This is a genomic window from Micromonospora sp. BS32 (assembly GCF_059089345.1).
The window spans coordinates 56,839-113,613 of sequence record NZ_JBSSHR010000016.1; the positions used below are offsets into that span (position 1 = coordinate 56,839).

Genomic DNA, 56,775 nt, shown 5'->3' on the forward strand with positions numbered 1-56,775 from the left:
GCGGCGCTGACCGCGTTCGGTCTGGTCCCCGCGGCCCTGGCCGGGGTAGGCGTGATCGAGCTGCTCGACGACGCCGAGGCGTTAGCCGCCTCGCTGGACCGGGACCGGGACAATCCCGCCCTGGCGCTCGGCGCGGCCCTCGCCGCGGCGGCCACCACCGGGCGCGCCACGGTCGCCCTGGTCGGCGACGGCACCGGCCTGGACGGCCTGGGCGACTGGGCGGAGCAGCTGCTCGCCGAGTCCACCGGCAAGGCCGGCGCCGGCATCCTGCCGGTGGTCGTCGAGTCGCCGTCGGCCCCCGGCGCGACCGGCCCCGGCGTGCTGACGGTGAGCCACGGCGGCGCGCTGGCCGCCGGGGACATCCCCGGCGCCGGCGTCGCGCCGGACCTGGCCGTGAACGGCCCCCTCGGCGCGCACTTCCTGGCCTGGGAGTACGCCACCGCGGTCGCCTCGGTGGTGCTTGGCGTCAACCCGTTCGACCAGCCGGACGTCGCCGCGAGCAAGCAGCACACCGCGCGGATCCTCGAGCGGGGCGAGCCGGCGGGGGCGCCGTCGTCCACCGACGGCCCGGTCGAGGTGTACGCCCCGGCCGGCTTCCCCACCGACCTGGACGGCGCGCTGCGCCGGCTGGTCGACGAGGTGGACGACGAGGGCTACCTGGCCGTCACGGCCTACCTGGATCCGGTGGCGGACGCCGACGCGGCGCGGCTGCGGGCGGCGCTCGCGGCGGTGACCGGGCGGCCGGTCACCTTCGGGTGGGGGCCACGGTTCCTCCACTCGACCGGCCAGTTCCACAAGGGCGGCCCGCCGGTGGGCAGCTTCCTTCAGCTGACCGGCGCGGTGGACGTTGATCTGCCGGTGCCGGGCCGCCCGTACTCCTTCGGACAGCTGCAGGCGGCGCAGGCCGCCGGTGACCGGCAGGCGCTGGTCGACCGGGGCCGGCCGGTGCTGCGGCTGCACCTGACAGACCGGCCGACCGCCCTGGCCCGGCTGCTGGATGCGATCGGACGGTGGCCGGCGTGAGAATGGATGACATGCACCAGACGGAGCGAGGAGGCGGCGTGAACCCGCTGCGCGACGTACAGGACCGGCGACTGCCGCGGATCCCGGAGCCGTGCGCTCTGGTGATCTTCGGGGTGACCGGTGACCTGGCGCGCAAGAAGTTGCTGCCGGCGGTCTACGACCTGGCCAACCGCGGGCTGCTGCCGCCCGGATTCGTGGTGCTCGGCTTCGCCCGCCGGGACTGGGCCGCCGGCGACTTCGAGTCGCTGGCCCACGAGGCGGCCAAGAAGCACGCCCGTACCCCCTGGCGGGAGGAGGTGTGGTCGCGGCTGGCCGGCAACATCAAGTTCGTCGGCGGCTCCTTCGACGACGACGCCGCGTTCGACCACCTCGCCGCCACCCTCGACGAACTGCGCGACACCCACGGCATCCACGGCAACGCCGCGTTCTACTTCTCCATCCCCCCGGCGGCGTTCCCCGTGGTGCTCAAGCAGCTGGCCCGTACCGGGATGGCCGACAACGCCAAGTCCGGCGGCTGGCGCCGGGTGGTGGTCGAGAAGCCGTTCGGCAACGACCTGCCCTCGGCCAAGGAGCTCAACGACCTGGTCGACGACGTGTTCACCCGCCAGGACGTCTTCCGCATCGACCACTACCTGGGCAAGGAGACGGTCCAGAACATCCTGGCCCTGCGGTTCGCCAACAACCTGTTCGAGCCGCTGTGGAACTCCAAGTACGTCGACTCGGTGCAGATCACCATGGCCGAGGACGTCGGCATCGGCACCCGGGCCAGCTTCTACGACTCGGTCGGCACCGCCCGCGACGTGCTCCAGAACCACCTGCTCCAGCTGCTCGCCCTGGTCGCGATGGAGGAGCCGACCAGCTTCGACGCCGACGAGATCCGGGCCGAGAAGCTGAAGGTGCTCAAGGCGATCACCCTGCCGAAGGACGTCGGCAAGGGCACCGTGCGCGGGCAGTACCTGCCCGGCTGGGTGGGCGGCGAGCGGGCGGTCGGCTACCTGGAGGAGGAGGGCGTCCCGGAGGACTCCACCACCGAGACGTACGTCGCCGTCGAGCTGGGCATCCAGAACCGCCGGTGGGCGGGGGTGCCGTTCTACATCCGCGCCGGCAAGCGGCTGCCCCGCCGGGTGACCGAGGTCGCGATCATGTTCAAGAAGGCCCCGCACCTGCCGTTCAACGCGGCCGACATGGAATCGCTGGGCCCCAACCAGCTGGTCATCCGGGTGCAGCCCGACGAGGGCGTGGTGCTGAAGTTCGGCTCCAAGGTCCCCGGCACGACGATGGAGGTCCGCGACATCGCGATGGACTTCCAGTACGGCGAGGCGTTCACCGAGTCCAGCCCCGAGGCGTACGAGCGGCTGGTGCTGGACGTGCTGATCGGCGACCGGACGCTCTTCCCGGACGCCGCCGAGGTGGAGCAGAGCTGGCAGGTGGTGGACCCGCTGGAGCACGCCTGGGAGGGCACGAAGCCGGAGCCGTACCGGGCCGGCGAGTGGGGGCCGCGCGCGGCCGACGAGATGCTGGCCCGCGAGGGTCGGGCGTGGCGGCGGGCGTGACCAAGCGCAGCGAGCGAACCAGGAGGCTCCATTGATCGGGCTGTGGGACACCACCGGCAACGAGGTGGTCAAGGCGCTCGCCGCCGAGCGGCGCAGCGCGGGCGGGGTGGCCAGCGGCATGGCGCTCACGCTGATCGTGGTGGTGGACGAGAAGCGGGTCAGGGAGGCGGAGGCGGCGGCCACCATCGCCGCGGCCGCCCATCCGTGCCGGCTGCTGGTCGTCGTCCGCACCGACGTCGAGCGGGAACGCAACCGGCTGGACGCCGAGATCGTCGTCGGCGGCCGGCTCGGCCCCTGCGAGGCGGTGGTGACCCGGATGTACGGGCGGCTCGCCCTGCACGCCGAGTCCGTGGTGATGCCGCTGCTGGTACCGGACGTGCCGGTGGTCACCTGGTGGCACGGCGAACCGCCGACGGAGATCTCCACCGACTTCCTCGGCGTGGTCGCCGACCGGCGGATCACCGACACCGCGCAGGCGGCCGACCCGATCGAGGCGCTGCGCCAGCGGGCCCGGGACTACGCCCCCGGCGACACCGACCTGGCCTGGACCCGGATCACCCCGTGGCGCACCCTGGTCGCGGGGGCCTTCGACACCACCGAGGCCCGGGTCACCGAGGCCACCGTGGTGGCGCCGCCCAGCGACCCGACGGCGGCGCTGATGCGCGGCTGGCTCGCCGCCCGGCTCGGCATCGACCCGCAGTTGCAGCCCACCGACGAGTTCCCCCGGATGCGCGAGGTGCAGCTGCGCTGCGCCAACGGCGACGAGCTGACGCTGACCCGCAGCGAGAACATGGCCAACTTCCGGCGTACCGGCCAGGAGGACCGGCTGCTGCCGCTGGTGCGCCGTCCGCTCGGCGACGAGCTGGCCGAGGAGCTGCGCCGGCTCGACGCCGACCAGGTCTACGCGGAGGCGCTGGGCGCGGCGGCCGGGCTGCACGGCCTCGAGCAGCGTCCCGCGCACCGGGTGCACGTCTGGAAGGACCCGGCCACCGCGCAGCGGGCCGAGGCCGGGGTCACCGCCCACGCCGGCACCAGCGCCACCCCCTGACCGCCATCCGCGGGCGGGCCACGGTCCGCCCGCGGTACCGGTCGAGGGCCACGTCGGCTGGGCCGTCGGCCCCCGGCACGAACACCGACCGCGACGGCGGTCGCAGAAACGAAGGCACAACGAATGAGTGAGGCGAGTGTCGCCGTCCACGCCGATGCCGACCTGCTGGCGCAGGCGGTGGCGGCCCGGCTGGTGGTGAAGCTGCTCGACGCGCAGGCCGACCGGGGTCAGGCCTCGGTGGTGCTGACCGGCGGGCGGATCGCCGCGGCGGTGTACCGGGCGGTGGCCGCGCTGCCGGCCCGCGACGCGGTCGACTGGTCCCGGGTGGACGTCTGGTGGGGCGACGAGCGTTTCCTGCCGGCCGGCGATCCGGAGCGCAACGAGACCCAGGCGCGGGCGGCCCTGCTGGACGCCGTGCCGCTGGACCCGGCCCGGGTGCACCCGATGCCGCCCTCGGACGGGCCGGCCGGCGCCGACCCGGAGGCGGCCGCCGCCGCGTACGCCGAGGAGCTGGCCCGGGCCGCGCGGCCCGGGCACGCCGCGCTCCCCCACTTCGACGTCCTGATGCTGGGCGTCGGCGAGGACGGGCACGTGGCGTCGGTCTTCCCCGAGCACCCGGTGCACCACGACAACCGGCCGGTCAGCGCGGTCCGGGGCAGCCCGAAGCCGCCGCCGCTGCGTACCACGCTCACCCTGCCCACGATCAACACGGCCGAGGAGGTCTGGCTGGTCGCCAGCGGGGCCGACAAGGCCCGGGCGGTCGGGATGGCGCTGGCCGGGGCCGGCTCGGTGCAGCTGCCGGCGGCCGGCGCGCGGGGCGTCTCGCGTACCCTCTGGCTGCTGGACCGGCCGGCGGCGGCCAACGTGCCGCCCCGGCTGCGCAGCCTGCGCTGAGTCGACGACGCGGAGCCCCGGTCCCCGGTGGGACCGGGGCTCCGGCGCGTCAGTCCCGGCCCCGGCGTCGCCGCAGGGCGGCGAGCGCCTCGGCGAGGATCGCCTCCCCCTCCGCGGGGCTGCGCCGCTCCTTCACGTACGCCAGGTGCGTCTTGTACGGCTCGGGGCGGACCCGGCCGGGTGGGTTCTCCGCGTCCCGGCCGGCGGGCAGGCCGCAGCGGGGGCAGTCCCACAGCGGGGGCTCCTCCGCCTGCACCGCCACTCTGATCTCGGTGGTGTGGTCGTTGCGGCACCAGTAGGTCACCACGCGGCACGGGGCGGGCTCGTACCGTTCGGGGAAGCGTTCCGGGGACGATCCGACCCGGGAACCACGGATCACGTTGCCACTGGACACGGCTGCTCGCTCCTGTCCGTCGGAGGGGACCACCACCCGGAGGGGGATGGGCGGCGGCGACGCGGTGCAGCGGGACGAAAAGACCTGCGCGCGGCCCGTCGGGTGACGGACCGCGCGCAGATTGTACGACTAAGCGAAGCCGTTCAGGAGCCGCTGCTGAGCTGGAGCCGCAGCCAGAGGCCGAGCCCGACGATGCAGGCGAACCAGACGATGCTCACCAGGACGGTGTAGCGGTCCAGGTTCTTCTCGGCCACCGACGAACCCGCCAGGCTGGAGCTGACGCCGCCGCCGAACATGCTCGACAGCCCACCGCCCTTACCGCGGTGCAGCAGGATGAGCATGGTGAGCAGGATGCTCGTGATGACCAGCAACACGATCAACGTGTATGCGAACCAGATCGGCATGGCTGGGGTCAGTCCTCTCGTTACGATCCTCGCCCGGACAGATCGGGCACGGTGGCACCGACCGGTGGACGGGCGAAGCCAAGGATAGCGAGCGATCAGCGGGCGGTGTGCTCCGGGAACCGGCAGATCTTCGCGAACTCCTCGGCGTCCAGGCTCGCGCCGCCTACCAGCGCGCCGTCCACGTCCGGCTGGGCCATGATCGAAGCCACGTTCGACGACTTGACCGACCCGCCGTAGAGGATCCTGACCTGGTCCGCGGTGCCCTGGTCGTACGTCTCGACCAGCCGCTTGCGGACCTCCCCGCAGACCTCCTGGGCGTCCTCCGGGGTGGCCGTCTTGCCGGTGCCGATCGCCCAGACCGGCTCGTACGCCACGACGACCTTGGTGACCTGCTCCGCGGTGAGTCCCTGCAGGGCGCCGTCGAGCTGGTCGCAGCAGTGCGGGACGTGCCGCAGCTGCTCCCGGATCTCCAGACCCTCGCCGATGCAGAGGATCGGGGTGAGCCCGTTGGCCAGCGCCGCCGCCACCTTCGCGTTGACGATGGCGTCGTCCTCGTAGTGGTAGGCGCGCCGCTCGGAGTGCCCGACCACCACGTACGTGCAGCCGAGCTTGGCCAGCATCGCCCCGGAGATGTCACCGGTGTAGGCGCCCGACTGGTAGGGCGAGAGGTCCTGCCCGCCGTAGCCGATCAGCAGCTTGTCGCCGTCCACCGCGGTCTGCACGGTCCGCAGGTCGGTGAAGGGCGGCAGGACCACCGTCTCGACGTCGGTGAGCTGCTTCTCGGTCAGGCTCGCGGCCAGCTTCTGCACCAGCAGGTTGGCCTCGAGGTGGTTCAAGTTCATCTTCCAGTTGCCGGCCATCAGCGGCCGGCGGGTGACGCTCGCCATCAGTTCTCCAGGGCCGCGATGCCGGGGAGGGTCTTGCCCTCGAGGTATTCCAGGGAAGCGCCGCCACCCGTGGAGATGTGCCCGAACGACGACTCGTCGAGGCCAAGGGCCCGCACTGCCGCCGCGGAGTCACCGCCGCCGACCACGCTGAACGCGTCGGCCTTGGCGACCGCCTCGGCGACGCCCCGGGTGCCGGCGGCGAAGGCCGGCATCTCGAAGACGCCCATCGGGCCGTTCCAGAAGATGGTCTTCGCCTGGGAGAGTGCGGCGGCGAAGCCGGCCACCGTCTCCGGCCCGATGTCCAGGCCGACCCGGTGACTCGGGATGCCGTCGGCGGGGACCGTGTCGTGCGCGGCGTCCGGGGCGAAGGCGTCCGCGGCCACCACGTCGACCGGGAGCATGATCTTGCCCCCGGACCGCTCGATGAGGTTGCCGCAGGTCTCGACCATCTCCTTCTCCAGCAGGGAGGTGCCCACCTCGTGGCCCTGGGCCTTGAGGAAGGTGAAGCACATCCCGCCGCCGATGAGCAGCCGGTCGACCTTCGGCAGCAGCGCCTCGATCACGGCCAGCTTGTCGGAGACCTTCGAGCCGCCCAGCACCACCACGTACGGCCGCTCCGGCTCGCCGGTGAGCTTGCCGAGCACCTCGACCTCGCGCAGCACCAGCCGGCCCGCCACGTGCGGCAGCCGCGCCGGCACGTCGTGGACGCTGGCGTGCTTGCGGTGCACGGCGCCGAAGGCGTCGTCCACGTACGCGTCGCCGAAGGCGGCGAGCTGGTCGGCGAAGGCGCCCCGCTCGGCGTCGTCCTTGCTGGTCTCGCCCTTGTTGAACCGGAGGTTCTCCAGCAGGGCGACCTGGCCGTCGGCCAGGCCGTCCACCGTGGAGCGGGCGGACTCGCCGACGGTGTCCTCGGCGAAGTGCACCGGCGCGCCGAGCAGCTCACCGAGCCGCCCGGCGACCGGGCGGAGGCTGAACTGCGGGTCCGGCGTGCCCTTCGGGCGGCCGAGGTGCGAGCAGACGACCACCTTGGCGCCCGCCTGCACCAGCGCGCTCAGGGTCGGCAGCACGGCGCGGATGCGCCCGTCGTCGGTGATGTCACCGGTCTGCTTGTCGAGCGGGACGTTCAGGTCGGCGCGCACCAGCACGCGCCGACCCGACACCCCCTCGGCGAGCAGGTCGTCGAGGGTACGGATGCTCACAGCGACGAACCCACCAGCTTGACCAGGTCGACCAGCCGGTTGGAGTAGCCCCACTCGTTGTCGTACCAGCCGACGACCTTGACCTGGTTGCCGACGACCTTGGTCAGCGGCGCGTCGAAGATGCAGGACGCCGGGTCGGTCACGATGTCCGAGGAGACGATCGGGTCCTCGTTGTAGATCAGGATGCCCTTGAGCGGGCCGTCCGCGGCGGCCTTCAGCGCGGCGTTGACCTCGTCCACGGTGGTCTCCCGACCCACGTTGACGGTCAGGTCGGTGACCGAGCCGGTCGGGATCGGCACCCGCAGCGCGTAGCCGTCCAGCTTGCCCTTGAGGTCGGGCAGCACCAGGCCGATCGCCTTCGCGGCGCCGGTGGAGGTCGGGACGATGTTCAGGGCGGCGGCCCGGGCCCGGCGCAGGTCCTTGTGCGGCGCGTCCTGCAGGTTCTGGTCCTGGGTGTACGCGTGGATCGTCGTCATCAGACCGTGCTGGATGCCGAACGTGTCGTGCAGGACCTTCGCCATCGGGGCGAGGCAGTTGGTGGTGCAGGAGGCGTTGGAGATGATGTTGTGCTTGGCCGGGTCGTACTGGTCGTGGTTCACGCCCATCACGACCGTGACGTCCTCGTTCTTCGCCGGGGCGGAGATGATGACCTTCTTGGCCCCGCCGTCGATGTGCGCCTTGGCCTTGGTCGCGTCGGTGAAGAAACCGGTCGACTCGATGACCACGTCCGCGCCGAGGTCCCCCCAGGGCAGCTTGCCGGGGTCCCGCTCAGCGAACACCTTGAAGCTCCGTCCGCCCACGGTGATCTCGTCGGCGGTCGCCTTGACCTCGTGCGGGAGCCGACCGAGGATGGTGTCGTACTTGAGCAGGTGCGCGGTGGTCTGGGTGTCGCCAAGGTCGTTGGCGCCCACCACCTCGATGTCGGCGCCCGAGGCGAGCACCGCCCGGAAGAAGTTACGGCCGATCCGGCCGAAGCCGTTGATGCCAACCCGGATGGTCACAGGTCCCATCTCCTCGCGTTCTGGTCCGCCGGCGTCAGACCCGGGCCGGCGGAGGTGTGTGCGCCGACCGTTGGAGCCGGCCGTTGACGGTTCATCTCGGCCACCCCGCCGCGGTCCGGAGGACCTGACCGCCCGAGGCGGTGAACACGGCGAGGATGTGCCTGTACCGGCCCCCTTGCCGTACGCAGCGACCCTATCCGAGCGTGTGACGTCGCGCCGCGCCGGGTGGTGATCCCGCTCGCATGCTGACGTCTCACCGTCCTATCAGACCACGAGCATGTCGGGCGTGACGGCAGCTTCGGTATCCGGGATGCCCAGGTCGTGGGCGCGCTTGTCGGCCAGCGCCAGCAGCCGGCGGATCCGCCCCGCGATGGCGTCCTTGGTCAGCGGCGGCTCGGCCAGCGCGCCCAGCTCCTCCAGGGACGCCTGCCGGTGCTCCAGCCGCAGCCGCCCGGCGTCGGTGAGGTGGTTCGGCGCGTCGTCGGCGAGGATCTCCAGTGCCCGGGTCACCCGGGCGGCGGCGGCCACCGCGGCCCGCGCCGAGCGGCGCAGGTTCGCGTCGTCGAAGTTGGCCAGCCGGTTGGCGGTGGCCCGGACCTCGCGCCTCACCCGACGCTCCTCCCAGGCCAGCACGCTGGAGTGCGCGCCGATCCGGGTGAGCAGCGCGGCGATCGCGTCGCCGTCCTTGACCACCACCCGGTCCACCCCGCGCACCTCACGGTTCTTGGCGGTGATGCCCATCCGGCGGGCCGCGCCGACCAGGGCCAGGGCGGACTCCGGCCCGGGGCAGGTGATCTCCAGCGCGCTGGAACGCCCCGGCTCGGTCAGCGAGCCGTGCGCCATGAACGCGCCCCGCCACGCCGACACCGCACAGCAGACGTTCGCCGCCACCACGTGCGGCGGCAGGCCGCGCACCGGCCGGCCACGGACGTCGAGCAGGCCGGTCTGCCGCGCCAACGCCTCGCCGTCCTTGACCACCCGGACGATGAAGTGGCTGCCCTTGCGCAGCCCGCCGGAGGCCAGCACGTGGATCTCGCTGGGGTAGCCGTACACCTCGGCAATCTCCCGACGCAGCCGGCGCGCCACCGCCCCGGTGTCCAACTCGGCCTCGACCACCACCCGGCCGGAGACGATGTGCAACCCGCCGGCGAAGCGCAGCAGCGCCGCCATCTCCGCCCGGCGGCAGCAGGGCTTGGGCACGTCGACCCGACTCAGCTCGTCCTTGACCGCAGCCGTCATCGCCATTCTGCGCCCCTCCACGGACCCGTACCGGCGTGTCGCCGGTGATTACGTACGTGCTTAACGATCGGCGCCCAGGACAGGCACCAGCGCGGCGCCCAGGGCTGCCGGGTCATGCCGGGGCGAGCCGTCGGTGACGGCCACGGGGGCGAGGACCAGCCGGGCACCCAGCGATTCTGCCGCACGTCGGACCGGTTCGGGGTCACCCACCGCCTTCGAATCGGCCAGCACGTAGTCCACCGCGAGTTGCGGAAGGTACCAGTGCAGGGCGGCCAGGTGGTCGGCTGCCGACAGGCCGAGCGTCTCCTTCTCGGCGGCCAGGTTGAGCGTGACCAGCCGGCGGGCCGGGCTCGCCACGACCGCGGCGGCCAGTCCCGGGACCAGCAGGTGCGGCAGCACGCTGGTGTACCAGCTGCCCGGCCCGAAGATCAACCAGTCCGCCTCCTTGACCGCGGCCACCGCCTCGTCGCAGGCTGCCGGGGCGTCCGGGGTGAGCCGCAACGACTCCACCCGGCCGGTGCTCACCGCGACCTGGTGCTGGCCGCGCACGGTGCGCACCTCGTCGGGGCGGTCCGGGTCGGCGCCCCGGACCCGGGCCTCGATGCCGACCGGCTGGCGGGACATCGGCAGCACCCGGCCCACCGCGCCGAGCATCGCGCCGGCGTGCTCCAGGGCGGCCACCGGGTCGCCCAACTGCTCGATCAGGCCGCAGAGCACCAGGTTGCCCACCGCGTGCCCGGCCAGCCCGTCCCCGGCGTCCCCGGTGAACCGGTGCTGGAACAGCCCGGCGCTGCGCCGGGTGGCCGGGTGGTCGCCGGCCAGCGCCACCAGGGCCTGCCGCAGGTCGCCCGGGGGCAGGCCGCCGCGCTCGGCGCGCAGCCGCCCGCTGGAGCCGCCGTCGTCGCCGACGGTGACCACCGCGGTGATGTCCAGGTCGAGCTCCGGGGTGCAGTGCCGCAGCGCGCGCAGCGAGGCGGAGAGGCCGTGCCCTCCGCCGAAGGCGACCACCCTCGTCGCGGTCATTCCCGCCCCAGGTCCCGGTGCTGCGCGTTGGCGGCGAGGCCGGCCTCGCGCAGCCGACCGGCCAACTCCTCGGTGATCGCCACGCTGCGGTGCTTGCCACCGGTGCAGCCGACCGCCACGGTCAGGTAGCGCTTGCCCTCCCGCTCGAAGCCCGTGGTGGTGGCGTTGACCAGCTCGGCGTACGACGCCACGAAGTCGTCCGCGCCCTCCTGGCCCAGCACGTACGCGCTGACCGCCTCCTCCCGCCCCGTGTGCTCGCGCAGCTCCGGCACCCAGTACGGATTCGGCAGGAACCGGGCGTCCAGCACGAAGTCGGCATCCGGCGGCAGGCCGTACTTGAAGCCGAAGGAGAGCACGGTGACCCGCAGCCGGCGGGCGTCCTCGCCGCCGAAGAGCTCCTCGACCCGGCGGCGGAGCTGATTCACATTGAGGTGGCTGGTGTCGATGATCACGTCGGCCTGGTCGCGGGCCTCCTCCAGCAGCGCCCGCTCGACGGCGATGCCGTCGGCCAGCCGTCCCTCGCCCTGCAACGGGTGCGAGCGGCGGACGCTCTCGAAGCGGCGGATCAGCACCTCGTCGTCGGCGTCGACGAAGACCACCCGCGGGGAGAAGCCGCGCTCCTTGAGCTCACGGATCGCCCCCGCCAGGTCGGTGGAGAAGGCGCGCGAGCGGACGTCCAGCACCATCGCCGTACGCCGGGCCGCGCCGCCGGCCTTGACCGCCAGCTCGGCCATGTCCAGCATCAGCGCCTGTGGCAGGTTGTCCACCACGTAGTAGCCGACGTTCTCCAACGCCCGGGCCACCGTGCTCCGGCCGCCGCCGGAAAGCCCGGTGACCACCACCAGCGTGGTGTCCGCCTCCGCCGTGGTGCTGGGGCCGTCCGGGGCGTACCCGCCGGCCGTCCGCGCCTCGCTCACTCCCGCTACCCCCGGTGTCCGTGGCGCCGCGCCCGGTCCGCCGGACGCGCGTGGTCAGTCAGCGACTCTATCCCGGCGGGCGCTGTCGATCAGTTCGTGCCCGTCCGACCGGTGCGGTGTCCTGCCCCGTCCGGTGTCGCCACGATGGAAAGCCGCCCCGGCGGCCGCGGTATTCCCCCGCCCGTCCCCCGACGGCCGGCCGCGGCTCGGCGCCGGCCGCAGTGTCGGGGCCGGCTCGTAGACTCCCCGGATGACCTCCCCCACCGAGACGCGTACCTCCGACGCCCTCCGGGTGCTCAACCGGGTCTTCGGCTACGACGCCTTCCGCGGCTTCCAGCGGGAGGTCATCGACCACGTGGTGGCCGGCGGCGACGCGCTGGTGCTGATGCCCACCGGCGGCGGCAAGTCACTCTGCTACCAGATCCCGGCCCTGGTCCGCGACGGCGTCGCGGTGGTGGTCTCCCCGCTGATCGCGCTCATGCAGGACCAGGTCGACGCGTTGACCGCGGTCGGCGCCCGGGCCGGCTTCCTCAACTCGACGCAGGACCTCGACGCCCGGCGGAAGGTCGAGGCGGCCTTCGTCGCCGGCGAGCTGGACCTGCTCTACCTCGCCCCCGAGGCGCTCGGCACCCGGGGTGTGCAGCAACTGCTCGACCGGGGCCGGATCGCGCTGTTCGCCATCGACGAGGCGCACTGCGTGTCGCAGTGGGGGCACGACTTCCGCCCCGACTACCTGGCCCTGTCGATGCTGCACGAGCGGTGGCCGGCCGTGCCCCGGATCGCGCTGACCGCCACCGCCACCGGCGCCACCCGGGCCGAGATCGCCACCCGGCTCAAGCTGACCGAGGCACGGCACTTCGTCGCCAGCTTCGACCGGCCCAACATCCAGTACCGGATCGTGCCCAAGCGGGAGCCGCGCAAGCAGCTGCTGACCCTGCTCCGCGACGAGCACCCGGGCGACGCCGGGATCGTCTACTGCCTCTCCCGCGCCTCGGTGGAGAAGACCGCCGAGTTCCTGGTCCAGAACGGCGTGGCCGCCCTGCCGTACCACGCGGGCCTGGACGCCCGCACCCGCGCGGCCAACCAGCAGCGCTTCCTGCGCGAGGACGGGCTGGTCATGGTGGCCACCATCGCCTTCGGGATGGGCATCGACAAGCCGGACGTCCGGTTCGTCGCCCACCTCGACCTGCCCAAGTCGGTGGAGGGCTACTACCAGGAGACCGGGCGGGCCGGCCGGGACGGGCTGCCGTCCACCGCCTGGCTCGCGTACGGGCTCCAGGACGTGGTGCAGCAGCGCAAGATGATCGAGACCTCGGAGGGCGACCTCGCCCACCGACGCAACCTCGCCACCCACCTGGACGCGATGCTGGCCCTCTGCGAGACGGTGCGCTGCCGCCGGGCGCAGCTGCTCGACTACTTCGGCGAGCCGGGCTCCGCCGACTGCGGCAACTGCGACACCTGCCTCACCCCGCCGGAGACCTGGGACGGCACGGTGGCGGCGCAGAAGCTGCTCTCCACCGTCTTCCGGCTAGACCGGGAACGCAACCAGCGCTTCGGCGCCGGGCACTGCGTCGACATCCTGCTCGGCCGGACGACCGAGAAGATCACGCAGCACGGCCACGACGCACTGAGCACCTTCGGCATCGGCGGCGAGCTGCGCGAGGCGGAGTGGCGCGGGGTGGTGCGCCAGTTGCTGGCCGAGGGGCTGCTCGCGGTCGAGGGCGACTACGGCACGCTGGCGCTGACCGAGGCCAGCGCCGAGGTGCTGGGCCGGCGGCGCACGGTGACCATGCGCCGGGAGCCGGAGAAGCCCGCGTCGACCCGGTCGGCGAAGCCGCGCGGCGCGGCCACCGTGGTCGCCGACCTCTCCCCCGCCGCCGCGTCGCTGTTCGAGCGGTTGCGCGCCTGGCGGGGCGCGACGGCCAAGGAGCAGGGCGTCCCGGCGTACGTGATCTTCCACGACGCCACCCTGCGGCAGATCGCCACGGACGCTCCCGCCTCCCTGGCCGAGCTGGCTCGGGTCAACGGCGTCGGCGAGAACAAGCTCGCCAAGTACGGCGAGCAGCTCCTCGCCGTCCTCGCCGAACAGGGCTAGTCGGCAGCCCCGGCCTTCGCCTCGTCGCCGTCGAGGGCGGCGAGGATCGCCTCGGCGGTGCGCCTGCCCACCCCGGGCACCTCGGTGATCTCCTCCACGGTGGCGGCGGAGAGCCGCTTGAGCGAGCCGAAGTGGCGCAGCAACGCCTTGCGGCGCACCTCCCCCAGCCCGGGGACGTTGTCCAGCGCCGACTCGGTCATCCGCTTGGAGCGCCGCTGCCGGTGGAAGGTGATGGCGAACCGGTGCGCCTCGTCCCGGGCCCGCTGGAGCAGGTAGAGCCCCTCGGAGGTGCGCGGCAGGATGACCGGGAACTCGTCGTCGGGGAGCCAGACCTCCTCCAGCCGCTTGGCCAGCCCGCAGAGCGCCACGTCGTCGATGCCCAGCTCCGCGAGGGCCTGGGCGGCGGCGGTCACCTGCGGTGCGCCGCCGTCGACGACCACCAGCTGCGGCGGGTACGCGAACCGGCGCGGCCGGCCGGTGGTGGGGTCGATGCCGGGGCGGTCCGGATCCGACGCGGTCTCCTCGCCGATCTCGCCGGTCTCGGCGCGGGCGTCGAGGTAGCGGGCGAAGCGGCGGCGCAGCACCTCGGACATGGCGGAGAGGTCGTCGGTGGCGCCCCGGACGATGAAGCGGCGGTATTCGCTCTTGCGCGGCAGGCCGTCCTCGAAGACCACCATGCTGGCCACCACGTCGGTGCCCTGGATCTGGGAGACGTCAAAACACTCGATGCGCAGCGGCGAGGTACGCATGCCGAGCGCCTCGCTGATCTCGTCGAGCGCCTTGCTGCGGGTGGTCAGGTCGCTGCCCCGCTTGAGCTTGTGCCGGGTCAGGGCGTCCTTGGCGTTGCGCTCGACGGTCTCCATCAACGACTTCTTGTCGCCGCGCTGCGGCACCCGTAGCGACACCCGGCTGCCCCGGTGGCTCGACAGCCAGTCGGCCAGCGCATCGGCGTCGGCGGGCAGCTCGGGGACGAGCAGCTCGCGGGGGACGTCCGCCTCGCCCTGCTCGCCGCCGTAGACCTGGGTGCAGAAGTGGTGCACCAGGTCACCGGTGCTGAGGTCCTCGGTCTTCTCCACCACCCAGCCGCGCTGGCCGCGGACCCGGCCGTCGCGGACGTGGAACACCTGGACGGCGGCTTCGAGCGGGTCGTCGGCGAAGGCGACCACGTCGGCGTCGGTGCCGTCGCCGAGCACCACGGTCTGCTTCTCCATCGCTCGGCGCAGCGCGGCCACGTCGTCGCGGAGCCGGGCGGCCCGCTCGAACTCCAACTGCTCGCTGGCCTCGGTCATCTCCCGTTCCAGCCGGCGGACCATGCTGTCGGTGCGGCCGGCCATGAACTCGCAGAAGCCGTCGACGATGTCGCGGTGCTGCTCGGCGGAGACGCTGCCGACGCAGGGCGCGGAACACTTGCCGATGTAGCCCAGCAGGCAGGGGCGGCCGACCTGGCCGGCCCGCTTGAACACCCCGGAGGAGCAGGTGCGGGCCGGAAAGACCCGCAGTAGCAGGTCGAGCGTCTCGCGGATCGCCCAGGCATGCGAGTAGGGCCCGAAGTAGCGCACCCCCTTGCGTTTGGCCCCGCGCATCACCTGCAGGCGCGGGTATTCCTCGTCGAGGGTGACGGCCAGGTAGGGGTAGGACTTGTCGTCGCGGTAGCGGACGTTGAACCGGGGGTCGTACTGCTTGATCCAGGTGAACTCCTGCTGGAGCGCCTCGACCTCGGTGCCGACGGTGATCCAGTCGACCGACTCGGCGGTGGTCACCATCTGCCGGGTGCGCTCGTGCAGGCCCCAGAGGTCGCCGAAGTAGGAGTTGAGCCGGCTGCGGAGGTTCTTCGCCTTGCCGACGTAGATCACCCGGCCGGTGCCGTCGCGGAACCGGTAGACCCCCGGCGACTCCGGGATGGTGCCGGGCGCCGGACGATAGGTCGAGGGATCAGCCACCCCCCAACCCTAATCCGCACCCCCGACACCCCGGCCCGGCCGCCACACCCGCACGCCACCGCCCCCTCGACCCGTGCGGCGGGGCGGGAGGGCGGGTCAGGCGAGGGAGATCCGGTCGCCCTGGATCTTGATCTCCTTGGCGGCCAGGGGCCTGGTCGCCGGCCCCTGCTTCACGGCGCCGTCGGCGATGCCGAACTTGCTGCCGTGGCAGGTGCAGTTGATCGTGCCGCCGTCGACGTTCGACACCGGGCAGTTCTGGTGGGTGCAGATCGGGTCGAAGGCCTTGAACTCCCCCGGGGTCGGCTGCGTGATCACCACGCCCTGGGCGGCGTAGACCTTCCCGCCGCCGACCGGGATGTCGCCGGTCGTGGCGATCGAGGCCGCGCCCTGGCGGTCGCCGCCCTCCGCGTCGCCGGCGCTGGACGCGCCCGGCCCGCCGCTGGTCGGCGCGGTGCCGCCGGCACCGGAGTCGTCCCCGCCGCAGGCGGCCAGGACCACGGACGCCCCGACCGCGCCGGCCCCCGCGAGCAGCGCGCGCCGCGTCTGGGTACCCGGCCCGGTCAGCACCTGATCGTCACTCATCTCCGGCCCTTCTCTCGCCTGCGGTGGCCGCTCCCGCACCGCGGCCACACCCGTGCACACGGATCACTGTGCCCGACGGTTCACCGCGTCGCCCACCGAACACGACGACGGGCGGGCCGGTTCCCCGACCCGCCCGTCAGCGTCGCGCACCGCCACGCCGTGGCGTCGCTCAGCGCGCCCCGGCCGGCACCTTCCGGGTACGCGGCTTCGCGGTGCTGCCGTTGGCCCTGGCCGCCCGGGTGGTGGCCGCCTTGGCGCCCTTGGCCTCGCCGTCGAGCTTGAGCACCTGGCGCAGGAACTGGCCGGTGTGGCTCTCGGCCACCTCGGCGACCTCCTCGGGCGTGCCGGTGGCCAGCACCAGGCCGCCCCGGTGGCCGCCCTCCGGGCCCATGTCGATCAGCCAGTCGGCGGTCTTGATCACGTCGAGGTTGTGCTCGATGGTGATCACCGTGTTGCCCTTGTCGACCAGGCCCTCCAGCACCATCAGCAGCTTGCGGATGTCCTCGAAGTGCAGGCCGGTGGTGGGCTCGTCGAGCACGTAGACCGTCCGGCCGGTGGAGCGCTTCTGCAGCTCGGAGGCGAGCTTGACCCGCTGCGCCTCACCGCCGGAGAGCGTCGGCGCGGGCTGGCCGAGCCGGACGTAGCCGAGGCCGACGTCCACCAGCGTCTTGAGGTGCCGGTGGATGGCCGGGATGGCGGAGAAGAACTCGGCCGCCTCCTCGATCGGCATCTCCAGCACGTCGGAGACGGTCCGGCCCTTGTAGTGGACCTCCAGGGTCTCCCGGTTGTAACGGGCGCCCTTGCAGACCTCGCAGGGGACGTAGACGTCCGGCAGGAAGTTCATCTCGATCTTGATGGTGCCGTCACCGGAGCAGGCCTCGCAGCGCCCGCCCTTGACGTTGAACGAGAACCGGCCCGGGCCGTACCCCCGGACCTTGGCCTCGGTCGTCTCGGCGAAGAGCTTGCGGACGTGGTCCCAGACCCCGGTGTAGGTGGCCGGGTTGGACCGGGGCGTGCGCCCGATCGGCGACTGGTCGACCCCGACGACCTTGTCGACGTGCTCCAGGCCGGTGACCCGGGTGTGCCGGCCGGGGACCAGCCGCGCGCCGTTGATCTGGTTGGCCAGCACGGCGTGCAGGATGTCGTTGACCAGGGTCGACTTGCCGGAGCCGGAGACCCCGGTGACCGCGATCAGCTGGCCGAGCGGGAAGGAGACGGTGAGGTCGCGCAGGTTGTGCTCGCGCGCCCCGTGCACCACCAGCTCCCGCTCCGGCGTCTGCGGGCGGCGCTGCCGGGGCGTCGGGATCGCCTTGCGGCCGGACAGGTACGCCCCGGTGACCGACTCCGGATTTTCCAGCAGCGCGGGCACCGAGCCGCTGTGCACGATCTTGCCGCCGTGCTCGCCGGCCCCCGGGCCGATGTCGACGATCCAGTCGGCCGTGCGGATGGTGTCCTCGTCGTGCTCGACCACGATCAGCGTGTTGCCCAGACCGCGCAGCCGGATCAGGGTCTCGATCAGCCGGTGGTTGTCCCGCTGGTGCAGGCCGATCGACGGCTCGTCCAGCACGTAGAGCACGCCGACCAGGCCGGAGCCGATCTGGGTGGCCAGCCGGATGCGCTGCGCCTCACCGCCGGAGAGGGTGCCGGCCGCGCGGTCCAGGGAGAGGTAGTCCAGGCCGACGTCGAGCAGGAACTTCAGCCGGGCGTTGATCTCCTTGAGCACCCGCTCGGCGATCATCTTCTGCCGGTCGGTCAGCTCGATGCCGGCGAGCAGCTCGGCCGCCTCGCCCACCGACAGGTTGCAGACCTCGGCGATGCTCCGGCCGGCGAGGGTGACCGCGAGCACCTCGGGCTTGAGCCGGGTGCCGCCGCAGGCCGCGCAGGGCACGTCCCGCATGTAACCCTCGTACTTGTCCCGCGACCACTCCGACTCGGTGTCGGTGTGCCGGCGCTCGATCCACTGCACCACGCCCTCGAAGCCGGTGTAGTAGGAGCGCTCGCGGCCGTACTTGTTGCGGTAGCGGACGTGCACCTGGTCGTCGGAGCCGTGCAGGATGATCTTCTGGGCCCGGGAGGGCAGCGCCCGCCACGACGTGTCGATGTCGAAGTGCTGGCTCTCGCCGAGCGCCTCCAGCAGCCGGAGGAAGTATTCCAGGTTGTGCCCGGTGGCCCAGGGCTGGAGCGCGCCGTCGCGCAGGGTGCGCTCCGGGTCCGGGACGACCAGTTCCGGGTCGACCTCCTTCTTGGTGCCCAGGCCGGTGCAGTCCGGGCAGGCGCCGTACGGCGCGTTGAAGGAGAAGACCCGGGGCTCCAGGTCCTCGATGGCGAGGGGGTGGTCGTTCGGGCAGGCCAGGTGCTCGGAGTAGCGGCGCTCCCGGTCGGGGTGGTCCTCGGCCAGGTCGACGAAGTCGAGCAGCACCAGGCCGCCGGAGAGGCCGAGCGCGGCCTCGACCGAGTCGGTCAGCCGCTGCTTGGCGCTCGCCTTGACGCTGAGCCGGTCGATCACCACCTCGATGGTGTGCTTCTCCTGCTTCTTGAGCTTCGGCGGCTCGGTGAGCTGGTGCACCACGCCGTCGACCCGGGCCCGGGCGTAGCCCTTGCCCTGGAGCTCGGCGAAGAGGTCGACGTATTCGCCCTTGCGGCCGCGCACCACCGGGGCGAGCACCATGAACTTCGTGCCCTCGGCCATGGCCAGGACCCGGTCGACGATCTGCTGCGGACTCTGCTTGGAGATCCGTTCGCCGCAGACCGGGCAGTGCGGCTCGCCGATCCGGGCGAAGAGCAGCCGGAGGTAGTCGTAGACCTCGGTGATGGTGCCGACCGTGGAGCGCGGGTTGCGCGAGGTGGACTTCTGGTCGATCGAGACGGCGGGGCTGAGGCCCTCGATGAAGTCGACGTCGGGCTTGTCCATCTGGCCGAGGAACTGCCGGGCGTACGACGAGAGCGACTCGACGTAGCGCCGCTGGCCCTCGGCGAAGATGGTGTCGAAGGCCAGGCTCGACTTGCCCGACCCGGAGAGCCCGGTGAAGACGATCAGGGCGTCCCGGGGCAGGTCGAGACTGACGTCACGCAGGTTGTGCTCGCGCGCGCCACGGATGATCAGTCGGTCGGCCACGGTGCGTGTGCTCCCGGATGAAAAGAGTGAGGCGGATCTGGCCGCTCCGAGCGAGGTCTGAGCGGTTTTGCGGGCGCAGAAAGAACGCCTCGGCAAGACTAGCCCCGAGGTACGACAACTTTCCGCGCCCGCACATTCCCCCAGCTCACACCGGTCGGGCTCGCCCTCCGCAGCCGGAGCTGACCCGTCAGAATCCCCCCGGACCCGGTGGCGACGACGGACGCGCCGTGCGACGCCGGCCACCCCGCCAGCCGCCCCGCCGCTCCGCGGCCAGCCGGGTCTCCCGGCGGCGGCTCTCGTACGCCACCTCCCGCTGGAGCCGACGCCAGCTCTCCCAGCGCCGGGCGGGCAGCTCCCCGCTCTCCAGCGCCTCCCGCACCGCGCAGGACGGCTCGGCCTCGTGCCCGCAGTCGGCGTACCGGCAGCCGGTGGCCAGCTCGGCGATGTCGGCGAACGCCCGGTCCAGCCCGGCGGTGCCGTCGAGCAGGCCGACGGCCCGTACCCCCGGGGTGTCCAGCACCGCGCCGCCGCCGGGGATCGGGACCAGCGCCCGCCAGGTGGTGGTGTGCCGCCCCTTGCCGTCGACCCGCCGGATCGCCTGGGTGGGCATGACGGCCGCCCCGGCGAGGGCGTTGACCAGGCTCGACTTGCCCGCGCCGGAGGGCCCGAGCAGCCCCAGGGTCCGCCCCGGGGCGACGTGCTCCCGCAGCGGCGCCAGGCCGGTGCCCTGCTCGGCGCTGACCGGCAGCACCGGCACCCCCGGGGCCACCGCGGCGAGCTGTCGGGCGACCGCCTCCGGGTCGGCGGCCAGGTCGACCTTGGTGAGCACCACCAGCGGCGTGGCCCCCGACTCGTGGGCCAGCGAGAGCAGCCGCTCGATCCGGGCCACGTCCGGCTCCGGATGGACCGGCTCGACCACCGCCGCGGTGTCGAGGTTGGCGGCGAGCACCTGCCCGCTGGCGTCCTTGCCGGCGGTCCGCCGGACCAGCGCGGTGCGTCGGGGCAGCACCGTGTCGACGGTCACCGGGCCGTCCGGCCAGGTCGCCAGCAGCACCCAGTCACCCGCGCAGGGCAGCGCGGAGAGATCCCGGGCGGCGGCGGCCAGCACCGCCGGGCCCAGGCTGGCGCGGACCGGGCCGTCCGCGCAGAGCACGGTGCAGACGCCGCGGTCGACCCGGGCCACCCGGCCCGGACGTCGGTCGGGGCGCCGGCGTACGTACGCCGCCCGCTCGGCGTCGAGGCCGAGGGCGGTCAGATCGATGGTCATGTCATCCTCTTCGGGAGAGAAACGGGTGGCGGGGAACACGCGTGCTGCGACCGGCATGTCACCACCCCCCGTCCGTCGTCCCGGTGTCCCGTACGACGCCGACGGTAGGGGTCGCGCCGACGCGCCGAAAGCGATTTCCCCGGCGACGGGCCGGGCCGGGACCGCTAGGGTCGTGGCGTGACCACGGATCCGCTTCTGCTGACCGGCGAGGTGGCCGCCGCCACCGACCGGTTGCTCCGTACCGCTGAGGGGCTGGACGCCGCGGACCTCGCGGCGCCCTCCCTGTTGCCCGGTTGGACCCGCGGCCACGTGCTGGCCCACCTGGCCCGCAACGCCGACGGCTTCGTCAACCTGCTCACCTCCGCCCGTACCGGCGAGCGGATCCCGATGTACGCCAGCATCGCGGCCCGCAGCGCCGACATCGAGGCCGGCGCCGCCCGGCCGGTGGCCGCGCACCTCGACGACCTGCACCGCTCCGCCGAGCGGTTCACCGAGGCCGTGGCCGCGATGCCGGTCGAGGCGTGGGCGGCCACCGTGGAGACCCGGCGCGGGCCGTGGCAGGCGGCGCTGCTGGTCTGGGGCCGGCTGCGCGAGCTGGAGGTGCACCACGTCGACCTGGCCGCCGGCTATCGGCCGGCCGACTGGCCGGCCGCGTTCGCCCAGCACCTGCTGCACGAGGTCGGCGCCGGCCTCGCCGCCCGCGACGACGCGCCGCCGATGGTGCTGCACCCCGACGACGGCCCGCAGGAGTTCATCGTCGGCGACCCCGAGCGCGCGCCCCGGATCGCCGGTCCCGCCGCCGAGCTGGCCGCCTGGTTGATCGGCCGCAGCAGCGGCGACCCGCTGACCGTCACCCCGGACGGTCACCTGCCGACTCCACCGGAATGGATATAGACACCGTCATGAGCTACACCGGAGACGTCACGCCCGGCGGCCCGCCCGCCGTCCGGGAGCTGGACCGGCTCACCGTCACCAAGCTGTCGGTCGGCCCGATGGACAACAACGCCTACCTGCTGCGCTGCCGGGAAACCGGCGAGCAGGTGCTGATCGACGCCGCGAACGAGGCGCCCCGGCTGCTCGACCTGGTCGGCGACGGTGGCCTGTCCAGCGTGGTCACCACCCACCGCCACATGGACCACTGGGTCGCCTTGGAGGAGGTGGCCGCCAAGACCGGCGCCCGCGTCCTGGCGCACGCCGACGACGCCGAGGGCCTGCCGATCGCCGCGGAGACGCTCACCGACGGCGACACGGTGGCGGTCGGCGACTGCGCGCTGGAGGTCGTGCACATCAAGGGGCACACTCCCGGCTCGATCGCGCTGCTCTACCGCGACCCGGCCGGCCCCCCGCACCTGTTCACCGGCGATTCCCTTTTCCCCGGCGGGGTGGGCAACACCGACAAGGACCCGGAGCGCTTCGCCCAGCTGATCGACGACGTCGAACACAAACTCTTCGACCGGCTGCCGGACGAGACCTGGTTCTACCCGGGTCACGGCCAGGACAGCACCCTCGGCGCGGAGCGGCCCTCGGTGCCGCAGTGGCGGGCCCGCGGCTGGTGAGCCGCCCGGCGTCGGTCAGCTTGGCTGACCGACGCCGGCCACCGCCCGCAGCCGGCGTCGGGCGCCGAACAGCATCGTCCCGGCCAGCAGCAGCCCGACCGCCATGGTGAACAGCATCGGGCTCCCCTCCCCCGGCAGCAGCCCGGCCAGCGACCGCGAGGCGGTGCCCAGCGCCAGGTAGAGACCGGCCCAGGCCACCGCGCCGGCGGTCGCCCAGCCGACGAACCGGCGGTACGACATCCGCAGCCCGCCGGCGGCCAGCGGCAGCAGCGCGTTGAAGACCGGCAGGAAGGGCGCGACCAGCACCATCCGCCCGCCACCGGAGCGCAGGATTCCCTCGGCGGCCGCCCAGCGGGCCTCGCCGATCCAGCCGCCGACGCGGCTGCGCCGCAGCCGGTCGCCGTACACCCGGCCGGCGAGGAAGCTCAGCGACCAGCCGGCGACGCAACCGCCGACGACCGCGCCGAGGGTGGCCGCGCCGGTCGTCGCGCCACCCGCCGCGCCGACGGCCGCGAGGATCGCTACGTCCCCGGGCACCAGCACCCCGAGCAGCGGTACGGCGTCCAGGAGCATGACCAGCCCCAGCACTCCCATCAGGAGGGTGACCGGCAACTCCCCGACCTGCGCCAACGAATCCAGCATGGGATGAACCTATGGCCGGGGGTGTCCCCGCCACATCGGGTCCGGCCCCCCACCACCCCCTGAACCCGGGCTCGGGGTCACCCCTGAGCGGGTCAGCGCGGCCGGAGCACCTGCACCTGGCGTACCAGGCCGTCGACCTGGGGTTCGGTGGTCGGCACCGGGTACCGGGCGACGACCTCCAGCGCGCCGGCCGGCAGGTGTCCCCGATCGGGGTCGCCGACCAGCACCTGCGCCCCGGCGGCGGCGGCGCGGCGCAGGAAGGGCAGCACCCGCTCGGCCAGCTCCGCGTCGTAGAGCACGTCGCCGGCGAGCAGCAGGTCCGCCCCGTCGGCGTCGCCGTCGAGCAGGTCGCTCCCGGTGGTGACGACCGCCACCCGGTTGGCCCGGGCGTTGACCGTCACCGCGGCCACCGCCCAGGGGTCGACGTCGTTGGCGACGACCCGTCCGGCGCCGGCCAGCGCGGCGGCGATGGCCACCAGCCCCGAGCCGGCGGCGAGGTCGAGCACCCGGCGCCCCGCGACCAGCTCCGGGTGGTCGAGCAGGTACCGGGCGAGCGCCTGCCCGCCGGCCCAGGCCGAGGCCCAGTACGGGGGCGCCAGGGTGTGACCGGCGGCGGCCTCCATCCGGGCCCACCAGACGATGGCGTCCTCGGCGAGGTGCAGCCGCACCTCGGGCACGAACGGGGTGGGGACCAGCCGGAGGCGGTCCAGGCCGTCGCCCGGGGCGTCGATCTCGTGTTCCAGGACGGTCAACGCTGTTGTACTGGGTGCGGTCACCGGTCGAGCATGCCGGAGCCGGGTAGAGGCCGGGCCGGTTTTGCTACGCGACCCGCGACACGTTTTCCGTTGACCTCTCTACGGCACTTCGGCGCGCAAACCGGCGGTCCGCCGGTTACTGTCGAGGAGGTACAGGGCGACCGTCCCGTGGACGCGGAGGGTCACCCGTCTTGAACAGGGAGAGATGCATGGCAACCGGCACGGTCAAGTGGTTCAACTCGGAAAAGGGCTTCGGCTTCATCGAGCAGGACGGCGGAGGTCCGGACGTGTTCGTCCACTACTCGGCCATCGCGACGAGTGGTTACCGGGAACTGAACGAGGGCCAGAAGGTCGAGTTCGAGGTGACCCAGGGGCAGAAGGGGCCGCAGGCGGACAACGTCCGCCCGATGTAGTTCCGTGCCGGTGGCGGCGGTCGTTCCCGACCGCCGCCGCTGCGCGTCTCAGGCCGCGTGGGCGGCCGTCGGCAGGTCCCGCCGTAGCCGGATCGGGCCGACCAGCAGGATCAGCGGGGTCAGCGCCAGCCACCCGGTCATCACCAGGATGGCCCGGTGCGGGCCGTACCCGGCGCCGATGGCGCCGGCGAGCACGGCGGCCAGCGGAATGGTCCCGTAGTTGAGCAGCTGCCCGCTCACCGTCACCCGGCCCAGCAGGTGGTGCGGGGTGTACGTCTGCCGGAAGCTGCCCTTGACGACGTTCCCGATCGCCACCCCGAAGCTCACCAGGATTCCGCCCAGCGCGAGCCAGACCAGCCGCGCGCCGGGCCCGGCGAGCGGGATGAGCAGGGCGGGCGGCCCGGTAAGCGCGCCGGCCAGCAGCAGTGCCCGACCGGTGCCGATCCGCCGGGCGACGGTCGTGGCAGCCACCGCCCCGACCACCCCGCCGAGGCTGGTGACGGCGACCAGCGTGCCGACCGGCCCGGGTGCCAGCCCGACGTCGCGGACCAGGAAGACCACCAGCACCGCCTGGTAGCCGATCAGCCCGACGTTGCTGGCGGCGCCGAAGGCGGTGAGCACCCGCAGGTACGGGTCGCGCGCGACGAACCGCAGTCCTTCGGTGATCTCCCGGCGCAACGAGGTGGACCGCTCGCGCGGGGCCGGCCCCGGCTCGACCGCCCGGATCCGCCACAGGCACCACGCCGAGACCAGGAAGCTGACCGCGTCCACCAGCAGCGCGGCGACCGCGCCGGCGAGCTGGGCGATCAGGCCGGCCAGCCCGGGCCCGACCACGTAACTGGCGGTCTGGGTGGTCTGGAGCCGGGCGTTGCCCGCCGGCACCTGCTCGGGGCGGAGCAGCACGGGCAGGTAGACCTGGTCGGCGGTCTCGAAGAAGACCCGGGCGGCGCCGGCGACGAGCGCCACAGCCAGCAGCTGGCCCATGGTGAGCACGCCGAGCGCCGCGGCCACCGGGACGCTGAGGAACAGCAGCGCCGACAGCAGGTCGCAGATGATCATCACCGGGCGGCGCCGCAGCCGGTCCACCCAGGCTCCGGCGGGCAGGCCGACCAGCAGCCAGGGCAGCCAGGCGGCGGCGGTGAGCACCGCCGCAGCGAACGGGCCGGCGCCGAGGACCGCGACCGCCACCAGCGGCAGCGCGACCGCGGTGACGTTGCTGCCGACCGCGCTGACCGTCTGGGCGGCCCAGAGCAGGCGGAAGTCACGGTGCCCCGAGAGCCCGCCCGGCCCCCGGGCCGGGGCGACGGTCGGCCGGGTGAGGGTCACGGCTGGGCCGGGACGCCGTAGGCGAAGAGGAAGACCGGTTGCCGGTCCCGGCCGTCGTCCGGGATCTCGCGGTCGCCCCAGCGGGCCAGCAGGTCGATCACCTCGCGGCCGAGTTCGGCCAGCTCCTCAGGGGTGAGCCGCAGCCAGCGGTCGGTGGAGAAGGGCCCGTCGCCCCAGGCGGCCTGCGCGGACTCGTCCGCCGCGTGCCAGGCCCGGGCCAGCGCGACGTGCCGGTCGAGGTTGAGCGAGGTGGCCGCGTCGGCGACCGCGCGGGCCGCGGGGTCGGCGTCGAAGTCGGTGTTGGACCAGCGGACCCCGCGGGTGACCAGCCGCCACCACCGTTCCCGGCGGTCCCGGGCCCGCTCGGGCGCCTCGACGACCAGCTCGGCCGCGGCCAGCACCCTGAGGTGGTGGCTGACGTTGGCCGGCGCCTGGTCGGTGCGCTCGGCCAGCATGCCGACGGTGGACGGACCGTCGACCTTGAGCACGTCCATCAGTCGGCGGCGTAGCGGGTGGGACATCGCGGCGAGCACCCGCGAGTCGGTGACCTGGCGTACGTCGGGGGTTTCCACGCCGACAGCCTGACATCCGCAACACCTATTCCGCAAGAGATATTGCGGAATAGGTGTTGCGGAACCCGGTCAGGCCGCCAGACGGTTGGCGAGTTCGTCGGCGACCTGCTTGGCGATGGTCGGCGGGATGGCCGCGGCGATCTTCTCCGGGGTGAGCCCGGCCAGCACGCCGGTGATGATCGCCTGCTCGTCGGTGAAGTCCTTGTTCGCCAGCGCGGCGAGTGCCGTCTGGAGGGCGGTGAGCTGCGCACCGAGGGACTTCAGGGTCGGGTGCGTTACGACGAAGTCGGGGTTGGTGTGGTCCTCGCCCATCGCCATCCGGGTGTAGATCTGACCCACCGGGTTCCGCCCGTCCAGGACGGTCAGGTTGCGGTGGACGGTCTGCAGCCAGCTGTGCTCTTCGGGGGTCATGTCGGGGCCTTCCAGGAGTCCGATGGAGGTCAGGTAGCGCCGGAACAGCGGGGTCTGGTCCCGTCCGGCCTTGGTCGAGTCGCGAAAGAAGCTGAAGTGGGTGTGGTAGAGGTGCGAGTCGTCGCCGGTGGTGCGCCTGCCCAGCCGGTCCCACCGCCGCACGGTCACCCCGTCCGGGGAGTAGATGATCGAGCGGAGGTCCCGGCTGTCCGAGGTGTTCGCCCGGCACTGTGCGACGCACCAGTTCGAGAACGTCCGCAGGTTGTGCGTCGCACCGTTGGATCGCACCGTGAAGGTGCCGACGTCGAGCGCGGAGGCGTAGAGGGTGAGGCCGTTGGTGTCCCGTGGGGACTCCACCACCGAGTAGTCGTTGGTCACCACCCGGTCCGATCCACAGTGGTAGCCGCCGCGGTGGGCCGAGTCGCCGACGATCCCCACCGAGGCGGGGTCGAGGTTGGGCAGGTGGTCGAGGAGCAGCCGGCGGACGGCCAGCAGGTTGGCCGGGGCCGTGGTCATGGGGTCCCCCTTCCATCGGGCGGGGGTCAGGGCGCGACGGTGACTCCGCGTATGCGGGCGTCAATCCGGGAGCGGACCCGACCGGAGGATGCACGTCGTCGGGCGTCGATTGAACGATAACCGTCGACGCCGGAGAAACCCCAGTTCAGCGGGCATCTGTTCAGATAGGTTCAAGCTGTGGATCCGCTGGGAGCAGCGACGGCTCACCATGGACGGATGCGCACGGTATCCGGCCAGCCGGCGCGGAGAGTGACGGCGGCGCGGAGCGGTTCACGGGCGCAGGTCGGCCGGCTACCGAGGGCGGGGCGGCCCGGACGAGCCGGCCCGGCACGGGTCAGTCCGCGGTCCGCCGGGGCGGTTCCGGGCGGGCGGCGCGCACGGCGTCCCGGTGTTCACGCACCGACCCGCTCATCGCCGCCATGAAGCGGTGGACCACCTCGAGCTCGCCGTCGGTGAAGTCGGCCATCACCCGGTCGGTCCGCGCACCCAGCGGCTGGAAGAACTCCATCGCCAGGGCGGCGCCCCGGTCGGCGTAGTGCAGCAGCACCTTGCGCCGGTCGACGGTGTCCCGGTCGCGCCGGATGTGCCCGGCCCGCTCCAGCCGGTCGATCAGGGCGGTCACCGACCCGGAGGAGAGATTGAGCTGCTCCCCCAGCCGGCCGGGGGTGATCGGGTCCTCGGCCAGCTCGGCGTCCATCACAGCGATGAGGGCCTGCAGGTCGGTGGCGTTGAGGCCGTGCAGGTTGGCGAAGGCATGCCCGACGTGCTGGGCGTCCGACGAGTAGCGGCGCAGGTCGTTGGTGATGTCCGCGATCATCCGCCCGCGCCGGTCCGTCCGCCGCCGATACATGCCGTGTGCTGCCACGTCTCGTCGATTCCCCCTGTCGAACGGGCCGGGTTGCAGCATAGAACGTCCGCTTAAATCTCGCCTATCAAGATGCTCGTTCTTCGAGTTGCCACGATACTCTTGATGAGCAAAACTCTTGGCAGTCGAGATTTTACCGTCGAAGGACCGTGAGGGCATCCGATGTCTGTGTTCACCCGCGTAGCCCGCGGCCGGCTCGCCGCGTGGCTCACCGTGGTCGCCGCGATCGGAGTCGGCGCGGCCGTCTTCGGGCTCCCCAGGCCCGACAACCCGGCGCCCGTGTCGGCCACCGGCCTCTCCGTCGAGTGGCAGTCGACCCAGGTCGAACGCCTCCAGGAACAACTGCCGTCCAGGGACGTCCAGCCGGCCATCGTGGTGGTCAGCCGCGACGACCGGGCGGCGCTCACCGAGCCCGACCGGGCGGCGCTCACCGGCGCCACCGCCGGGCTGGGCCGGTTCGCCGTCGGCGGCCGGGTCAGCCCTCCGCAGGTCTCCCCGGACGGCGCGGTCGCGCTGGTCGCCGTGCCGCTCTCCACCGCCGGCGGCCAGGGCCAGGTCGCCGAGACCGTCGACCAGCTCCGCGGCTCCCTGGCCGACCTGCCCGACGACCTCACCGTCGAGGTGACCGGCGGGCCCGCCTTCACCGCCGACCTCACCAAGGTCTTCGAGGGCGCCGACACCACCCTGCTGCTGGTCACCGCCGGCGTCGTGGCGCTGCTGCTGCTGATCACCTACCGCAGCCCGTTCCTCTGGATCGTGCCGCTGGTCGTCGTCGCGGCGACCGAGCAGCTCACCCTGCGCGCGGTGGACACCATCGTCCCGGCCGTCGGCATCAACCTCCAGGAGGGCGCGGTCACCGGCATCGCCAGCGTTCTGGTCTTCGGCGCCGCCACCGACTACGCCCTGCTGCTCATCGCCCGCTACCGCGAGGAACTGCACCGTGAGCAGGACCGGTTCGTCGCGATGCGGGCGGCCCTGCGGCGGACCGCCGAGCCCATCCTCGCCAGCGGCGTCACCGTGGTCCTCGGCGTGCTCACCCTGCTGCTGTCCGAGCAGGAGACGAATCGGGCGCTCGCCGTGGCCTGCGCCACCGGCGTGGTGTTCGCCATGCTCTCCGCGCTCTTCGTCCTGCCCGCCGCGCTGGTGATCTTCGGACGCGGACTGTTCTGGCCGTTCGTACCCAAGGTCGGCGAGACCGCCCGCGAGGGCCGGCTCTGGGGCCGGCTCGGCGGGGCCGTGATCCGTCGCCCGGCGCCGGTCGCGGCGCTGGCCACCCTGCTGCTCGCCGCCCTCGCCCTCGGCGGCCTCGGCATCCGCACCGGCCTGTCCGAGACCGAGCAGTTCCGGGCGAAGCCGGAGGCGGTGACCGGCGCGCAGACCCTCGCCCAGGCGTTCCCCGCCGGGACCACCCAGCCGGTCGCCGTGCTGACCAACCCCGCCGCGGTGTCGGCGGTGACCCGGGCCGCGACGGCCGTCCCCGGTGTCGCCTCCGCCCGACCCGGCGACGCGGGCCAGGCGGTCGCCCAGGTCGACGTGGTGTTGGAGGCCGAGCCGGGCACGCCGGCCTCGGACCGGGCGATCAAGGCGCTGCGCGACGCGGTCGCCGCCGTACCCGACTCCGTCCCGCCCGCGGTCGACGGCGCGGACGACGTCGACGGCGCCGTGGTCGGTGGCAACATCGCCGCCGCCTACGACACCGACGAGGCCAACGGGAAGGACCAGCGGCTCATCCTGCCGATCATCCTGCTGCTCGTCGGCGCGGTGCTGGTCCTGCTGCTGCGCGGCCTGCTCGCCCCGCTCCTGCTGGTGCTCACCGTGATCGCGTCCTTCTTCGCCAGCCTGGGCGCCGCGTGGCTGCTCTTCGACCACGTGCTCGACTTCCCGGCGCTGGACAGCGGCGTGCTGCTGCTCGCGTTCGTGTTCCTGGTCGCCCTCGGCGTGGACTACAACATCTTCCTGGTCACCCGGGCCCGCGAGGACGCGCGCCGGGTGGGCACCCGGGACGGGATACTCTCCGCCCTGCGGGTGACCGGTGGCGTCATCACCAGCGCGGGTGTGCTGCTCGCGGCGGTGTTCGCGGTGCTCGGGGTGCTGCCGCTGATCACGCTGACCCAGATCGGGATCATCGTCTGCATCGGTGTCCTGCTGGACACGCTGCTGGTGCGCACGGTGCTGGTGCCGGCGCTGGCGTTCCTCCTCGGCGACCGGTTCTGGTGGCCGGGGCGGGTTGCCCGGCAGCCCGCCGGGGAGCCCTCGGCCGAGCGGGAGCCGGTCGCCGCCGGGCACTGACCGACGGGAGAGCCGGCGACGGGGGCCGGGGCGGCGACGCCCCCGGCCCCCGTCCGTCGTCACCGGTCCGGCGAGCCGTCCTCGGCGCCCACCGCCCGGTCCCGGGTCGCCCAGGCGACCACGAACACCACCGTCCAGCCCACCCCGAGCAGCACCGACGTCGCCGTCCCGCTGGCCGTGCTCCATCCCAGGTAGAGGCGGGCCCCGCCACACACCGCGATGCCCGCAGCCGCCACCGTCCAGGCCGCCACCGCGACCGGCCAGCGGGCGTCGCGGGACAGCAGCCAGGCGAGGGTGCAGAGGCTCGCCGCCACCACCGCGTTCTGGGTCGGAAAGACCACAGCGGCCGGCGCCGGCACGGTCACGTCGGCTACCACGGCCAGCACCACCAGCGGCAGGAACGCGCCGACGGTGCCGAAGACGCTGAGCAGGTCGGCCCGCCAGGGCCGGGTCCGCCAGGCGAGGACGGCGGCCACCACCGCCACCAGCCCGATCAGGAACGAGGCCCGCAGCACCGAGACCGTCGCCAGCGCGACGTCCACCGCACCGGGCGTACGCCGCTGCGCGAACCAGTCGGCGATCGCCCCGTCGACCACCACCAGCCCGCTCCACCGGACCACCGTTCCGAACAGCCAGGCGACGGCGAACCCGGCGGCGAAGAGCAGGCCCAGGCCGGCCGCCAGGTTGAGCAGCAGCGCCCCGCCCGGCCCGGCGCGCATGGCGATCAGGAAGAAGAGGATCCCGTACCGGCCGGTGACCCAGCGCACCGGCGGCAGCGCGGCGGCCCGGCCGAGCAGCGCGCGTACCGGATCGGGGTTGCGGCCCAGCCAGCGCCCGACCAGCACGATCCCCGCCAGCACCACCAGCAGCACCAGCACCGCGCCGGTGGCGCGGCCGAGCAGCCGGGAGACCGTCTCGTACGACTCGCCGGCCAGGTTGCCCAGCAGCACCGAGCCGCCGACCCAGCTCACCACCCCCGCCAGGTTCCAGGGCGCGAACCGCCGGTACGGCATACCGGACGCGCCGGCCAGTCGGGGCACCAGGGTGCGGGCGAAGGCCACCCACCGGGCGGCGAACACCCCCCGCCCGCCGAGCCGGCCGAGCATCGCGTCGGCCCGGGCCAGGCGTTGCGGCCCGACCCGGACGCCCAGCCCGCCGGCCCGCAGCCGGGGGCCGCAGCGGCGGCCGGACCGGAACGCGAGTGTGTCTCCCATCACCGCGGCCCCCGCCATCACGAGCAGCGCCGGCACAAGCCGTAGCGTGGCCGCGTACGCTAGGAAGCCGACCAGCATCAGGGTCGCCTCGCCCGGCACCAGCAGACCGAAGATCACCGCGGTCTCCCCCGCGACGATTGTCGCGGCGATCACATAGATCAGCAGGGACGGCAGGCCCTGCAGCGAGGTCAGCAGGTCATGCATCCGGCCCTCATGAACATGGGGGCCAGCATGCCAGCCGCTGGAACGGTCGGAACAGCAGTTTCGGCAGAGATCCGGGCCATCTGGGGGTGACCCCGACACGTGCCCGGCAACCGTAGACAGGAGTATGGAGGGTATGCAGCTTCGCACCGACCTCCGCAACGTCGCCATCATCGCCCACGTCGACCACGGCAAGACGACCTTGGTCGACGCCATGTTGCGGCAGGCCGGCGCCTACGGCGCCCGCGGCGAGGACACCGAGCGGGTGATGGACTCGGGTGACCTGGAACGGGAAAAGGGCATCACCATCCTGGCCAAGAACACCGGCGTGCACTACCTGCCGGCCGACGGCTCCGACCCGGTGACCATCAACATCATCGACACCCCCGGCCACGCCGACTTCGGCGGCGAGGTCGAGCGCGGCCTGACCATGGTCGACGGCGTGGTGCTGCTGGTGGACGCCAGCGAGGGCCCGCTCCCGCAGACCCGCTTCGTGCTGCGCAAGGCGCTGCGCGCCCGGTTGCCGATCATCCTGGTCATCAACAAGGTGGACCGTCCGGACGCTCGGATCAAGGAGGTCGTGGACGACACCTACGAGCTCTTCCTCGACCTGGACGCCGACGAGGAGCAGATCGACTTCCCGATCGTCTACGCCTGCGCCCGCGACGGCATCGCCTCGCTGACCCAGCCGGTCGACGGCTCGGTGCCGAACGACAGCACCTCCCTGGAGCCGCTGTTCCGCACCCTGCTGGACAGCATCCCGCCGCCCGCCTACGAGGAGGGCGCGCCCCTGCAGGCGCACGTCACCAACCTCGACGCCTCGCCGTTCCTCGGCCGGCTGGCGCTGTGCCGGGTCCGCCAGGGCACCATCCGCAAGGGTGAGACCGTCGCCTGGTGCCGCACCGACGGCAGCACCCAGCGGGTCCGCATCTCCGAGCTGCTGATGACCGAGGGCCTGGAACGCAAGCCGGCCGACTCCGCCGGGCCGGGCGACATCATCGCGGTCGCCGGCATCCCCGAGATCATGATCGGTGAGACGCTGGCCGACGTCGAGAACCCCACGCCGCTGCCGCTGATCACCGTCGACGAGCCGGCCATCTCGATGACCATCGGCACCAACACCTCGCCGCTGGTCGGCCGGGTCAAGGGCTCCAAGGTCACCGCCCGGATGGTCAAGGACCGGCTCGACAAGGAACTGGTCGGCAACGTCTCGCTGCGGGTGCTGCCGACCGAGCGGCCGGACGCCTGGGAGGTCCAGGGTCGTGGCGAGCTGGCGCTGGCCATCCTGGTCGAGCAGATGCGTCGCGAGCAGTACGAGCTGACCGTCGGCAAGCCGCAGGTGGTCACCCGGGAGATCGACGGCAAGATCTGCGAGCCGGTGGAGCGGCTGACCATCGACGCCCCGGAGGAGTACCTGGGCGCGATCACGCAGCTGCTGGCGACCCGGAAGGGCCGGATGGAGCAGCTGGTCAACCACGGCACCGGGTGGATTCGGATGGAGTGGCTGGTTCCGGCGCGCGGCCTGATCGGCTTCCGCACCGAGTTCCTCACCGACACCCGGGGCACCGGCATCCTGCACCACGTCTTCGAGTCGTACGAGCCGTGGTTCGGCGAGCTGCGGACCCGGCAGAACGGGTCGCTGGTGGCCGACCGGGCGGGTGCGGTCACCTCGTTCGCGATGATCAACCTGCAGGAGCGTGGGCAGCTCTTCGTCGAGCCGACCACCGAGGTGTACGAGGGCATGATCGTCGGGGAGAACTCCCGCTCCGACGACATGGACGTCAACATCACCAAGGAGAAGAAGCTCACCAACATGCGGGCGTCGACCTCCGACGAGACCGAGAAGCTGATCCCGCCGCGCAAGCTCTCCCTGGAGCAGGCGCTGGAGTTCTGCCGCGAGGACGAGTGCGTCGAGGTCACCCCGTCCGCGGTGCGCATCCGCAAGGTGGTGCTGGACCAGACCACCCGTGGCCGGGCCGCCGCCCGCCGCAAGCACGCCGGCTGATCCACGGCCGCCCCGGAGCCCGGACCGCCCCGCGCGGTCCGGGCTCCGCCGTCTCCGGCAGGGGTACGCCCCGCGGCGCGCGTCGGCTACGGTCACCGGCATGACCTGGGATGATCTCGACGCCCACCTGGACCGGGTACCCGGCACCGTGTCGGCGTACGTGGGCCGGCTCGACGCCGCCCCGACCTGGACCCGGCTGCCCGACGCGACCCACTACGCGGCCAGCACGATGAAGGCGGCGGTGCTGCTCGCGCTCTACCGGGCCGCCGAGGCGGGCACCCTCGACCTGGACGCGCCGATGCCGGTGGTCAACGAGTTCGACTCGGCGCTGCCGGGCGCGCCCCGGTTCTGCTGCGACCGGAACTACGACAACGACGAGGCGGTCTGGGAGCGGGTGGGCGGCGTGGCCCCGCTGCGCTGGCTGGCCGATCGGATGATCACCCGGTCGAGCAACCTGGCCACCAACATCGTCATCGGCCGGGTCGGCCTGCCGGCGGTCGCGCAGGCGTGGGCGCTGGCCGGGGCCCGGCACAGCGCCACCGGGCGCGGCATCGAGGACTTCGCCGCCCGCGAGGCCGGCATCACCAACGTGGTCACCGCGGCCGACCTGGCCGCCCTGCTCGCCGGGCTGGCCACCGGCGCGCGCCGCCCCGGCCCGTTGGCCTCGCCGGCGGCCTGTGCGGCCATGGTGGACGTGCTGTTGGCCCAGGAGCACCGCGAGGACCTCGCCTCCGGGCTGCCGGAGGGCACCCGGATCGCGCACAAGAACGGCTGGGTACGCGGGGTCCGGCACGGCGCGGGCGTGGTCTTCCCGGCCGACGCCCCGCCATACGCCGTGGTGGTCTGCACGACCACCGACCTGGCCGACGGCGGCGCGAGCGGCGAGGAGGTCGAGGACGATGCCTGCCGGTTGATCGCCGACGTCTCGGCGGCGGTCTGGGCGGCCCGGCACGACCTGCGCGACTGAGGCGGGCGGGCCCGCCGGGTGGCGACGACACTGACCGGCCCGTCAGTTCAGCAGGTTCGCCCGCAGCGCGTCGCGCAGCTCGCCGGTGACCCCGAGCCCGTCACGCAGGTACGTGTCGAACGACCCGTGCACCCGGCGCACCTCGTCGTAGGCGGCGTCCAGGTACTCCGCCCGGACCTCCAGCACCGGGCGGACCGCCGCCGGGTCCAGCTCCGGCTGCCGGCGGACCATCGCGGCGAGCAGCACCTCACGCAGGCTCACGGTCAGCTCGTTGTGCCGCAGGTAGTCGGCCCGGATCGCGGCCGGCTCCACGCCCAGCGCGGTCAGCAGCACCACCGCCAGCCACCCCGTCCGGTCCTTGCCGGCCGAGCAGTGGAACAGCAACGGCAGGTTCGCCTCCTCCGCCGCCAGCCGCAGCGCCGTGCCGAACCCCTCCCGCGCCGACTCCCCGGTGACGAACCAGCGGTAGATCGCCGCCATCGCCGCCGGCGTGCCCTCCCGGGCCAGCTCGTCGTACGCGTCGAGGTCATGGCCGAGCAGCACCGCCGAGACGTACGTGAAGACGGGGTGCGCGGGGTCGTGCACCGGCAGGTGCACCACCCTCGGCTCCCCCACCAGCCGGTCCGCCGGGGCGACCTCCTGCTCGGAGGCGTCGCGCAGGTCCACCACGCAGGTCGGGGCGAGCTTGCCGAGCACCGGCAGGTCCTCCTCGACCAGCCGGCCCAGCGCCGGGGTCCGGATCAGCCGGCCCGCCCGCACCCGCCGCCCGTCCGCCGTGGGCAGGCCGCCCAGGTCACGCGCGTTCGGCGCGCCCACCAGTTCCCAGTCCCGCCCGGTCATCGACGTCCCCCTTCGGCCTAGTCCTGCGTATAGGGTGCCGCACATGACGATCGCCGCGGTACGCACCCACCGGCTTTCCGCCCCCTTACACACGCCGTTCGTCACCGCACTGCGCCGCACGACCACGGTGGACACCCTGGTCGTGGAGGTGATCGACTCCGACGGGCGGTCCGGCTTCGGCGAGGCGCCGCAGGTCTGGAAGGTGACCGGCGCGTCGGTGGCCGGCGCCGAGGCCTGCGTCCGCGACATGCTCGCTCCCGCGGTGGTCGGCCGGGACGCCGACGACCTGGTCGCCCGGTGCGCCGAGGTGCGGGACGCGGTCCCCGGCAACGAGTCGGCCCGGGCGGCGCTGGACGTCGCGCTGCACGACCTGGCGGCGCGACGGCTCGGCGTACCCCTGGTGCGGTTGCTCGGCGGGACAAGCCTGCGCGTCCCGACGGACGTCACCCTGGCCGCCGGTGACGCGGTGGAGCTGGCCGGGGCGGCCCGGCAGCGCCGCGCGGACGGCTTCGACGTGCTCAAACTCAAGGTCGGCACGGACGCCGCCGGCGACCTGGACCGGGTCCGCGCGGTCCGCGCGGCGGTCGGCCCGGGGGTACGGATCCGGCTGGACGCCAACCAGGGCTGGACGCCGCGCGAGGCGGTCCGGGTGATCCGGGGCATCGAGGATGCCGGGCTCGACGTCGAGCTGGTCGAGCAGCCGGTGGCCCGCTGGGACCTGGACGGCCTGGCCTGGGTCAGCGACCGGGTGCAGGTGCCGATCCTCGCCGACGAGTCGGTCTTCGGCGTCCGGGACCTGGTCGAGGTGATCCGCCGTCGGGCGGCCGACATGGTCAACGTCAAGCTGGCCAAGTGCGGCGGCCTGCACGCCGCCCGCACGCTGCTCGACCTGGCCCGTGAGCACGGCATGGGCACGATCGTCGGTTCGATGATGGAGAGCGCGGTCGGGGTGGGTGCGGCGGCCAGCCTGGTCGCCGCCCACCGCACCACCGCCGTGTCGGATCTGGACGCCGCCTGGTGGCTGGCCTGGTCGCCGGTACGCGGCGGGATCCGGTACGACGGCGCGACCGTGCTGCTGCCGGACGAGCCCGGGCTGGGCATCAGCGGTGTCGGTGAAACAAAGGTGCAGACCCGCACTTGAGTCCCGTTGGTTTCTTTCATAGGGTCCCGATAGGTGTCAGCGCGAACCGGAGGTCGACGTGGAGCTGCGAGCGGGCCGCGAGGCGGTCGTCCGGGTCGCCGTCGCGACCCTCTGGACCGACCCCGAGGCGGTACGGACGGTCGACCGCCCCGCGCTCGACACCCCCACCGACACCCCCGGCTGGGTCGCCGGCATGGACCGTGACCAGCAGGTCGGCGACTGCGTGCTGAGCCAGTTGCTGCTCGGCGAGCGGGTGCTGGTCACCGCGCTGCGCCCGGACGGCTGGGCGCACGTGGTCGCGGTCGAACAGCCCGCGCCACGGCTCGATCCGCGCGGCTACCCCGGCTGGCTGCCCGTCGCGCAGCTCGCCCCGCAGCAGGCTCCCACCGCCGACCCGCTGGTGGTGGACGCCACCGTGACCGCGCTGCACGCCACGCCGGACGGCCCGGTGGCACTGCCCGGCGTCGTCCTCGGCACCCGCCTCGCCCCGGCCGGCGCGGCCGTCGACGGGTGGTGCCCGGTGCGGGCGCCCGGCCACCCGGACCCGCTCTGGGTGCCGGAGGCGGACGTCGTCCCGCTGCCCACCACCCCACCACCGGCCGGCGAAGTTCTTCGGCTGGCCGAGCGGCTGCGCGACGTGGTCTACGTCTGGGGTGGCCTCTCCGGCCACGGCATCGACTGCTCCGGCCTGGTGCACCTGGTCTGGCGGCGGTACGGCGTGACGCTGCCCCGCGACGCCGGCGACCAGGCGGCGGCGACCAGCCCGGTGCCCGCGGGCGAGGAACGCCCCGGGGACCTCTACTTCTTCGCCCGCCCCGGCCGGGGCATCCACCACGTCGGGATGGTCACCGACGGCGCCGCCGACCGCCGGATGCTGCACGCCTGCTACCGGGAGCGCCGGGTGCTGGAGGAGGCGCTTCCGGCCGACAGGCTGGCCACCCTCGTCGGCGCGCACCGCGTCTGACCCGGTACGACGACGGCGCCCCCGGTGACCGGAGGCGCCGTCGTCGTCGGTGGGTGGGTCAGCGCCGGGCTTCGGCCAGCTCCCGCCGCCGGTCCCGGGACGACTTGACCAGGCTCGCTACGGTGGCCACGGCGAGGGTGCCGAGGATGACCAGCAGGGACAGCCAGATCGGGATGTGCGGGGCCCAGGCGACGTGCTCGCCGCCGTTGATGAACGGCAGGTTGTTGTCGGCCAGCGCCTCCAGCACCAGCTTCACGCCGATGAAGCCGAGCACCACGGCCAGGCCGTAGCTGAGGTAGATCAGCCGGTCCAGCAGGCCGCCGAGCAGGAAGTAGAGCTGGCGCAGGCCCATCAGCGCGAAGACGTTCGCGGTGAAGACCAGGTACGGCTCCTGGGTGATCCCGAAGATCGCCGGAATGGAGTCCAGCGCGAAGATCAGGTCGGTGGTGCCGATCGCGATCATCACGATCAGCATCGGGGTGAAGAGCCGCTTGCCGGCCTGGTGGGTGGTCAGCTTGGCGCCGTCGTAGTCCCGGGAGATCGGCAACGCCTTGCGGCTCCACCGGATGAGGAGGTTCTCCTTGAACTCGTCCTCGTCCGGCTCACCTTGGCGGGCCAGGTTGACCGCGGTGTAGATCAGGAACGCGCCGAAGATGTAGAAGACCCAGGAGAACTGGGAGATCAACGCGGCGCCGGCGGCGATGAAGCCACCGCGCATGACCAGGGCCAGCACAATGCCGATGAGCAGCACCTTCTGCTGGTACTTCCGGGGCACCCCGAACCGGGCCATGATGATCACGAAGACGAAGAGGTTGTCCACCGAGAGGCTGTACTCGGTGAGCCACCCCGTGTAGAACTGGCCGGCCACGCTGGCGCCGGAGGCGAGCCAGAGGCCCACGCCGAAGAGCAGGGCCAGGCCGACGTAGAAGCTGACCCAGAGGCTCGACTCACGGATGCTGGGTTCGTGCGGACGCCGCCCCACGATGAAGAGGTCGATGAGCAGCATCGCCGTCATCGCGACGAGCGTTCCCGCCCACACCATTCCGGACACGTTCAATTCCATTCCTCCGGCAGACACGCGGCGTCGGGCACACCGTACGCCGAGTGACGGCGGGGTGGGCGGCGACGGAAGCTGTGGTGACTGTCGGAGGTCTCTTCCGCCAACGACCCGCGGGCGGGGCGTTGACCGATGGAGCCGGGTCGGGTGCCGGGGGTGGCGGTCGACCGTGCTGACGACTCCATCGCGGGGGAATACTCCCCTCCGGCCGCCATTCTTCACCATGCACGGCCGTCAGCGCATCTCCGGTAGGCCGGATTGCCGCACGTATCACCCTGCTCGCGTGTCGACCGACACCTTCCGTACGGCATCCTAGGAGGCTAGGTGTGGCCTTTCGTCCTGCTGCCGCAGGGCGTACCGGCCCGTCGCGGGGCGATCCTGGGACGGCGCCACCCCGCGGCGTAGCGCCGGCCGACCGCCGTGCGAGGCTTCGGGCATGGTTCTTGAAGTCGCGCTCATCGACGTACTGCCCGGACACGAGGACGCGTTCGCCGCCGCCTACGCGGAGGCGCTCTCCATCATCACCGCCGTCGAGGGCTGCCGGTCGGTCCGGATGACCCGGGGCATCGAGACCCCCACCCGGTTCGTCCTCCTGGTCGAGTGGGACTCGGTCGAGGCGCACGACCAGAACTTCCGCGCCACCGAGGCGTTCGGCCAGTGGCGGGCGCTGATCGGCCCGCACTTCGCCGGCCCGCCGCGGGTCGAGCACTTCGTCGACGTACCGGCCTGAGATCCATCACCGTCGCTGTCGTACCCCCGGGTTACCGTACGGCGCTCGCGCGGCACACCGGCCCCGACGCGTTCGGGGGCGCCGGGTCCGGTGGCCGGGCGGCGACGCGCCTGGCGGCGGGCCGGGGACCGAACAACGATCATGAGCGGGTGTCGCGGGCCCGTGTTGCCCGAGGTGAGCTGCCCGTCAGCGGGCGGTGCGCCGTTCCAGGCGCTACGAACTTGATGTCGTCAGCGAATCGGATGTCCGTTTCAGGCGCCCGAGGCGTGACTGGCATCCGCGATTCGTTCGCGTCATCAAGTTTGTAGCGGTCGGCGGGAACACACCGGGCCCGGCCCCTACCGTCGCCCGCTCGTCAACCCGACGTCACGTCGGGCTTCTGGACCAGCCGCGTCCGAGTCTCCCGGCCCGGACCGCTACCCGTGGCGGCGCGTGATTCCGTTCGGATCGTCAGGCCTCAGCGACTAGGGAAGGCCCTGGTCACCGCCGGGCTTTGGCCACCCGTGCTGCTGCTCCAGCCCTGTGACCGGCCGGTCCGCGCGCTCCGGTCAGCGGTCGCCCTTGACCGCCTCCACCACCGCCGCGTCGACCGCGTCGGCGGCGCGCCGGCGGAACAGCTCCCGCGTCTCCGCCCGGCTCAGCGCCACCTCCGTCAGCCAGCCGGTCACCCGGTCGTAGCCGCTCACGTCGACGTCGGCGACCAGCCGCACGTCGGTGGTGAGCGCCTCCAGCATCACGGTGCGCGGGTCGGCCGGGTCGGGGAACGAGTAGCAGCAGTAGGGGGTCAGCGGGTGCGGCCCGCGCGGCGCCGCCGCCCGGGGCACCACCCGCAGCGTCAGGTGCGGCAGCTCGGCCAGGGCCGCCAGGTGCTCCAGCTGCTCCCGCCAGACCTCGGCCGGGGCGTCACCCGGCTCGCAGACCCGCTCGTCGAGCAGGCCGGTGTAGCGGGGCGGGTCGGGCCGGCGCAGCACCGCCTGCCGGGTGAGCCGGGCGCGCAGGTCGGCCTCCGCGTCCAGCTCCGGGTGGAGCAGCCGGGCGGCGGCGATCCGCATCCGGGCGTACCCGGGGGCCTGGAGCAGCCCCGGCACGACGGCCGGTTGGTACTCCACGATGGCTGCCGCGCCCGCCTCCAGCTCGGCGTAGGTGCGCTGCCGCTCGCTCATCTCGCCCAGCGCCTTCCACCAGCCGCGGCTGGTGGCCGCGTCCCGGGCGATGACGATCAGCGCGTCCCGTTGCGGCGCCGGGACGTCGTAGACGTCGAGCAGGTCGAGGACGTCGGCCAGATCCGGCCGACTCTGCCCCAGCTCGATCCGGGACAACTTCGAGGTGGAGGCCCAGCCCAACCGGCCACACACCTGTTCCAGCGTCAGCGCCTCCCGTCTGCGCAACTGGCGCAGCTCGGCGCCCAGTCGCGCGCGTCGAATCACCGGACTCGATGACAACGGCATCCCGCCTCCCCACGACGGAGGGTACGCAGGACCGTCACCCACGGCAATACCTTGCTCGCGCACCGCAACGGCGGCCGGTCCGGCGCCCCCGTGGCGCCGGGTCGGCCGCCGGAGCGGCTCAGGGGCGGTAGGTGCCGAACGACCAGACGTTGCCGGCCAGGTCGCGGGCCGCGTAGTCGCGGGACCCGTAGTCGGTGTCGAAGGGCTCGCGGACGATCTCGGCGCCGGCCGCGCGGGCCCGGGCGCAGTGCGCGTCGACGTCGTCGAGGGCGACGTAGACCGACCAGTCGTCGTCGGCCGGCCGGGATCGCCGCGCCGAGTTCGCACCAATCATGATCATCCCCTCGTCGAGGGCGAGCTGGGCGTGCGCCACCGAGCCGTCCGGCGCATCGTGCACGGCGTGCACCGCGAAGCCGAACGCGGCGCACAGCCAGTCGATGGCGGCGCGGGCATCGGGATACCTGAAGACCGGGTAGAGGGTTCGCATGCCCTCATCCTGCCGCCGGAGCGGTCACCCCGGATTGGACGAATGTGACCTCAGCAGGCCCGCCGGCGTCTCCCCGGCGAACTCGTGGAAGTCCCGGATCAGGTGGGACTGGTCGTAGTAGCCGTGGCGGGCGGCCACCTCGGCACCGCTCGGGGCGACTCCGCCCGCCCCGGTGATCGCCGCCTGGGCCCGCGCGAAACGCAGCAGGCGGCCGGTGGTCTTCGGCGGCAGGCCCAGCTCCCGCCGGAACACGGTGGCCAGGTGACGCCGGCTCCAGCCGAGCTCCTCCGCCAACCGGCCGACCTCGACCCGCCCCCCGCTGCCGGCCAGCCGCCGCCAGGCCCACCCGACTCGGGGATCGACCGGCTCGCTGGCGGCCAGTCGCGCGGCCAGCGCCGCGTCGAGCAGCCGGAACCGCCCGGGCCAGTCCGACGCCCCGGCCAGCCGGTGCCGGAGCAGGTCGAGCCAACGGTCGGGAAGGTGCTCCACCGCCACCGCCCGGTTGGCCAACTCGACCAGCGGCAGGCCGAGGATCCGGCGGGCGGCGAGCGGGGTGAGCAGGAGTTGCACCCCGAGGCCCACCCCGACCGTGCGGGTGATGCAGTACCCGTCGAAGGTCCCCGCCACGAAGGAGTCCACCCGGGACGCCCCGCGCTCGGCGCACCGGGGATCCACGACGTCCAGCGGGGCGCCCCAGCCGAGGATCAGCACCACGAAGGCACCGGCGGTCTCCCGGCGTACCGCCGGCAGTGCCGCCCGCTCGCGGTAACCGACGTACCGGTCGACGAACGGGAGCAGCCGGCCGTCGGGCCGGCCCACGACCAGGTCGAGGTCGCCCATCCCCGCCCTCCGTCCGTCACTTCACGCCGGCGGCGTCCATTCCGCGCAGTTCCTTCTTCAGATCCGACACCTCGTCGCGGATCCGGGCCGCCAGCTCGAACTGCAACTCCCGGGCGGCGGCCAGCATCTGGTCGTTGAGCTCCTGGATGAGCTGGGCCAGATCGGCCCGCGCCATCCCCTCGCGGGACGGTGCGGAGGTGCCGGCCCGGCTGCGGCTGCGGGTCTCCTTGACCGGTGCCTTGCCCCGGGAGAGCTGCCGCGCCGCGCCGCCGATCCGCGAGTTCTCGGTGTCCTCCGCCTCGCGGTAGATGTCGTCGAGGATGTCGTGGATCTTCTTGCGCAGCGGCTCCGGGCTGATCCCGTGCGCCTCGTTGTGGGCGATCTGCTTGGCCCGGCGCCGGTCGGTCTCGTCGATCGCGGCCGCCATCGACGGAGTGATCTTGTCGGCGTACATGTGCACCTGGCCGGAGACGTTCCGGGCGGCGCGGCCGATGGTCTGGATCAGCGACCGGCCGCTGCGCAGGAAGCCCTCCTTGTCGGCGTCGAGGATCGCCACCAGCGACACCTCGGGCAGGTCGAGGCCCTCCCGGAGCAGGTTGATGCCGACCAGCACGTCGTAGTCGCCCTTGCGCAGCTCGCGCAGCAGCTCCACCCGGCGCAGCGTGTCGACCTCGGAGTGCAGGTAGCGCACCCGGATGCCGTTCTCCAGCAGGTAGTCGGAGAGGTCCTCGGCCATCTTCTTGGTCAGCGTGGTGACCAGCACCCGCTCGTCGCGCTCGGTACGCAGCTTGATCTCGTGCATCAGGTCGTCGATCTGGCCCTTGGTCGGCTTGATCACGACCTGCGGGTCGATCAGCCCGGTCGGGCGGATCACCTGCTCGACGAACTCACCCTGCGCCTGCTCCAGCTCCCACGGACCGGGGGTGGCGGAGAGGTAGACCATTTGGCCGACCCGTTCCAGGAACTCGTCGAAGCGCAGCGGGCGGTTGTCGGCGGCGCTGGGCAGCCGGAAGCCGTGGTCGATCAGCATCCGCTTACGGGAGGCGTCGCCCTCGTACATGCCGCCGATCTGCGGGATGGTCACGTGCGACTCGTCGACCACGGTGAGGAAGTCGTCGGGGAAGTAGTCGAGCAGGCAGTGCGGCGGGCTGCCGGGCAGCCGACCGTCCATGTGCATCGAGTAGTTCTCGATGCCGGAGCAGAACCCGACCTGCCGCATCATCTCGATGTCGTAGGTGGTGCGCATCCGCAGCCGCTGCGCCTCCAGCAGCTTGCCCTGCCGCTCGAGCTCGGCCAGCCGTTCGGCCAGCTCGACCTCGATGTCGCGGATCGCCCGCTCCATTCGCTCGGGGCCGGCCGCGTAGTGGGTGGCCGGGAAGATCACCAGCTGGTCGACCTCCTTGACCACGTCGCCGGTGAGCGGGTTGAGGTAGTAGAGCTTCTCCACCTCGTCGCCGAAGAGCTCGATCCGGACGGCCAGCTCCTCGTAGGCCGGGATGATCTCCAGGGTGTCGCCGCGGACCCGGAAGGTGCCCCGCTGGAAGGCCATGTCGTTGCGGGTGTACTGGATGTCGACCAGCCGGCGGAGCAGCTTGTCCCGGTCGAGCTCCTGCCCGACGGCGACCCGCACCGCACGCTCCAGGTATTCCTCCGGGGTGCCCAGGCCGTAGATCGCGGAGACGGTGGCCACCACGATCGTGTCGCGGCGGGTGAGCAGCGACATGGTCGCCTTGTGCCGCAGCCGCTCGACCTCCTCGTTGATGGAGGAGTCCTTCTCGATGTAGGTGTCGGTCTGCGGGATGTACGCCTCGGGCTGGTAGTAGTCGTAGTAGGAGACGAAGTACTCCACCGCGTTGTGCGGGAGCAGCTCGCTGAACTCCTTGGCCAGCTGGGCGCAGAGGGTCTTGTTGGGGGCGAGCACCAGGGTCGGCCGCTGCAACCGCTCGACCAGCCACGCCGTGGTGGCGCTCTTGCCGGTGCCGGTTGCGCCGAGCAGCACCGTGTTGCGGTCGCCGCGCCGGACCCGACGCTCAAGATCGTCGATGGCTGCCGGCTGGTCGCCGGCCGGCTGGAAATCACTGACGACCTGGAAGCGGCCGTCGAGCCGGGGAATGTCGAGCGCCATGACAGCAACGGTACGCCCGGGGTCCGACACTCCGCCGTCGCTACCGTGGGTCCCCTGATCGGCTTCGATATTCCCATTGTGGGGTACATCTCACCGCGCTAGCCTGTAGACCGTAGGCCGCTCGCGGCGGCCGACCGGGCCGGTGGCCGGACCCTCACGGGCGGGCCGCCCCTGGCACGTGTGGTCGCAGCACCCGGACATCACCGGCGTGCGCACCCGACGTGGTCGCGCTCGAGGCGCAGACCGGCCGCCGCGAGCGCCCCAATTCGTCACCGTCCTCCTCGCCGGCCGTTCAACCACTCGTGGACACCTCATCCGAGCGGCCGCCCTCGTCCTCCCCGGAGCACCCCTCCCCCACCCGGCCCGGCCGGCCGGCGGCGACCGACCCGCCGACCGCCACCGGGTCCGCGTCCCGCCCGCCCGCAGAGCGCGGCGGGCGAGCGTCCACCGCACCGCCGGGCCCCACCGACCGGCCGTCCACCGCGCCACCGTTCACCCGTACCCCCATCGGGGCCGGTGCGCCCGCACCGGCCGACCAGGCCGGCCGGCGGCGGCGCGCGCCCGGCCGGCACCAGCGCTCCCGACGCCCCCTGCCCGCGCCTCCCGGCCTGCCCCCCGCGCCGCCGGCCGGGGGCGCCGCCGCCGAGGAGCCACCGGCCCGGCGGCGCAGCACGCTGGTCGCGCTCGGCGTGGTCGCCGCGGCTTCGGCCGCGGCGCTGGTGGCCGGGCTGCTGAGCTGGGCGCCGACGTCACCGGAGGCGGCCCGGGCGCTGACCGCGGACGAATCCGAGCGGCTGGCCGCCACCCGGGTCACCAACTACCGCGACGTCCGGGTCGGGGTACGGGCGACCGTCGGCGCCGGCGCCACCCGCACCGAGCTGGTCGGCTGGGTGGACTGGGGGCGACCACTGGCCTACCTGGACGCCGGGGGGCCCGGCGCCGGCCCGGACCGCGGCCTGGTCCAGGCCACCCCCGCGGTCGTGGTGGTCCGTCCCGACCCGACCGCGATGCCGACACCGGCGCCACCGCCGCTGGTCCCGCCCGTGGACGGCTGGCGACTGCGCGACCTGTCCCCGGGCCGGGGGCTGGCCGGGGCGCTCGACGTCCTCTTCGCGCTCGGCGCCGACCGGGGTGAGCCCGTCGACCCGCTGCGCCGCGGCGGCGGGCGCTGGGTGGGCCGCGAGGTCCTCGGCGGCGAGTCGGTCGACGTCCTCCAGGCGCCGCTGCCGCCACCCGCGCCGGCCGACCCCACGGCCACGCCGTCGGCGGCGCCGGCCGCCGGGGACGGCGACCCCCGCTGGTGGGTCGACCGGGACGCCCGGCTGCACCGCTGGGCCGGTCGGCTGCCCGACGGCGCGCCCCTCACCGTCGAGCTGGAGCGCAGCAACCGGCCCACCCTCTGGCCCGTCGACGCGCTGGGTGGGCGTCCCGGGCTGCCCCGCGCGCTCACCGACGCCGAGGCCGAACGGCTGGACCGGCTTCCGGCCCGGCTGCGGGCCCGGTCCGGAGCGGCCGTCACCGTGACCGCGCCGCTGGGCACCGCCGCCAACCTGCGCGGCTCGGGCTGGCTCAGCTGGTCCGGTGGAGTGGTCTACCTGTCCGTGGCCGAGCTGGACACGCTCGGCCGGCGCACGCTGCTGCGCCGCGACGCCAACGGGTTCGCCCGGGCCGAGCTGCCGGTCGGTCCGGCCAGCGGCAGCGCCGAGCCGCCGGTCGGCCCGCCGCTGCCACCGCCGCCCGGGACCGGCTGGCGAACCGGCGTACGACCGACCGACGACCTCGACGTCCTCGTCGACGTGGCGCTGCGGGCGGCGGCGATGCCCGTACGGCCCGGCTCGGCGATCAGGCTGCGCGGCAGCCGGCTGGCCGGCGTGACCGTCGACGTGTTCGAGCTGCGCGTCCAGGGGCTGCGGCTGCGTTACTGGCTCGACCGGGACGGGCTGCTGCGCCGGGTGGAGCTGCGGACCGGGGCCGGCGCATGGGCGCAGCTCGACCTGACTCCCGCGAGGGTGCCCGCGGGCGTCGTCCCACCCCGCTCGGCGCCGCCCGTCAAGGCGAAGCCGGCCCCACGGCGCCCGGCCCAGCCCGACCCGGGGCGGCGCGGGCGGCCGGCCGCGCGAGCCGGGGCACAGTGACGGCTCAGGGCCGCCAGCCGGTCTGCCCGGCCCACTCCTCGGCGCGCAGGTACTCCTCGTCGAACCAGGGGTCCTTCGCGGTGGCGTAGCTGCCGCTGTCCGGGGCGGACGCCGCCAGGTCGCGCTTCAACGCCAGGTACGCGGAGCGCTGGTCCGGGTCGGCGCGCAGGTGGTCGCGCATCAGCAGGGCGTACCGCCAGCCGGGCGACCCGGCCACCCGCAGGTGCAGGTTCACCGGGCGGCCCGGGTCCGCGCTGCCGTGCAGCCGCTTCTCCCAGCGTCCGCTCCCGGCCGGGCGGGGGTTGTCCCACCACTCGCCGGGCAGCCGGGGGAACCCCGCTTCGGCGAGCCGGTCGGCGAGCGGCCCGTCCGCCTCGGCGAGGGAGTCGACGGTGAGCTGGATGTCGATCACGTCCTTGGCGGCGAGACCGGGAACCGCGGTCGAACCGATGTGGTCGATCCGCCGCTCCGCCCCGGTCGCGTGCCGGATCCGTGCGGCGAGCCGGGCGTACTGGTCGGGCCAGCGGGGATCGGGTTCGGTCAGCACCACCTCCCGAGCGCCGACGGCGCGTCGGTCCCGCAGGTTGTGCTCGTAGGGCACCAGCCGGTCCCGCCAGAGGGCGTCCACCGCCGCGTGCAGCTGGTCCAGGGTGCCGTCGTTGTCGATCACCACGTCGGCCGCCGCGCGCCGACGGGCGTCGTCGGCCTGCGCGGCGATGCGCCGCTCGGCTTCCGCCCGGGGCATCCCCCGGTCCCGCGTCAACCGCTCCAGCCGGGTGCCGAGCGCCGTCCGCACCACCACCACCAGGTGGTACGTCGGGGCGAGCCCCACCTCGATCAGCAACGGCACGTCGTTGACCACGACCGCGTCGGACGGGGCTGCGGCGACCAGCTCGGCGGTCCGCGCCCGGACCCGCGGGTGGGTGATCGATTCCAGCTGGCGTCGGGCGGTGTCGTCGCCGAACACCACCGCGCCCAGTGCCGCCCGGTCCAGCGCGCCGTCGGGACCGAGGATCCGCTCCGAGAAGGCGGCGATGATCTCGGCCAGCCCCTCGGTACCCGGGGCGACCACCTCGCGAGCGACCCGGTCGGCGTCGACGATCACGGCGCCCCGCTCGGCCAGCCGGGTCGCCACCGCGCTCTTGCCGGACCCGATCCCGCCCGTCAGTCCCACCATCAGCACGCCGACCAGTCAACCTGATCATTCGAAGCGCCGCCACATCGGCCCGGGGTGTGGCGCGCGACTCGCCCCGCCCGATCGGCTGACAGGCGAGGGCCCCGCCCCCGACGACCCGGTGGAACCGGATCGCAGGGGCGGGGCCCCGTCGTCAGCGACTGCTCCAGGTCGCCGGACGCGGCGTCAGCCGCGCCGAACTGGAGTTGTCACACGGTCACTTGCCGCCGGCGAGCTTCTCCCGCAGAGCGGCGAGCGCCTCGTCGGTGGCCAGCGTGCCGGCCGGCTCCTCGGCCTGACGGCTCGGGGCCGTGCTGGTCGTGGTGGTGGTGGCGGCACCGGCGGCCACCGGCGGAGCCGGGTTGGCAGCGGCCTCGGCGTCGGCGGCCCGGGGGGTCTGCACCTGCTTGGTGTGGGCCTCCCAGCGCTGACGCGCCTCGGCGTACTGGTTCTCCCAGGTCTCGCGCTGCTTGTCGTACCCCTCGAGCCACTCGCCCGTCTCCGGGTCGAAGCCCTCCGGGTAGATGTAGTTGCCCTCGGTGTCGTACGTCGCGGCCATGCCGTAGAGGGTCGGGTCGAAGTGCTCCTCGCCCTCGACGAAGCCCTCGTTGGCCTGCTTGAGCGACAGGGAGATGCGGCGACGCTCCAGGTCGATGTCGATGACCTTGACCATGACCTCGGAGCCGACCTGCACGACCTGCTCCGGGATCTCCACGTGGCGCTCGGCCAGCTCGGAGATGTGGACCAGGCCCTCGATGCCGTCGTCCACCCGGACGAAGGCGCCGAACGGCACCAGCTTGGTGACCTTACCCGGCACGATCTGCTGGATCGCGTGGGTGCGGGCGAACTGCCGCCACGGGTCCTCCTGGGTCGCCTTCAGCGACAGCGAGACCCGCTCGCGGTCCAGGTCGACGTCCAGGACCTCGACCTCGACCTCCTGGCCGACCTCGACGACCTCGGACGGGTGGTCGATGTGCTTCCAGGAGAGCTCGGAGACGTGCACCAGGCCGTCCACGCCGCCCAGGTCGACGAAGGCGCCGAAGTTGACGATCGAGGACACGACGCCCTTGCGGACCTGGCCCTTCTGCAGCTTGTTGAGGAACTCGGTGCGCACCTCGGACTGCGTCTGCTCGAGCCAGGCCCGGCGGGACAGGACCACGTTGTTGCGGTTCTTGTCCAGCTCGATGATCTTGGCTTCGAGCTCGCGGCCGACGTACGGCTGCAGGTCGCGCACCCGCCGCATCTCGACCAGGGAGGCGGGCAGGAAGCCGCGCAGCCCGATGTCGAGGATGAGGCCGCCCTTGACCACCTCGATGACCGAACCCCGGACGACGCCGTCCTCGTCCTTGATCTTTTCGATCGTGCCCCAGGCCCGCTCGTACTGCGCCCGCTTCTTGGAGAGGATCAGACGACCCTCCTTGTCCTCCTTCTGGAGGACCAGGGCCTCGATGTGGTCGCCAACCGAGACGACCTCGGCGGGGTCCACGTCGTGCTTGATCGACAACTCACGAGAGGGGATGACACCCTCGGTCTTGTAGCCGATGTCGAGAAGGACCTCGTCCCGATCGACCTTGACGACGGTGCCTTCGACAATGTCGCCGTCGTTGAAGTACTTGATGGTCTCGTCGATCGCGGCGAGGAAAGCCTCCTCGGAACCGAGATCGTCGTGGGTGACCCGGGTGGCGCTCGAGGGGGCCTCGATGCTGCTCGTCATGTGGGCGGTTGCTCCGGTCGGATGGGTTGTCACAGCAGGCGTGGTGTCGCGGTGACCATTTCGCGCCAACGGATCCGCCGCCGGGGCACACCGAACGATCGCCAAGTGAAGATCATTAGTGGCTCCGGTGACCGCGCACCTGCTCCCTGCCGAGGCACACGATCCGCGAGCGCATCGTCTAGCCTACCCGCTGCATTACCACAGCGTGCAAGGCCTCCCGTGTCGCCGCGAGCTCACCAGCTGCGAAAGCGGAGATTTCAGCACGAAAGCGCCTCGACTGTCTCCTGCGTCACACCAGCCCCACGAGAAGGTAGCGCATCGGCGCGCCGACGGCAGCGCGACCCCGACCCACCGGCCAGCCGCCGCGGGTGCGGGCCGGTGCAGGGCCTAGCGTGAGCGGGTGGATGACGATGACAACCGGGTGACCCGGCGCCGGGTCGGCGACGCGGAGGCGCGCCGCGCCAACCGCGGCTGGTGGGACGCCGACGCCGACGACTACCAGGCCGAGCACGGCGCCTTCCTCGGCGACGTGGACTTCGTCTGGTGTCCGGAGGGGCTGCGGGAGGCCGACGCCCGGCTGCTCGGCGACGTCACCGGCCGCCGGGTGCTGGAGGTGGGCGGCGGAGCCGCGGCCTGCGCCCGCTGGCTCGCCACCCAGGGCGCCCGACCGGTCGCCTTCGACCTCTCCGCCGGCATGCTCCGGCACGCCGCGCGCGCCGCCGACACCACCGGGGTACACGTACCGCTGGTGCAGGCCGACGCGCTCTCGCTGCCCTTCGCCGACGCCGCCTTCGACATCGCCTTCACCGCCTTCGGGGCGATCCCGTTCGTCGACGACTCCGCCACCCTGATGGCGGAGGTGCACCGGGTGCTGCGCCCGGGCGGCCGCTGGGTGTTCTCGGTGACCCACCCGATGCGCTGGATCTTCCTCGACGACCCCGGCGAGGGCGGGCTGACCGCCGTCCACTCGTACTTCGACCGGTCCCCCTACGTCGAGCAGGACGAGGCCGGCACGGCCAGCTACGTCGAGCAGCACCGCACCCTCGGCGACCGGATCCGGGAGCTGGTCGGCGCCGGGTTCCGCCTGGTCGACCTGGTGGAGCCGGAGTGGCCGGCGGGGCACGAGGGGATCTGGGGGCAGTGGAGCCCGCTGCGCGGCCGGCTCTTCCCCGGCACCGCCATCTTCGTCGCCGAGAAACCTGCGGCTTGAGCCCGCCGCACTCCTGGTGCGGCCCGGGTCCCTAGACCCGTCCGGTCGTTTCGCGACATCGACGGCGGGTACCCGCGAGGCATGGCCGACAAGGAGTTCCAGACGGGCGACCACGTCTCCTGGGCCAGTCACAGCGGCCGGGCGTACGGCGTGGTCAAGGACAAGATCACCGAGCGGACGCACGTGCGTGGGCACGCCGTGAACGCGTCCCCGGAGGACCCGCAGTACCGGATCCGCAACGACGACTCGGGGCGCGACGTCGCCCACCGGCCCGAGGCGCTGCGCCATGAGTCGAAGTGAGGATGCGCAGCAGACGTACCGGGAGTTCACCGAGGCGGTGAACATGAAGCCCGGCGAGCTGTCGACGTGGCTGGAGACCGACGAGTCCAAGCACGTCGGCTGGCGGAAGAAGGGCACCAAGGGCGGCGAGTCGGTCGGGCACGAGTCCGGCCGCAAGATCATCAACCTGTTGCGGCGCAAGCGCGACCAGCTCTCCGAGGTCGACTACAAGCACATGCGCAAGGTCGTCGGGTACGTACGGCGGCACATGGCGCAGCGACCGAGCGGCGACGTCCGCGAGACCCGGTGGCGGTACTCCCTGATGAACTGGGGTCACGACCCCCTCAAGGCTCCGCTACCACCGCCGGGCGGCCCGTCCCGGCGGGCCCTCGAACGGCACGGCACCCCGCCGAAGGAGCGCCGCGGACCGGGACGGTAACCCGCGAATCAGTGGTCGGCGCTGTTCCAGTCCCGGCCCTCGCCGACGGAGACCTCCAGCGGCACCGACAGCGGGTACGCCCCGCCCATCTCCCGCCGGACCAGCTCCTCGAGCGTCTCCCGCTCGCCGGGCGCCACCTCGAAGACCAGCTCGTCGTGCACCTGCAGCAGCATCCGGGAGCGCAGCCCGGCGTCGCGCAGCGCGGTGTCGACGTGCAGCATGGCGACCTTGATGATGTCGGCCGCCGAGCCCTGGATGGGGGCGTTGAGCGCCATCCGCTCGGCCATGTCCCGGCGCTGCCTGTTGTCGCTGCCCAGGTCGGGCAGGTAGCGCCGGCGGCCCAGGATGGTGGAGGTGTAGCCGTCCTGCCGGGCCCGGGCGACCACCTCGTGCAGGTAGTCCCGGACCCCGCCGAAACCGGCGAAGTAGTTCTCCATCAGCCCCCGGGCCTCCTCGGCGGTGATGCCGAGCTGCTGGGAGAGACCGAAGGCGCTCAGGCCGTAGGCCAGGCCGTAGTTCATCGCCTTGATCTTGCGACGCTGGTCGCCGCTGACGGCGGTGACCGGCACCTCGAAGACCGACGAGGCGGTGGCCGCGTGGAAGTCGTGGCCGGAGTTGAACGCCTCGATCAGGGCGTCGTCCGACGACAGGTGCGCCATGATGCGCATCTCGATCTGGCTGTAGTCGGCGGTCAGCAGGGTCTCGTAGCCCTCCCCCACCACGAAGGCGCGCCGGATCCGCCGCCCCTCCTCCGTGCGGATGGGGATGTTCTGCAGGTTGGGCTCGGTGGAGGAGAGCCGACCGGTGGCGGCCACCGTCTGGTTGAAGGTGGTGTGGATCCGGCCGTCGTCGGAGACCGACTTGAGCAGCCCGTCCACCGTGGACTTGAGCTTGGCCACGTCGCGGTGGCGCAGCAGGTGCTCCAGCACGGGGTGCGGGTTCTGCGCGTAGAGCCACTGGAGGGCGTCGGCGTCGGTGGTGTAGCCGGTCTTGATCTTCTTGGTCTTGGGCAGGCCCAGCTCGGTGAAGAGGATCTCCTGGAGCTGCTTGGGCGAGCCGAGGTTGAACTCCCGCCCGACCGCCTCGTACGCCCCCTGCGCGGCGGCCTTCACCTCGGCGGCGAAGTGCGCCTCCAGCTCCGACAGGTAATGGGTGTCGGCGGCGATGCCGATCCGCTCCATGTCGGCGAGCACCCGCATCAGGGGCAGCTCCACCCCGGCCATCAGCCGCGCGGACTGCTCGCCGTCGCGGGACAGCTCGGCGTCGATCGCGTCGGCCAGGTCGAGGGTGGCCCGGGCCTGGAGCATGAGGTTCTGCTCGGCGACCCCCTCGTCGCCCAGCCCGTCCAGGGTGAGCTGGCCGGTCTCCGGGGCGTCGACCCGCAGCTCCCGGTGCAGGTAACGCAGCGCCAGGTCGGTGAGGTCGTAGGAGCGCTGGTCGGGGCGGGCCAGGTAGGCGGCGATCTGGGTGTCGCGGGCGATGCCCGCGAGCGTCCAGCCGTGCGCGGCGAAGGCGAGCACCACCGGCTTGCTGTCGTGCAGCACCTTGGGCCGGGTGGCGTCGGCGAGCCAGCCGGCGAGCGCCTGCTCGTCGGCCGGCTGAAGGCCGGCCGGGTCGACCCAGGCGGCGGCCCCGCCCGCGGTGGCCAGGGCCAGCCCGGTCACCGAGGCGGTGTGCCGGCGGTTGGGGCCGGTGTCGAGCTTCGCGGCCAGGCCGACCGGCGTGCCGACCGGGCCGTGCGTCTCCAGCCAGCCCGCGAGGGCACCCGGCTCGGTGAGCACCTCGCCGGCCAGGTCGAAGCCGGCCTCGGCCTCCGGCTCCACCGCCTCGAGGTACTGGTAGAGCCGGTCGCGCAGGATGCGGAACTGCAGGGTGTCGAAGACCTGGTGCACGGCCTCCCGGTCCCAGCCCTGCCAGCGGGCGTCCTCGGGGCGCAGCGGCAGCTCCAGGTCGGAGACCAGGCAGTTGATCTCGTAGTTGCGGATCACGTCGGCCAGCCGCTCGCGCAGGCTGTCGCCGGCCTTGCCCTTGATCTCGTCGGCCCGCGCGATCACGCCCTCGACCCCGCCGTACGTGTTGATCCACTTGGCCGCGGTCTTCGGGCCGACGCCGGGGATCCCGGGCAGGTTGTCGCTGGTCTCGCCGACCAGGGCGGCCAGGTCGCGGTAGCGCTCCGGGCCCACGCCGTACTTCGCCTCGATCGCCGCCGGGTCCATCCGGGCCAGGTCGGAGACGCCCTTGCGCGGGTAGAGCACGGTGACCTGGTCGCCGACCAGCTGGAAGGCGTCCCGGTCGCCGGTGCTGATCAGCACCTGCATGCCCTGGTCGCGGGCCTGGCAGGCGAGGGTGGCGATGACGTCGTCGGCCTCGTAGCCCTCCCGCTCCACCACCGGGACGCGCAGCGCGGCGAGGACCTCCTTGACCAGGCTGACCTGACCCTTGAAGTCGGTCGGGGTCTCGCTGCGGCCGGCCTTGTACTCCGCGTACTTCTCGGTGCGGAAGGACCGGCGGGAGACGTCGAAGGCGACCACGATGTGGGTGGGCTGCTCGTCGCGCAGCACGTTGATCAGCATGGAGGTGAAGCCGTAGACCGCGTTGGTCGGCTGCCCGGTCGTGGTGGAGAAGCTTTCCACGGGCAGGGCGAAGAAAGCCCGGTATGCCAGGGAATGTCCGTCGACGAGGAGCAGGCGCGGCGTCGTAGCTGTCACGGCAGCGACTCTAGTCCGTGGGACCGACAACACCGGCCACCACTCGGACGGGGCAGCGCGGTCCCGCCCGGCCCTATACAGTCACGTCAATCTCTCGAACGGGGGTCTGACCTTGAAGAAGTTGTTGACTCGTGCCCTGCTGACGGCTTTCGTCGGCGTGAGCGGCGTCGTCGCGGTCGCCACGCCCGCCCAGGCGATCTGGACGTCGAGCACCTACCCGTACACCAGCGAGGCCGCGTGCCTTTCGGCGGGCGCCGCCAAGTACGACCAGTACTACTGCGAGATGCACGCGTATCCGTCGGGCTGTGCCCGGGGCTGCTCGTGGCGTTGGTTCCTCCACTTCTGGATCAACTGAGCGGAGCCGACCGCGACAGGAACGAGCCGGCCGGCGAGGGAAACCTCGCCGGCCGGCTCGTTCGCGCTACGGCACCTCAGGCGACGCCGAGGTACGCCTCCTTGACCGCCGGGTCGGTGAGCAGGTCCTGCCCGGACCCCTCCTTCACGATCCGACCGGTCTCCAGCACGTAACCCCGGTGGGCCCGGGAGAGCGCCTGCTGGGCGTTCTGCTCCACCAGCAGGATCGTGGTGCCCTGCTGGTTGATCTCCGTGATGATGTCGAAGATCTGCCGGATCACCATCGGGGCCAGGCCCATCGACGGCTCGTCCAGCAGCAGCAGCTTCGGTCGGCTCATCAGCGCCCGGCCGACCGCGAGCATCTGCTGCTCACCGCCGGAGAGCGTGCCGCCGGCCTGCTTGCGCCGCTCGCGCAGCCGCGGGAAGAGCTCCAGCACCCGCTCCAAATCGGCGGCGATGCCGGCGGAGTCCCGCCGGGTGTACGCCCCCATGTCCAGGTTCTCCATCACCGTCATGCCGGGGAAGATCTGCCGGCCCTCGGGCGACTGGCACAGCCCCCGGACGACCCGCAGGTCGGCGCGGAGCTTGCTGATGTCCTCACCGTTGAACACGATCCGGCCGCCGGCCAGCGCCCGGGTTCCCGAGATGGCGCGCATGGTGGTGGTCTTGCCGGCGCCGTTCGCGCCGATCAGGGCCACCACCTCGCCCTCGTTGACGGTCAGGCTGATGCCGTGCAGGGCCTCGATCCGGCCGTACGCGACGCTGACGTCGCTCAGCTCAAGCAGCGTCATCGGTGGACTCCCCCAGGTAGGCGGCGATCACCTTCGGGTCGCGGCTGACGTCGGCCGGCGCCCCTTCGGCGATCTTGCGGCCGAACTCCAGCACCACGATCCGGTCGGTGACCCCCATGACCAGGCGCATGTCGTGCTCGATGAGCAGCACGGTCAGCCCCATGTCGCGGATCTTGCGGATCAGGGCGAGCAGTTCCTCCTTCTCCGCCGGGTTGAACCCGGCGGCCGGCTCGTCCAGGCAGAGCAGCTTCGGCTCGGTGGCCAGCGCCCGGGCGATCTCCAGCCGGCGCTGGTAGCCGTACGGCAGGTTGCGCGCCTCGTCGTTGGCCCGGTCGGCGATCCCGACGAAGCGCAGCAGCTCCAGTGCCTTGGCCTCGGCAGCCCGCTCCTCCAGGATGTGCCGGGACAGGCCGAAGGTCTTCGCGCACGCCCGCCGCACCTCCTGCCAGGTCCGGGCGATGCCCCCCGGCGCGGTGACCTGCGGCAGCTCCTCCGGCTTCGGGCGGACCCGGTAGAGCCGGAACAGCGCCCCGGGCACGCTGGTCTTGTGCCGGGAGTCCGTCCCGACCATGACGTTCTCCAGCGCCGTCATCTCCGGGAAGAGCCGGATGTTCTGGAACGTCCGGGAGATGCCCAGCTTGCTGATCTGGTGCGGCTTGCGGCCGGTCACCCGCTCGCCGCGGAACCGGACCGCGCCCGAGGTGGGCTTGTAGACGCCGGTCATCACGTTGAAGCTGGTGGTCTTGCCGGCGCCGTTCGGGCCGATCAGGCCAAGGATCTCGCCCTCGTAGATCTGGAAATCGATCTTGTCGAGGGCGACCACGCCGCCGAAGCGGAGCGTGACCTCGTCGACCTCCAGCAGCACCTGCCGGGGACCCGGCTGGGCCGGGATCTTCGGCGTCTGGGTGGCGGTGTTCTGGTCAGACATGAGCGGGCGCCTCCTCTGCCTCCGCCGCGCGGTCCTTCAGCTCGCGGGCCCGCCGCCGGCTGGGGACGAGGCCCTGCGGACGCAGGATCATCACCAGCACCATGGCCAGGCCGAAGGCCAGCCACCGGTAGTCGGCGACCTCCCGGAACCGCTCCGGAAGGTAGGCCAGCAGCACCGCGCCGAGCGAAACCCCGACCATGTTCCCCGAGCCGCCGACCACGACCATGGCGACGAAGAGGATGGAGAGGTTCGCGTTGAACTGGGTCGGGTCGATGAACGCGTTCCGGCTGGCGAAGAGGAACCCGGAGAGCCCGCCCAGGGCCGCGCCGATGGCGAACGCCCAGAGCTTGAACTTGAACGGGTAGACCCCCATCACCGCCGCGGCGTCCTCGTCCTCGCGGACGGCGAGCCAGGCCCGGCCGACCCGGCTGTGCTCCAGCCGGCGCACCGCGAAGACCATCAGCAACACCGCGGTGATCGCCAGCCAGTACCACGGCTTCGCGTCGATCAGCCCGAAGACCTCGTTCTCCGCCGCCGGCGGACCCTCCGGCCCGGGGATCGCCGAGATGCCCTGATTGCCGTTGGTGATCCCGGTGGCGTTGCGGGCCACGATCCGGATGATCTCGCCGAAGCCCAGCGTCACGATGGCCAGGTAGTCGCCGCGCAGCCGCAGCGTCGGCCAGCCCAGCAGCACCCCGAAGATCATCGTCAGCGCGATCGCGATGAGCAGGCAGATCGCCCAGGTCACCGCCCAGGTCGGCGGCAGGTCGAACTTCTGCTGGATCCACTTCACCACCGGCGAGTTCACCGAGCCGAAGAGCGCCACGCTGTACGCGCCGACGGCGAAGAAGCCGATGTAGCCCAGGTCGAGCAGGCCGGCGAGGCCGACCACCACGTTCAGGCCGATTGCGACCAGCACGTAGATGGCGCAGACGAAGAGCACCCCGGCCCAGTTGTTGCCGCCTGGGATCGAGTCGGTCCGCAGCCAGGTGAGGCCGGGGACGCCGAGCAGCGGCAGGTAGTAGAGGAACGCCACGAAGGCCAGGAACGCCGCGGCCCGCTGCCACTTCGGCAGCGCCCTGAAGCGGTCACCGGCCG

The 56,775-nt window shown here is 72.9% G+C and carries 50 protein-coding genes (2 of these 50 cut by a window edge); 19 read left to right on the top strand and 31 right to left on the bottom strand.

Annotation, left to right across the window (positions count from 1 at the left end; genetic code table 11):
* From AC5RWQ_RS22225 to pgl, 4 genes are all read left to right on the top strand, one after another.
* Window positions 1-1,023: the 3' portion of a phosphoglucose isomerase-related protein gene (locus AC5RWQ_RS22225; protein ID WP_494284612.1), read on the top strand. Its footprint begins 624 nt before the window's first position; only the last 1,023 of its 1,647 coding nucleotides appear in the window; its start codon lies beyond the left edge, outside the window; it ends in the stop codon at window positions 1,021-1,023.
* Between the two features lie 11 nt (window positions 1,024-1,034).
* Entirely contained in the window at window positions 1,035-2,576 is a 1,542-nt protein-coding gene (gene zwf, locus AC5RWQ_RS22230; RefSeq protein ID WP_494284613.1) for a glucose-6-phosphate dehydrogenase, read from the top strand.
* Window positions 2,577-2,607: 31 nt separating this feature from the next.
* Window positions 2,608-3,624: a glucose-6-phosphate dehydrogenase assembly protein OpcA gene (locus AC5RWQ_RS22235; RefSeq protein WP_494284614.1), complete on the top strand. Its 1,017-nt coding sequence runs from the start codon at window positions 2,608-2,610 to the stop codon at window positions 3,622-3,624.
* Window positions 3,625-3,747: 123 nt separating this feature from the next.
* Window positions 3,748-4,518 (top strand): 6-phosphogluconolactonase, encoded by a 771-nt coding sequence (gene pgl, locus AC5RWQ_RS22240; protein WP_494284615.1) that lies wholly within the window; start codon window positions 3,748-3,750, stop codon window positions 4,516-4,518.
* 49 nt (window positions 4,519-4,567) lie between these two features.
* Here the strand turns inward: pgl and AC5RWQ_RS22245 are convergent, their stop codons facing one another.
* From AC5RWQ_RS22245 to rapZ, 8 genes are all read right to left on the bottom strand, one after another.
* Window positions 4,568-4,912: an RNA polymerase-binding protein RbpA gene (locus AC5RWQ_RS22245; RefSeq protein ID WP_494284616.1), complete on the bottom strand. Its 345-nt coding sequence runs from the start codon at window positions 4,910-4,912 to the stop codon at window positions 4,568-4,570.
* Window positions 4,913-5,055: 143 nt separating this feature from the next.
* The gene (gene secG, locus AC5RWQ_RS22250; protein WP_334486026.1) at window positions 5,056-5,316 is read right to left on the bottom strand and encodes a preprotein translocase subunit SecG; all 261 of its coding nucleotides are present in this window, start codon (window positions 5,314-5,316) and stop codon (window positions 5,056-5,058) included.
* A gap of 95 nt (window positions 5,317-5,411) precedes the next feature.
* Window positions 5,412-6,203: a triose-phosphate isomerase gene (gene tpiA / locus AC5RWQ_RS22255; RefSeq protein WP_494284617.1), complete on the bottom strand. Its 792-nt coding sequence runs from the start codon at window positions 6,201-6,203 to the stop codon at window positions 5,412-5,414.
* On the bottom strand, window positions 6,203-7,402 hold the full coding sequence (locus tag AC5RWQ_RS22260) for a phosphoglycerate kinase (RefSeq protein WP_494284618.1): 1,200 nt from the start codon (window positions 7,400-7,402) through the stop codon (window positions 6,203-6,205). The genes tpiA and AC5RWQ_RS22260 overlap by 1 nt, the downstream gene beginning before the upstream one ends.
* Entirely contained in the window at window positions 7,399-8,403 is a 1,005-nt protein-coding gene (gap, locus tag AC5RWQ_RS22265) for a type I glyceraldehyde-3-phosphate dehydrogenase (protein ID WP_494284619.1), read from the bottom strand. Before gap ends, AC5RWQ_RS22260 begins: the two co-directional genes overlap by 4 nt.
* Window positions 8,404-8,667: 264 nt before the next feature.
* Window positions 8,668-9,648, bottom strand: coding sequence for a DNA-binding protein WhiA (whiA, locus tag AC5RWQ_RS22270; RefSeq protein ID WP_494284620.1), 981 nt, complete (start codon window positions 9,646-9,648; stop codon window positions 8,668-8,670).
* Between the two features lie 54 nt (window positions 9,649-9,702).
* Window positions 9,703-10,665 carry a gluconeogenesis factor YvcK family protein gene (locus AC5RWQ_RS22275; protein WP_494284621.1) on the bottom strand — a complete coding sequence of 321 codons (963 nt, stop codon included), beginning with the start codon at window positions 10,663-10,665 and terminating at the stop codon, window positions 9,703-9,705.
* Window positions 10,662-11,582 carry an RNase adapter RapZ gene (gene rapZ / locus AC5RWQ_RS22280; RefSeq protein ID WP_494284622.1) on the bottom strand — a complete coding sequence of 307 codons (921 nt, stop codon included), beginning with the start codon at window positions 11,580-11,582 and terminating at the stop codon, window positions 10,662-10,664. The genes AC5RWQ_RS22275 and rapZ overlap by 4 nt, the downstream gene beginning before the upstream one ends.
* Before the next feature lie 250 nt (window positions 11,583-11,832).
* On the opposite strand from rapZ, the gene recQ reads away from it, so the two are divergent.
* The gene (gene recQ / locus AC5RWQ_RS22285) at window positions 11,833-13,677 is read left to right on the top strand and encodes a DNA helicase RecQ (protein WP_494284623.1); all 1,845 of its coding nucleotides are present in this window, start codon (window positions 11,833-11,835) and stop codon (window positions 13,675-13,677) included.
* Here the strand turns inward: recQ and uvrC are convergent.
* The 4 genes from uvrC to rsgA all read right to left on the bottom strand — a co-directional run bounded on the left by uvrC (window position 13,674) and on the right by rsgA (window position 20,581).
* Complete coding sequence (uvrC, locus tag AC5RWQ_RS22290) at window positions 13,674-15,617, bottom strand: excinuclease ABC subunit UvrC (RefSeq protein WP_334486041.1); 1,944 nt, start codon at window positions 15,615-15,617, stop codon at window positions 13,674-13,676. The two genes, recQ and uvrC, sit on opposite strands and share 4 nt — an antisense overlap.
* Window positions 15,618-15,713: 96 nt before the next feature.
* Entirely contained in the window at window positions 15,714-16,199 is a 486-nt protein-coding gene (locus AC5RWQ_RS22295) for a Rieske (2Fe-2S) protein (RefSeq protein WP_494284624.1), read from the bottom strand.
* A 169-nt stretch (window positions 16,200-16,368) separates the two neighbouring features.
* Window positions 16,369-19,314, bottom strand: a complete 2,946-nt coding sequence (gene uvrA / locus AC5RWQ_RS22300; RefSeq protein ID WP_494284625.1) for an excinuclease ABC subunit UvrA — start codon at window positions 19,312-19,314, stop codon at window positions 16,369-16,371.
* Window positions 19,315-19,501: 187 nt separating this feature from the next.
* Complete coding sequence (rsgA, locus tag AC5RWQ_RS22305) at window positions 19,502-20,581, bottom strand: ribosome small subunit-dependent GTPase A (protein WP_494284626.1); 1,080 nt, start codon at window positions 20,579-20,581, stop codon at window positions 19,502-19,504.
* A gap of 177 nt (window positions 20,582-20,758) precedes the next feature.
* On the opposite strand from rsgA, the gene AC5RWQ_RS22310 reads away from it, so the two are divergent.
* Both AC5RWQ_RS22310 and AC5RWQ_RS22315 read left to right on the top strand, forming a co-directional pair.
* Window positions 20,759-21,475 carry a maleylpyruvate isomerase family mycothiol-dependent enzyme gene (locus AC5RWQ_RS22310; RefSeq protein ID WP_494284627.1) on the top strand — a complete coding sequence of 239 codons (717 nt, stop codon included), beginning with the start codon at window positions 20,759-20,761 and terminating at the stop codon, window positions 21,473-21,475.
* 8 nt (window positions 21,476-21,483) lie between these two features.
* Window positions 21,484-22,137, top strand: coding sequence for an MBL fold metallo-hydrolase (locus AC5RWQ_RS22315; RefSeq protein WP_494284628.1), 654 nt, complete (start codon window positions 21,484-21,486; stop codon window positions 22,135-22,137).
* 15 nt (window positions 22,138-22,152) lie between these two features.
* Here AC5RWQ_RS22315 and AC5RWQ_RS22320 read toward each other — a convergent pair whose 3' ends face one another.
* A complete protein-coding gene (locus AC5RWQ_RS22320) occupies window positions 22,153-22,779 on the bottom strand; it encodes a DedA family protein (protein ID WP_494284629.1) in 627 nt (208 codons plus the stop codon).
* A gap of 92 nt (window positions 22,780-22,871) precedes the next feature.
* Window positions 22,872-23,555, bottom strand: a complete 684-nt coding sequence (locus tag AC5RWQ_RS22325) for a class I SAM-dependent methyltransferase (protein ID WP_494284630.1) — start codon at window positions 23,553-23,555, stop codon at window positions 22,872-22,874.
* A gap of 188 nt (window positions 23,556-23,743) precedes the next feature.
* On the opposite strand from AC5RWQ_RS22325, the gene AC5RWQ_RS22330 reads away from it, so the two are divergent.
* On the top strand, window positions 23,744-23,947 hold the full coding sequence (locus AC5RWQ_RS22330; RefSeq protein WP_007072071.1) for a cold-shock protein: 204 nt from the start codon (window positions 23,744-23,746) through the stop codon (window positions 23,945-23,947).
* A 48-nt stretch (window positions 23,948-23,995) separates the two neighbouring features.
* Here the strand turns inward: AC5RWQ_RS22330 and AC5RWQ_RS22335 are convergent, their stop codons facing one another.
* The 4 genes from AC5RWQ_RS22335 to AC5RWQ_RS22350 form a co-directional block, all read right to left on the bottom strand.
* Window positions 23,996-25,273, bottom strand: coding sequence for an MFS transporter (locus AC5RWQ_RS22335; RefSeq protein ID WP_494284631.1), 1,278 nt, complete (start codon window positions 25,271-25,273; stop codon window positions 23,996-23,998).
* Window positions 25,270-25,845 (bottom strand): ArsR/SmtB family transcription factor, encoded by a 576-nt coding sequence (locus tag AC5RWQ_RS22340; RefSeq protein WP_334486071.1) that lies wholly within the window; start codon window positions 25,843-25,845, stop codon window positions 25,270-25,272. The genes AC5RWQ_RS22335 and AC5RWQ_RS22340 overlap by 4 nt, the downstream gene beginning before the upstream one ends.
* Before the next feature lie 69 nt (window positions 25,846-25,914).
* On the bottom strand, window positions 25,915-26,772 hold the full coding sequence (locus AC5RWQ_RS22345; protein ID WP_494284632.1) for a hypothetical protein: 858 nt from the start codon (window positions 26,770-26,772) through the stop codon (window positions 25,915-25,917).
* Window positions 26,773-27,106: 334 nt separating this feature from the next.
* On the bottom strand, window positions 27,107-27,622 hold the full coding sequence (locus AC5RWQ_RS22350; protein WP_494284633.1) for a MarR family winged helix-turn-helix transcriptional regulator: 516 nt from the start codon (window positions 27,620-27,622) through the stop codon (window positions 27,107-27,109).
* A gap of 177 nt (window positions 27,623-27,799) precedes the next feature.
* Here AC5RWQ_RS22350 and AC5RWQ_RS22355 point away from each other — a divergent pair, with 177 nt between their 5' ends.
* A complete protein-coding gene (locus AC5RWQ_RS22355) occupies window positions 27,800-29,926 on the top strand; it encodes an MMPL family transporter (RefSeq protein WP_494284634.1) in 2,127 nt (708 codons plus the stop codon).
* Window positions 29,927-29,985: 59 nt separating this feature from the next.
* Here AC5RWQ_RS22355 and AC5RWQ_RS22360 read toward each other — a convergent pair whose 3' ends face one another.
* Window positions 29,986-31,344 carry a DedA family protein gene (locus tag AC5RWQ_RS22360; protein WP_494284635.1) on the bottom strand — a complete coding sequence of 453 codons (1,359 nt, stop codon included), beginning with the start codon at window positions 31,342-31,344 and terminating at the stop codon, window positions 29,986-29,988.
* A gap of 133 nt (window positions 31,345-31,477) precedes the next feature.
* Between AC5RWQ_RS22360 and typA the strand changes: the two genes are divergently transcribed.
* Window positions 31,478-33,346 (top strand): translational GTPase TypA, encoded by a 1,869-nt coding sequence (gene typA, locus AC5RWQ_RS22365; protein ID WP_494284636.1) that lies wholly within the window; start codon window positions 31,478-31,480, stop codon window positions 33,344-33,346.
* A 100-nt stretch (window positions 33,347-33,446) separates the two neighbouring features.
* Window positions 33,447-34,313: a serine hydrolase gene (locus tag AC5RWQ_RS22370; RefSeq protein ID WP_494284637.1), complete on the top strand. Its 867-nt coding sequence runs from the start codon at window positions 33,447-33,449 to the stop codon at window positions 34,311-34,313.
* 42 nt (window positions 34,314-34,355) lie between these two features.
* Here the strand turns inward: AC5RWQ_RS22370 and AC5RWQ_RS22375 are convergent, their stop codons facing one another.
* Window positions 34,356-35,153, bottom strand: coding sequence for a tyrosine-protein phosphatase (locus AC5RWQ_RS22375; RefSeq protein WP_494284638.1), 798 nt, complete (start codon window positions 35,151-35,153; stop codon window positions 34,356-34,358).
* 43 nt (window positions 35,154-35,196) lie between these two features.
* Here AC5RWQ_RS22375 and AC5RWQ_RS22380 point away from each other — a divergent pair, with 43 nt between their 5' ends.
* Window positions 35,197-36,294, top strand: a complete 1,098-nt coding sequence (locus tag AC5RWQ_RS22380) for a mandelate racemase/muconate lactonizing enzyme family protein (RefSeq protein WP_494284639.1) — start codon at window positions 35,197-35,199, stop codon at window positions 36,292-36,294.
* Window positions 36,295-36,352: 58 nt separating this feature from the next.
* Window positions 36,353-37,258, top strand: a complete 906-nt coding sequence (locus AC5RWQ_RS22385; RefSeq protein ID WP_494284640.1) for a C40 family peptidase — start codon at window positions 36,353-36,355, stop codon at window positions 37,256-37,258.
* A 58-nt stretch (window positions 37,259-37,316) separates the two neighbouring features.
* Here the strand turns inward: AC5RWQ_RS22385 and AC5RWQ_RS22390 are convergent, their stop codons facing one another.
* Complete coding sequence (locus AC5RWQ_RS22390; RefSeq protein WP_494284641.1) at window positions 37,317-38,315, bottom strand: TerC family protein; 999 nt, start codon at window positions 38,313-38,315, stop codon at window positions 37,317-37,319.
* Window positions 38,316-38,751: 436 nt separating this feature from the next.
* On the opposite strand from AC5RWQ_RS22390, the gene AC5RWQ_RS22395 reads away from it, so the two are divergent.
* Window positions 38,752-39,045 (top strand): antibiotic biosynthesis monooxygenase family protein, encoded by a 294-nt coding sequence (locus AC5RWQ_RS22395; RefSeq protein ID WP_494284642.1) that lies wholly within the window; start codon window positions 38,752-38,754, stop codon window positions 39,043-39,045.
* Window positions 39,046-39,593: 548 nt separating this feature from the next.
* Here the strand turns inward: AC5RWQ_RS22395 and AC5RWQ_RS22400 are convergent.
* The 4 genes from AC5RWQ_RS22400 to uvrB all read right to left on the bottom strand — a co-directional run bounded on the left by AC5RWQ_RS22400 (window position 39,594) and on the right by uvrB (window position 43,945).
* Window positions 39,594-40,493 carry a helix-turn-helix domain-containing protein gene (locus AC5RWQ_RS22400; protein ID WP_494284643.1) on the bottom strand — a complete coding sequence of 300 codons (900 nt, stop codon included), beginning with the start codon at window positions 40,491-40,493 and terminating at the stop codon, window positions 39,594-39,596.
* Between the two features lie 118 nt (window positions 40,494-40,611).
* Complete coding sequence (locus AC5RWQ_RS22405; RefSeq protein WP_494284644.1) at window positions 40,612-40,980, bottom strand: VOC family protein; 369 nt, start codon at window positions 40,978-40,980, stop codon at window positions 40,612-40,614.
* Window positions 40,981-41,004: 24 nt separating this feature from the next.
* Complete coding sequence (locus tag AC5RWQ_RS22410) at window positions 41,005-41,820, bottom strand: AraC family transcriptional regulator (protein WP_494284645.1); 816 nt, start codon at window positions 41,818-41,820, stop codon at window positions 41,005-41,007.
* Between the two features lie 16 nt (window positions 41,821-41,836).
* Window positions 41,837-43,945, bottom strand: a complete 2,109-nt coding sequence (gene uvrB, locus AC5RWQ_RS22415) for an excinuclease ABC subunit UvrB (protein WP_494284646.1) — start codon at window positions 43,943-43,945, stop codon at window positions 41,837-41,839.
* 302 nt (window positions 43,946-44,247) lie between these two features.
* On the opposite strand from uvrB, the gene AC5RWQ_RS22420 reads away from it, so the two are divergent.
* Complete coding sequence (locus AC5RWQ_RS22420; protein ID WP_494284647.1) at window positions 44,248-46,080, top strand: hypothetical protein; 1,833 nt, start codon at window positions 44,248-44,250, stop codon at window positions 46,078-46,080.
* Between the two features lie 4 nt (window positions 46,081-46,084).
* Here AC5RWQ_RS22420 and coaE read toward each other — a convergent pair whose 3' ends face one another.
* Complete coding sequence (gene coaE, locus AC5RWQ_RS22425; protein WP_494284648.1) at window positions 46,085-47,263, bottom strand: dephospho-CoA kinase; 1,179 nt, start codon at window positions 47,261-47,263, stop codon at window positions 46,085-46,087.
* A gap of 208 nt (window positions 47,264-47,471) precedes the next feature.
* The gene (gene rpsA / locus AC5RWQ_RS22430; RefSeq protein WP_494284649.1) at window positions 47,472-48,968 is read right to left on the bottom strand and encodes a 30S ribosomal protein S1; all 1,497 of its coding nucleotides are present in this window, start codon (window positions 48,966-48,968) and stop codon (window positions 47,472-47,474) included.
* A 400-nt stretch (window positions 48,969-49,368) separates the two neighbouring features.
* On the opposite strand from rpsA, the gene AC5RWQ_RS22435 reads away from it, so the two are divergent.
* From AC5RWQ_RS22435 to AC5RWQ_RS22445, 3 genes are all read left to right on the top strand, one after another.
* Window positions 49,369-50,178, top strand: a complete 810-nt coding sequence (locus tag AC5RWQ_RS22435; RefSeq protein ID WP_494284650.1) for a class I SAM-dependent methyltransferase — start codon at window positions 49,369-49,371, stop codon at window positions 50,176-50,178.
* An 81-nt stretch (window positions 50,179-50,259) separates the two neighbouring features.
* Window positions 50,260-50,478, top strand: a complete 219-nt coding sequence (locus tag AC5RWQ_RS22440; RefSeq protein ID WP_334486123.1) for a hypervirulence associated TUDOR domain-containing protein — start codon at window positions 50,260-50,262, stop codon at window positions 50,476-50,478.
* Window positions 50,465-50,896: a DUF3140 domain-containing protein gene (locus AC5RWQ_RS22445; protein WP_494284651.1), complete on the top strand. Its 432-nt coding sequence runs from the start codon at window positions 50,465-50,467 to the stop codon at window positions 50,894-50,896. Before AC5RWQ_RS22440 ends, AC5RWQ_RS22445 begins: the two co-directional genes overlap by 14 nt.
* Window positions 50,897-50,904: 8 nt before the next feature.
* Here AC5RWQ_RS22445 and polA read toward each other — a convergent pair whose 3' ends face one another.
* Window positions 50,905-53,604: a DNA polymerase I gene (polA, locus tag AC5RWQ_RS22450; protein ID WP_494284652.1), complete on the bottom strand. Its 2,700-nt coding sequence runs from the start codon at window positions 53,602-53,604 to the stop codon at window positions 50,905-50,907.
* Window positions 53,605-53,716: 112 nt separating this feature from the next.
* Here polA and AC5RWQ_RS22455 point away from each other — a divergent pair, with 112 nt between their 5' ends.
* Window positions 53,717-53,959 carry a hypothetical protein gene (locus AC5RWQ_RS22455; protein ID WP_494284653.1) on the top strand — a complete coding sequence of 81 codons (243 nt, stop codon included), beginning with the start codon at window positions 53,717-53,719 and terminating at the stop codon, window positions 53,957-53,959.
* Between the two features lie 76 nt (window positions 53,960-54,035).
* Here the strand turns inward: AC5RWQ_RS22455 and AC5RWQ_RS22460 are convergent, their stop codons facing one another.
* The 3 genes in view from AC5RWQ_RS22460 to AC5RWQ_RS22470 are tightly spaced (each overlapping or abutting the next) and all read right to left on the bottom strand, a layout consistent with a single transcriptional unit that may run on beyond the window.
* A complete protein-coding gene (locus tag AC5RWQ_RS22460; RefSeq protein WP_334486130.1) occupies window positions 54,036-54,749 on the bottom strand; it encodes an ABC transporter ATP-binding protein in 714 nt (237 codons plus the stop codon).
* Entirely contained in the window at window positions 54,736-55,677 is a 942-nt protein-coding gene (locus tag AC5RWQ_RS22465) for an ABC transporter ATP-binding protein (RefSeq protein ID WP_494284654.1), read from the bottom strand. Before AC5RWQ_RS22465 ends, AC5RWQ_RS22460 begins: the two co-directional genes overlap by 14 nt.
* Window positions 55,670-56,775: the 3' portion of a branched-chain amino acid ABC transporter permease gene (locus AC5RWQ_RS22470; RefSeq protein WP_494284655.1), read on the bottom strand. Its footprint extends 52 nt past the window's final position; only the last 1,106 of its 1,158 coding nucleotides appear in the window; the start codon falls outside the window, past its right edge; the stop codon is at window positions 55,670-55,672. Before AC5RWQ_RS22470 ends, AC5RWQ_RS22465 begins: the two co-directional genes overlap by 8 nt.

Coding starts and splice junctions, on each gene's coding strand:
- zwf (WP_494284613.1), top strand. CDS start 1,035: ATGCACCAGACGGAGCGAGGAGGCGGCGTGAACCCGCTGCGCGACGTA.
- pgl (WP_494284615.1), top strand. CDS start 3,748: ATGAGTGAGGCGAGTGTCGCCGTCCACGCCGATGCCGACCTGCTGGCG.
- secG (WP_334486026.1), bottom strand. CDS start 5,316: ATGCCGATCTGGTTCGCATACACGTTGATCGTGTTGCTGGTCATCACG.
- tpiA (WP_494284617.1), bottom strand. CDS start 6,203: ATGGCGAGCGTCACCCGCCGGCCGCTGATGGCCGGCAACTGGAAGATG.
- whiA (WP_494284620.1), bottom strand. CDS start 9,648: ATGGCGATGACGGCTGCGGTCAAGGACGAGCTGAGTCGGGTCGACGTG.
- AC5RWQ_RS22275 (WP_494284621.1), bottom strand. CDS start 10,665: ATGACCGCGACGAGGGTGGTCGCCTTCGGCGGAGGGCACGGCCTCTCC.
- recQ (WP_494284623.1), top strand. CDS start 11,833: ATGACCTCCCCCACCGAGACGCGTACCTCCGACGCCCTCCGGGTGCTC.
- AC5RWQ_RS22295 (WP_494284624.1), bottom strand. CDS start 16,199: ATGAGTGACGATCAGGTGCTGACCGGGCCGGGTACCCAGACGCGGCGC.
- rsgA (WP_494284626.1), bottom strand. CDS start 20,581: ATGACCATCGATCTGACCGCCCTCGGCCTCGACGCCGAGCGGGCGGCG.
- AC5RWQ_RS22315 (WP_494284628.1), top strand. CDS start 21,484: ATGAGCTACACCGGAGACGTCACGCCCGGCGGCCCGCCCGCCGTCCGG.
- AC5RWQ_RS22320 (WP_494284629.1), bottom strand. CDS start 22,779: ATGCTGGATTCGTTGGCGCAGGTCGGGGAGTTGCCGGTCACCCTCCTG.
- AC5RWQ_RS22330 (WP_007072071.1), top strand. CDS start 23,744: ATGGCAACCGGCACGGTCAAGTGGTTCAACTCGGAAAAGGGCTTCGGC.
- AC5RWQ_RS22345 (WP_494284632.1), bottom strand. CDS start 26,772: ATGACCACGGCCCCGGCCAACCTGCTGGCCGTCCGCCGGCTGCTCCTC.
- AC5RWQ_RS22350 (WP_494284633.1), bottom strand. CDS start 27,622: ATGTATCGGCGGCGGACGGACCGGCGCGGGCGGATGATCGCGGACATC.
- AC5RWQ_RS22355 (WP_494284634.1), top strand. CDS start 27,800: ATGTCTGTGTTCACCCGCGTAGCCCGCGGCCGGCTCGCCGCGTGGCTC.
- AC5RWQ_RS22360 (WP_494284635.1), bottom strand. CDS start 31,344: ATGCATGACCTGCTGACCTCGCTGCAGGGCCTGCCGTCCCTGCTGATC.
- typA (WP_494284636.1), top strand. CDS start 31,478: ATGCAGCTTCGCACCGACCTCCGCAACGTCGCCATCATCGCCCACGTC.
- AC5RWQ_RS22370 (WP_494284637.1), top strand. CDS start 33,447: ATGACCTGGGATGATCTCGACGCCCACCTGGACCGGGTACCCGGCACC.
- AC5RWQ_RS22375 (WP_494284638.1), bottom strand. CDS start 35,153: ATGACCGGGCGGGACTGGGAACTGGTGGGCGCGCCGAACGCGCGTGAC.
- AC5RWQ_RS22380 (WP_494284639.1), top strand. CDS start 35,197: ATGACGATCGCCGCGGTACGCACCCACCGGCTTTCCGCCCCCTTACAC.
- AC5RWQ_RS22395 (WP_494284642.1), top strand. CDS start 38,752: ATGGTTCTTGAAGTCGCGCTCATCGACGTACTGCCCGGACACGAGGAC.
- AC5RWQ_RS22400 (WP_494284643.1), bottom strand. CDS start 40,493: ATGCCGTTGTCATCGAGTCCGGTGATTCGACGCGCGCGACTGGGCGCC.
- AC5RWQ_RS22405 (WP_494284644.1), bottom strand. CDS start 40,980: ATGCGAACCCTCTACCCGGTCTTCAGGTATCCCGATGCCCGCGCCGCC.
- AC5RWQ_RS22410 (WP_494284645.1), bottom strand. CDS start 41,820: ATGGGCGACCTCGACCTGGTCGTGGGCCGGCCCGACGGCCGGCTGCTC.
- uvrB (WP_494284646.1), bottom strand. CDS start 43,945: ATGGCGCTCGACATTCCCCGGCTCGACGGCCGCTTCCAGGTCGTCAGT.
- rpsA (WP_494284649.1), bottom strand. CDS start 48,968: ATGACGAGCAGCATCGAGGCCCCCTCGAGCGCCACCCGGGTCACCCAC.
- AC5RWQ_RS22440 (WP_334486123.1), top strand. CDS start 50,260: ATGGCCGACAAGGAGTTCCAGACGGGCGACCACGTCTCCTGGGCCAGT.
- AC5RWQ_RS22445 (WP_494284651.1), top strand. CDS start 50,465: ATGAGTCGAAGTGAGGATGCGCAGCAGACGTACCGGGAGTTCACCGAG.
- AC5RWQ_RS22460 (WP_334486130.1), bottom strand. CDS start 54,749: ATGACGCTGCTTGAGCTGAGCGACGTCAGCGTCGCGTACGGCCGGATC.
- AC5RWQ_RS22465 (WP_494284654.1), bottom strand. CDS start 55,677: ATGTCTGACCAGAACACCGCCACCCAGACGCCGAAGATCCCGGCCCAG.